This window comes from Streptomyces sp. NPDC017676 (assembly GCF_044329325.1).
Classification (GTDB): Bacteria; Actinomycetota; Actinomycetes; order Streptomycetales; family Streptomycetaceae; genus Streptomyces.
In genome coordinates, this window is record NZ_JBIRJA010000004.1 from 56150 (window position 1) to 110810 (window position 54661).

52 protein-coding genes, 2 tRNA genes and 2 pseudogenes (2 of these 56 cut by a window edge) are annotated in these 54661 nt (G+C 71.6%); 30 read left to right on the forward strand and 26 right to left on the reverse strand.

Annotated elements, in window-relative coordinates; genetic code table 11:
- Both ACH4LD_RS10330 and ACH4LD_RS10335 read left to right on the forward strand, forming a co-directional pair.
- A protein-coding gene (locus ACH4LD_RS10330; protein ID WP_398053816.1) for a long-chain fatty acid--CoA ligase crosses the window boundary here: on the forward strand, nucleotides 1-990 show its 3' portion. Its footprint begins 522 nt before the window's first position; only the last 990 of its 1512 coding nucleotides appear in the window; its start codon lies off the left edge, out of view; its stop codon occupies nucleotides 988-990.
- Between the two features lie 85 nt (nucleotides 991-1075).
- Nucleotides 1076-1849: a sulfite exporter TauE/SafE family protein gene (locus tag ACH4LD_RS10335; RefSeq protein ID WP_132789116.1), complete on the forward strand. Its 774-nt coding sequence runs from the start codon at nucleotides 1076-1078 to the stop codon at nucleotides 1847-1849.
- A gap of 69 nt (nucleotides 1850-1918) precedes the next feature.
- Here ACH4LD_RS10335 and ACH4LD_RS10340 read toward each other — a convergent pair whose 3' ends face one another.
- On the reverse strand, nucleotides 1919-2698 hold the full coding sequence (locus ACH4LD_RS10340; RefSeq protein ID WP_398054124.1) for an HAD-IIA family hydrolase: 780 nt from the start codon (nucleotides 2696-2698) through the stop codon (nucleotides 1919-1921).
- Between the two features lie 69 nt (nucleotides 2699-2767).
- On the opposite strand from ACH4LD_RS10340, the gene ACH4LD_RS10345 reads away from it, so the two are divergent.
- Complete coding sequence (locus tag ACH4LD_RS10345) at nucleotides 2768-3514, forward strand: cobalt-precorrin-6A reductase (protein WP_398053817.1); 747 nt, start codon at nucleotides 2768-2770, stop codon at nucleotides 3512-3514.
- On the opposite strand, the gene ACH4LD_RS10350 is transcribed toward ACH4LD_RS10345, so the two are convergent.
- The 3 genes from ACH4LD_RS10350 to ACH4LD_RS10360 form a co-directional block, all read right to left on the reverse strand.
- Entirely contained in the window at nucleotides 3501-3995 is a 495-nt protein-coding gene (locus ACH4LD_RS10350) for a hypothetical protein (protein ID WP_398053818.1), read from the reverse strand. The genes ACH4LD_RS10345 and ACH4LD_RS10350 overlap by 14 nt on opposite strands.
- Before the next feature lie 107 nt (nucleotides 3996-4102).
- Nucleotides 4103-4885: a precorrin-6A synthase (deacetylating) gene (gene cobF, locus ACH4LD_RS10355; RefSeq protein ID WP_398053819.1), complete on the reverse strand. Its 783-nt coding sequence runs from the start codon at nucleotides 4883-4885 to the stop codon at nucleotides 4103-4105.
- 135 nt (nucleotides 4886-5020) lie between these two features.
- Nucleotides 5021-5527, reverse strand: a complete 507-nt coding sequence (locus ACH4LD_RS10360) for a DUF309 domain-containing protein (protein WP_398053820.1) — start codon at nucleotides 5525-5527, stop codon at nucleotides 5021-5023.
- Nucleotides 5528-5631: 104 nt separating this feature from the next.
- On the opposite strand from ACH4LD_RS10360, the gene ACH4LD_RS10365 reads away from it, so the two are divergent.
- Nucleotides 5632-5705, forward strand: a tRNA-Pro gene (locus tag ACH4LD_RS10365).
- A gap of 10 nt (nucleotides 5706-5715) precedes the next feature.
- Here the strand turns inward: ACH4LD_RS10365 and ACH4LD_RS10370 are convergent.
- On the reverse strand, nucleotides 5716-6654 hold the full coding sequence (locus tag ACH4LD_RS10370; RefSeq protein WP_398053821.1) for a helix-turn-helix transcriptional regulator: 939 nt from the start codon (nucleotides 6652-6654) through the stop codon (nucleotides 5716-5718).
- A 267-nt stretch (nucleotides 6655-6921) separates the two neighbouring features.
- Here ACH4LD_RS10370 and ACH4LD_RS10375 point away from each other — a divergent pair, with 267 nt between their 5' ends.
- From ACH4LD_RS10375 to ACH4LD_RS10390, 4 genes are all read left to right on the forward strand, one after another.
- Entirely contained in the window at nucleotides 6922-7938 is a 1017-nt protein-coding gene (locus ACH4LD_RS10375) for a zinc-dependent alcohol dehydrogenase family protein (RefSeq protein ID WP_132789055.1), read from the forward strand.
- Nucleotides 7939-8149: 211 nt separating this feature from the next.
- Nucleotides 8150-8395, forward strand: coding sequence for a cupin domain-containing protein (locus ACH4LD_RS10380; RefSeq protein WP_398054126.1), 246 nt, complete (start codon nucleotides 8150-8152; stop codon nucleotides 8393-8395).
- A gap of 307 nt (nucleotides 8396-8702) precedes the next feature.
- Nucleotides 8703-9974: a multidrug effflux MFS transporter gene (locus ACH4LD_RS10385; RefSeq protein WP_398053822.1), complete on the forward strand. Its 1272-nt coding sequence runs from the start codon at nucleotides 8703-8705 to the stop codon at nucleotides 9972-9974.
- A 64-nt stretch (nucleotides 9975-10038) separates the two neighbouring features.
- Nucleotides 10039-11028: an aldo/keto reductase gene (locus tag ACH4LD_RS10390; protein WP_398053823.1), complete on the forward strand. Its 990-nt coding sequence runs from the start codon at nucleotides 10039-10041 to the stop codon at nucleotides 11026-11028.
- A 73-nt stretch (nucleotides 11029-11101) separates the two neighbouring features.
- Here ACH4LD_RS10390 and ACH4LD_RS10395 read toward each other — a convergent pair whose 3' ends face one another.
- The 3 genes and pseudogenes from ACH4LD_RS10395 to ACH4LD_RS10405 form a co-directional block, all read right to left on the reverse strand.
- Nucleotides 11102-11266, reverse strand: coding sequence for a hypothetical protein (locus ACH4LD_RS10395; RefSeq protein ID WP_398053824.1), 165 nt, complete (start codon nucleotides 11264-11266; stop codon nucleotides 11102-11104).
- Nucleotides 11267-11508: 242 nt separating this feature from the next.
- Nucleotides 11509-12189, reverse strand: a pseudogene (locus tag ACH4LD_RS10400) (polysaccharide deacetylase family protein); the annotation flags it as partial.
- Between the two features lie 68 nt (nucleotides 12190-12257).
- Nucleotides 12258-12953 carry a glycoside hydrolase family 11 protein gene (locus ACH4LD_RS10405; protein ID WP_398053825.1) on the reverse strand — a complete coding sequence of 232 codons (696 nt, stop codon included), beginning with the start codon at nucleotides 12951-12953 and terminating at the stop codon, nucleotides 12258-12260.
- Between the two features lie 310 nt (nucleotides 12954-13263).
- Between ACH4LD_RS10405 and ACH4LD_RS10410 the strand changes: the two genes are divergently transcribed.
- Entirely contained in the window at nucleotides 13264-14349 is a 1086-nt protein-coding gene (locus tag ACH4LD_RS10410) for an endo-1,4-beta-xylanase (RefSeq protein ID WP_398053826.1), read from the forward strand.
- Between the two features lie 300 nt (nucleotides 14350-14649).
- Here the strand turns inward: ACH4LD_RS10410 and ACH4LD_RS10415 are convergent, their stop codons facing one another.
- Nucleotides 14650-15006, reverse strand: coding sequence for a hypothetical protein (locus ACH4LD_RS10415; RefSeq protein ID WP_398053827.1), 357 nt, complete (start codon nucleotides 15004-15006; stop codon nucleotides 14650-14652).
- Nucleotides 15007-15202: 196 nt separating this feature from the next.
- Complete coding sequence (locus tag ACH4LD_RS10420) at nucleotides 15203-15757, reverse strand: hypothetical protein (protein ID WP_398053828.1); 555 nt, start codon at nucleotides 15755-15757, stop codon at nucleotides 15203-15205.
- A 198-nt stretch (nucleotides 15758-15955) separates the two neighbouring features.
- Here ACH4LD_RS10420 and ACH4LD_RS10425 point away from each other — a divergent pair, with 198 nt between their 5' ends.
- Entirely contained in the window at nucleotides 15956-16345 is a 390-nt protein-coding gene (locus ACH4LD_RS10425; protein WP_398053829.1) for a hypothetical protein, read from the forward strand.
- 469 nt (nucleotides 16346-16814) lie between these two features.
- Here the strand turns inward: ACH4LD_RS10425 and ACH4LD_RS10430 are convergent, their stop codons facing one another.
- A complete protein-coding gene (locus ACH4LD_RS10430; RefSeq protein ID WP_132789048.1) occupies nucleotides 16815-17837 on the reverse strand; it encodes a LacI family DNA-binding transcriptional regulator in 1023 nt (340 codons plus the stop codon).
- Nucleotides 17838-17970: 133 nt separating this feature from the next.
- On the opposite strand from ACH4LD_RS10430, the gene ACH4LD_RS10435 reads away from it, so the two are divergent.
- The 4 genes from ACH4LD_RS10435 to ACH4LD_RS10450 are packed head-to-tail and all read left to right on the forward strand — an operon-like array spanning nucleotide 17971 to nucleotide 23435.
- Nucleotides 17971-19275: an ABC transporter substrate-binding protein gene (locus ACH4LD_RS10435; RefSeq protein ID WP_398053830.1), complete on the forward strand. Its 1305-nt coding sequence runs from the start codon at nucleotides 17971-17973 to the stop codon at nucleotides 19273-19275.
- Nucleotides 19276-19282: 7 nt separating this feature from the next.
- On the forward strand, nucleotides 19283-20239 hold the full coding sequence (locus tag ACH4LD_RS10440) for a carbohydrate ABC transporter permease (protein WP_132789046.1): 957 nt from the start codon (nucleotides 19283-19285) through the stop codon (nucleotides 20237-20239).
- Entirely contained in the window at nucleotides 20236-21054 is an 819-nt protein-coding gene (locus ACH4LD_RS10445) for a carbohydrate ABC transporter permease (RefSeq protein WP_132789045.1), read from the forward strand. Before ACH4LD_RS10440 ends, ACH4LD_RS10445 begins: the two co-directional genes overlap by 4 nt.
- A complete protein-coding gene (locus ACH4LD_RS10450) occupies nucleotides 21051-23435 on the forward strand; it encodes a glycoside hydrolase family 3 N-terminal domain-containing protein (protein ID WP_398053831.1) in 2385 nt (794 codons plus the stop codon). Before ACH4LD_RS10445 ends, ACH4LD_RS10450 begins: the two co-directional genes overlap by 4 nt.
- 57 nt (nucleotides 23436-23492) lie before the next feature.
- Here ACH4LD_RS10450 and ACH4LD_RS10455 read toward each other — a convergent pair whose 3' ends face one another.
- Nucleotides 23493-24860, reverse strand: a complete 1368-nt coding sequence (locus ACH4LD_RS10455) for a cellulase family glycosylhydrolase (protein ID WP_398053832.1) — start codon at nucleotides 24858-24860, stop codon at nucleotides 23493-23495.
- A 97-nt stretch (nucleotides 24861-24957) separates the two neighbouring features.
- Between ACH4LD_RS10455 and ACH4LD_RS10460 the strand changes: the two are divergent.
- A pseudogene (locus tag ACH4LD_RS10460) lies at nucleotides 24958-25978 on the forward strand (aldo/keto reductase).
- A gap of 10 nt (nucleotides 25979-25988) precedes the next feature.
- Here ACH4LD_RS10460 and ACH4LD_RS10465 read toward each other — a convergent pair.
- From ACH4LD_RS10465 to ACH4LD_RS10485, 5 genes are all read right to left on the reverse strand, one after another.
- Complete coding sequence (locus ACH4LD_RS10465; RefSeq protein WP_398053833.1) at nucleotides 25989-28007, reverse strand: beta-galactosidase; 2019 nt, start codon at nucleotides 28005-28007, stop codon at nucleotides 25989-25991.
- Nucleotides 28008-28033: 26 nt separating this feature from the next.
- Nucleotides 28034-28921: a carbohydrate ABC transporter permease gene (locus ACH4LD_RS10470; RefSeq protein WP_398053834.1), complete on the reverse strand. Its 888-nt coding sequence runs from the start codon at nucleotides 28919-28921 to the stop codon at nucleotides 28034-28036.
- The gene (locus ACH4LD_RS10475; protein WP_132789039.1) at nucleotides 28918-29898 is read right to left on the reverse strand and encodes a carbohydrate ABC transporter permease; all 981 of its coding nucleotides are present in this window, start codon (nucleotides 29896-29898) and stop codon (nucleotides 28918-28920) included. Before ACH4LD_RS10475 ends, ACH4LD_RS10470 begins: the two co-directional genes overlap by 4 nt.
- A gap of 8 nt (nucleotides 29899-29906) precedes the next feature.
- A complete protein-coding gene (locus ACH4LD_RS10480; RefSeq protein WP_132789038.1) occupies nucleotides 29907-31220 on the reverse strand; it encodes an ABC transporter substrate-binding protein in 1314 nt (437 codons plus the stop codon).
- Between the two features lie 268 nt (nucleotides 31221-31488).
- The gene (locus tag ACH4LD_RS10485; RefSeq protein WP_398053835.1) at nucleotides 31489-32280 is read right to left on the reverse strand and encodes a GntR family transcriptional regulator; all 792 of its coding nucleotides are present in this window, start codon (nucleotides 32278-32280) and stop codon (nucleotides 31489-31491) included.
- A gap of 176 nt (nucleotides 32281-32456) precedes the next feature.
- Here ACH4LD_RS10485 and ACH4LD_RS10490 point away from each other — a divergent pair, with 176 nt between their 5' ends.
- The 5 genes from ACH4LD_RS10490 to ACH4LD_RS10510 all read left to right on the forward strand — a co-directional run bounded on the left by ACH4LD_RS10490 (nucleotide 32457) and on the right by ACH4LD_RS10510 (nucleotide 36987).
- The gene (locus ACH4LD_RS10490; protein ID WP_398053836.1) at nucleotides 32457-33476 is read left to right on the forward strand and encodes a sugar ABC transporter substrate-binding protein; all 1020 of its coding nucleotides are present in this window, start codon (nucleotides 32457-32459) and stop codon (nucleotides 33474-33476) included.
- Complete coding sequence (locus tag ACH4LD_RS10495) at nucleotides 33476-34552, forward strand: ABC transporter permease (protein WP_132789035.1); 1077 nt, start codon at nucleotides 33476-33478, stop codon at nucleotides 34550-34552. The genes ACH4LD_RS10490 and ACH4LD_RS10495 overlap by 1 nt, the downstream gene beginning before the upstream one ends.
- A 3-nt stretch (nucleotides 34553-34555) precedes the next feature.
- Nucleotides 34556-35467, forward strand: coding sequence for an ATP-binding cassette domain-containing protein (locus ACH4LD_RS10500; protein ID WP_132789034.1), 912 nt, complete (start codon nucleotides 34556-34558; stop codon nucleotides 35465-35467).
- Between the two features lie 2 nt (nucleotides 35468-35469).
- Nucleotides 35470-36378 (forward strand): sugar phosphate isomerase/epimerase family protein, encoded by a 909-nt coding sequence (locus ACH4LD_RS10505; RefSeq protein ID WP_392048972.1) that lies wholly within the window; start codon nucleotides 35470-35472, stop codon nucleotides 36376-36378.
- A gap of 414 nt (nucleotides 36379-36792) precedes the next feature.
- Nucleotides 36793-36987: a hypothetical protein gene (locus tag ACH4LD_RS10510; protein ID WP_132789032.1), complete on the forward strand. Its 195-nt coding sequence runs from the start codon at nucleotides 36793-36795 to the stop codon at nucleotides 36985-36987.
- A 49-nt stretch (nucleotides 36988-37036) separates the two neighbouring features.
- Here ACH4LD_RS10510 and ACH4LD_RS10515 read toward each other — a convergent pair whose 3' ends face one another.
- From ACH4LD_RS10515 to ACH4LD_RS10525, 3 genes are read right to left on the reverse strand one after another with little or no spacing between them, the layout of a single operon-like run.
- On the reverse strand, nucleotides 37037-38041 hold the full coding sequence (locus tag ACH4LD_RS10515; RefSeq protein ID WP_398053837.1) for a Gfo/Idh/MocA family oxidoreductase: 1005 nt from the start codon (nucleotides 38039-38041) through the stop codon (nucleotides 37037-37039).
- A gap of 32 nt (nucleotides 38042-38073) precedes the next feature.
- Nucleotides 38074-38850 carry an SDR family oxidoreductase gene (locus tag ACH4LD_RS10520; RefSeq protein ID WP_132789030.1) on the reverse strand — a complete coding sequence of 259 codons (777 nt, stop codon included), beginning with the start codon at nucleotides 38848-38850 and terminating at the stop codon, nucleotides 38074-38076.
- Between the two features lie 8 nt (nucleotides 38851-38858).
- Nucleotides 38859-40025 carry a phytanoyl-CoA dioxygenase family protein gene (locus tag ACH4LD_RS10525; protein WP_398053838.1) on the reverse strand — a complete coding sequence of 389 codons (1167 nt, stop codon included), beginning with the start codon at nucleotides 40023-40025 and terminating at the stop codon, nucleotides 38859-38861.
- A gap of 132 nt (nucleotides 40026-40157) precedes the next feature.
- On the opposite strand from ACH4LD_RS10525, the gene ACH4LD_RS10530 reads away from it, so the two are divergent.
- The gene (locus ACH4LD_RS10530) at nucleotides 40158-41189 is read left to right on the forward strand and encodes a LacI family DNA-binding transcriptional regulator (protein ID WP_398053839.1); all 1032 of its coding nucleotides are present in this window, start codon (nucleotides 40158-40160) and stop codon (nucleotides 41187-41189) included.
- On the opposite strand, the gene ACH4LD_RS10535 is transcribed toward ACH4LD_RS10530, so the two are convergent.
- On the reverse strand, nucleotides 41170-42330 hold the full coding sequence (locus ACH4LD_RS10535; RefSeq protein ID WP_398053840.1) for a Gfo/Idh/MocA family protein: 1161 nt from the start codon (nucleotides 42328-42330) through the stop codon (nucleotides 41170-41172). The genes ACH4LD_RS10530 and ACH4LD_RS10535 overlap by 20 nt on opposite strands.
- A gap of 115 nt (nucleotides 42331-42445) precedes the next feature.
- On the opposite strand from ACH4LD_RS10535, the gene ACH4LD_RS10540 reads away from it, so the two are divergent.
- Complete coding sequence (locus ACH4LD_RS10540) at nucleotides 42446-43453, forward strand: LacI family DNA-binding transcriptional regulator (protein WP_398053841.1); 1008 nt, start codon at nucleotides 42446-42448, stop codon at nucleotides 43451-43453.
- A 327-nt stretch (nucleotides 43454-43780) separates the two neighbouring features.
- Here the strand turns inward: ACH4LD_RS10540 and ACH4LD_RS10545 are convergent, their stop codons facing one another.
- Entirely contained in the window at nucleotides 43781-44125 is a 345-nt protein-coding gene (locus tag ACH4LD_RS10545; RefSeq protein WP_398053842.1) for a cupin domain-containing protein, read from the reverse strand.
- 130 nt (nucleotides 44126-44255) lie between these two features.
- Between ACH4LD_RS10545 and ACH4LD_RS10550 the strand changes: the two genes are divergently transcribed.
- The gene (locus ACH4LD_RS10550; RefSeq protein WP_132789024.1) at nucleotides 44256-44771 is read left to right on the forward strand and encodes a hypothetical protein; all 516 of its coding nucleotides are present in this window, start codon (nucleotides 44256-44258) and stop codon (nucleotides 44769-44771) included.
- Nucleotides 44772-44803: 32 nt separating this feature from the next.
- Here the strand turns inward: ACH4LD_RS10550 and ACH4LD_RS10555 are convergent, their stop codons facing one another.
- Entirely contained in the window at nucleotides 44804-45382 is a 579-nt protein-coding gene (locus ACH4LD_RS10555; RefSeq protein ID WP_398053843.1) for a TetR/AcrR family transcriptional regulator, read from the reverse strand.
- Between the two features lie 243 nt (nucleotides 45383-45625).
- Between ACH4LD_RS10555 and ACH4LD_RS10560 the strand changes: the two genes are divergently transcribed.
- The 3 genes from ACH4LD_RS10560 (at nucleotide 45626) to ACH4LD_RS10570 (ending at nucleotide 48301) form a co-directional block, all read left to right on the forward strand.
- Nucleotides 45626-47056 carry an MFS transporter gene (locus ACH4LD_RS10560; protein ID WP_398053844.1) on the forward strand — a complete coding sequence of 477 codons (1431 nt, stop codon included), beginning with the start codon at nucleotides 45626-45628 and terminating at the stop codon, nucleotides 47054-47056.
- Between the two features lie 45 nt (nucleotides 47057-47101).
- Nucleotides 47102-47175: transfer RNA gene (locus ACH4LD_RS10565), tRNA-Pro, on the forward strand.
- A 208-nt stretch (nucleotides 47176-47383) separates the two neighbouring features.
- Nucleotides 47384-48301, forward strand: a complete 918-nt coding sequence (locus tag ACH4LD_RS10570) for an alpha/beta fold hydrolase (protein ID WP_398053845.1) — start codon at nucleotides 47384-47386, stop codon at nucleotides 48299-48301.
- A gap of 68 nt (nucleotides 48302-48369) precedes the next feature.
- Here ACH4LD_RS10570 and ACH4LD_RS10575 read toward each other — a convergent pair whose 3' ends face one another.
- Entirely contained in the window at nucleotides 48370-49473 is a 1104-nt protein-coding gene (locus tag ACH4LD_RS10575) for an NAD-dependent epimerase/dehydratase family protein (protein ID WP_398053846.1), read from the reverse strand.
- A 13-nt stretch (nucleotides 49474-49486) separates the two neighbouring features.
- Nucleotides 49487-49939 carry a MerR family transcriptional regulator gene (locus ACH4LD_RS10580; protein ID WP_398053847.1) on the reverse strand — a complete coding sequence of 151 codons (453 nt, stop codon included), beginning with the start codon at nucleotides 49937-49939 and terminating at the stop codon, nucleotides 49487-49489.
- A gap of 196 nt (nucleotides 49940-50135) precedes the next feature.
- Between ACH4LD_RS10580 and ACH4LD_RS10585 the strand changes: the two genes are divergently transcribed.
- From ACH4LD_RS10585 to ACH4LD_RS10600, 4 genes are all read left to right on the forward strand, one after another.
- Entirely contained in the window at nucleotides 50136-50924 is a 789-nt protein-coding gene (locus ACH4LD_RS10585; protein ID WP_398053848.1) for a LytR/AlgR family response regulator transcription factor, read from the forward strand.
- A gap of 136 nt (nucleotides 50925-51060) precedes the next feature.
- On the forward strand, nucleotides 51061-51402 hold the full coding sequence (locus ACH4LD_RS10590) for a hypothetical protein (RefSeq protein WP_398106168.1): 342 nt from the start codon (nucleotides 51061-51063) through the stop codon (nucleotides 51400-51402).
- Nucleotides 51403-51451: 49 nt separating this feature from the next.
- A complete protein-coding gene (locus ACH4LD_RS10595) occupies nucleotides 51452-53206 on the forward strand; it encodes a cation acetate symporter (RefSeq protein ID WP_398053850.1) in 1755 nt (584 codons plus the stop codon).
- Nucleotides 53207-53240: 34 nt separating this feature from the next.
- Entirely contained in the window at nucleotides 53241-54458 is a 1218-nt protein-coding gene (locus ACH4LD_RS10600) for a sensor histidine kinase (protein ID WP_398053851.1), read from the forward strand.
- A 22-nt stretch (nucleotides 54459-54480) separates the two neighbouring features.
- Here ACH4LD_RS10600 and ACH4LD_RS10605 read toward each other — a convergent pair whose 3' ends face one another.
- A protein-coding gene (locus tag ACH4LD_RS10605) for an amino acid permease (RefSeq protein WP_398053852.1) crosses the window boundary here: on the reverse strand, nucleotides 54481-54661 show its end. The gene runs 1253 nt beyond the window's last position; the window shows 181 of its 1434 coding nt (coding positions 1254-1434); its start codon lies off the right edge, out of view; the stop codon is at nucleotides 54481-54483.

Below are 54661 nucleotides of genomic sequence, written 5' to 3' on the forward strand. Positions count from 1 at the left end.
TTCAACCTGGTGATGAACGCGACCGTCAACGCCTTTGACGCCAACGACATCCGCGCCGACGACATCGCCCTCGGCGCGCTGCCGCTGTTCCACGCCTTCGGCCAGACCGTCTCGCTCAACTCCACCTGGCGGGCCGGCGCCACGCTCGTGCTGCTGCCCCGCTTCGACGCGGCCCGCGCCATCGACCTGATGGTGCGCGAGGGCGTGAACACCTTCCACGGCGTGCCCACCATGTTCATCGCCCTCGCGGCGGCCGCCGCGGACGCGGAGCGGCTCCCGGTGCTGCGCGTGTGCGTCTCCGGCGGGGCCTCGCTCCCGGTGGCCGTACTGGAGCGGTTCGAGGCCGCGTTCGGAGCGAAGATCTACGAGGGGTACGGGCTGTCGGAGACCTCGCCGACCGCCACCGTCAACCAGCCGGTGTTCGGCACGAAGGCCGGCACCATCGGCCACCCGCTGTGGGGCATCGACGTGGAGATCGCCAGGGCCGAGGTGGAGGGCCGGATCGAGCTGCTGCCGCCCGGTGAGGTGGGCGAGGTCGTCATCCGCGGCCACAACGTCTTCTCCGGCTACCTCGGCCGCCCCGAGGCCACCGCCGAGGCCCTGGTGGACGGCTGGTTCCGCACCGGCGACCTCGGCACCAAGGACGACGAGGGCTTCCTGCGGATCGTCGACCGGAAGAAGGACGTCATCATCCGCGGCGGCTACAACGTCTACCCGCGGGAGGTCGAGGAGGTCCTGATGCGCCACCCCGAGATCGCCCAGGTCGCCGTCATCGGCCTGCCCGACGACCTGCACGGCGAGGAGGTGTGCGCCGTCGTCGTCCCGGCGCCCGGCGCCACGCCGGACGCCGCCGCGCTCACCGAGTGGTCCAAGGAGCACCTGGGCAGGCACAAGTACCCGCGGCGGGTGGAGGTGGCGGACGCGCTGCCGCTCGGGCCGAGCATGAAGGTGCTCAAGCGGGAGCTGCGGGCGCGGTACACGGGCCGTTAGGCGCCGCGCCGGCCCTCGCACCGGGACCGACCGGCGAGACGCTGCTTACGCCGGACCCATGCGTGTGCATAGCATCGGTTCCTCCATGAACACGATGACGCTCTGGCACATATCCGGCTGGGGGTTCGCGGCGCTCGCCTTCGCGGCCCTGCTGGTCGGCTTCTCCAAGACGGCCGTCAGCGGGGCCAACACGGTCAGTCTCGCGATCTTCGCGGCGGTCCTGCCAGCCCGCGCCTCCACCGGCGTACTGCTGCCCGTCCTGATCGCCGGTGACGTGCTCGCCGTCCTCACCTACCGGCGGCACGCGCACTGGCCCACCCTGTGGCGGCTGTTCCCGGCCGTGGCGGCGGGCGTGGTGGCCGGCACGCTGTTCCTGGTGTGGGCCGACGACGGGATCGTACGGACGTCGATCGGCGCGATCCTGCTGCTGATGGCCGGGGTGACGCTGTGGCGGCGGCGGACGGCCGGCACCCCGGAGGACCCGGACGAGGTCGGCACCCGGGCGGGCCGCGTCAAGGCCCGCTCGTACGGTGTGCTGGGCGGGTTCACGACGATGGTCGCCAACGCCGGCGGGCCCGTGATGTCGATGTACCTGCTGTCCGCGGGTTTCCGCAAGCTCGGCTTCCTGGGCACCTCCGCGTTCTTCTTCCTCATCGTGAACGTCTCGAAGGTGCCGTTCAGCGCGGGTCTGGGCCTGATCGACGGGCACTCACTGCTCCTCGACGCCGCGCTCGTGGTGTTCGTGGTGCCCGGTGCGCTGTTGGGCAAGTGGGCCGTGAACCGGATCAACCAGCGACTCTTCGAACAACTCGTCATCGCGGCGACGGTCCTGGGCGGCCTGCAACTGCTGCTCCGCTGACCCCGCCGGCCGACCGCTGCTCCGTGGGCCGCCGCTACTCCGCCCGACCGCTGCTCCGCCGGCCGACCGCTACTCCGGCCGCCCCAGCAGCGCCGGGACGCCCGCGAAGGAGTCCAGGACATGGTCCGGGGCGCCGCTCGCGTTCTCGTGTGTCTCCGGCTGGTACTTGCCCGTCTTCACCAGCACCCCGGTCAGCCCGGCCCGCTGCGCCGCGAGCACGTCCGACTCGATGTCGTCGCCGACCATCAGCGCCCGCTCCGCGTCCACTCCCAGCCGGGCGAGCGCCGCCTCGAAGAACGCCGGGGACGGCTTGCCCGTGACCTCTGCCGCCACGCGTGCCGCCCGCTCCAGCCCCAGCAGGAACGCGCCCGAGTCCAGTTGCAGCCCGGCGTCGGTGCGCCAGTACAGGTTGCGGTGCATGGCGACCAGCCGCGCGCCCCGCTGCAACTCGCCGAACGCCCGGTTGAGCGCCGCGTAGTCGAACCCCGGCCCGGCGCCGCCGACCACGACCACGTCGGCACCCTCCTCGACCAGCGTGACGTCGCCCAGGTCCGCGGCGATGTCCCCGCTGTTGAGCAGCAGGCACCGGGCGCCCGGATGGTGCTCGGCGAGATGGGCCGCGGTGACGGCGGGCGCGGTCAGCACGTCGTCCGCGTCCACCTCGAAGCCGGCCTCCGACAGCGTGCCGGCGATCGACGCCCGGGTCCGGGAGGTCGTGTTCGTCACCAGGGCCACGCCGAACCCGGCCGCACGGATGCCGCGCAGCGCCTCCACCGCACCGGGCAGCGGCTTCCAGGACACGGTGAGGACCCCGTCGATGTCGATCAGGACGGCACGCACGGACGCCAGGGACTCCATGCCCCGACGGTAGCGACCCGGGCGGCGGACCGGCCCGTACGACCTCGTACGCTCACCCCTATGCCCGCGCACGTCCTGATCCTCGGCGGCACCACCGAGGCCCGTCGCCTCGCCGCCGACCTCGCCGCCCGGCCCGGGGTACGCGTCACCACCTCGCTCGCCGGCCGGGTCGCCCGGCCCGGGGCGCTGCCCGGCGAGGTGCGGACCGGTGGCTTCGGCGGGCCGGAGGGCCTCGCCGACTGGCTGCGCGCGCACGGGGTGGACGCCCTGGTGGACGCCACCCACCCCTTCGCCGAGTCGATCACGGACCACGCGGCCCGTGCGGCGCGGGCCGCGGGCGTCCCCGCCGTCGTCCTGCGCCGCCCCGGCTGGCGGCCGGGCCCCGGCGACCGCTGGTACGACGTCCCGTCCCTGGCCGCGGCCGCGGAGGCCCTGCCCGGCCTCGGCCGCCGGGTGTTCCTCACCACCGGCCGCCTCGGCCTCGCGGCCTTCGCCCACCTGACGGACCTGCGCTTCCTCGTCCGCTCCGTCGACCCGCCCGAGCCCCCGCTGCCCCCGGACACCAGCATCGTCCTGGCCCGGGGCCCCTTCACGGTCACCGGAGAGACCGAGCTCCTGCGCGCCCACCGGATCGACGTCCTGGTCACCAAGGACAGCGGCGGTGCGGCGACGGCCGCCAAGCTCACGGCGGCACGCGAGCTGGGCCTGCCCGTGGTCGTCGTACGCCGCCCCGCCCTGCCGGCGGGCGTGACCGCCGTACCCGGCGTGGCGGACGCCCTGGCACGGCTGGGCTTCAGCCCGGCCTGACGGCGGCGGCCCTCAGCCGATCGATCGCGCGCAGCACCTCGTCCCGGTTCTTGGCGCTCTTCATCCAGGAGGGGAGACGGGCGACCAGGGTCATCTTCCGGCCGGTGTCGTGCCACGGGGCGCGTTCCCGCAGACCGGCCGCGACATAGCGCCGGACGAGGTCCAGATGCCGCAGGTCGTACGCCCACACCCGGCCGTGCCGGGTCTCGCGCTGCAGCCACAGCCGGGCACGGAAGTACGGATCCCGCGCGGGTCCCGCCGAGCCCGAGTCGAGGACCGCCGACCGGCCGGCCCAGGTGCGGGACAGACCACAGGAACGGCAGACCAGGCACCGGGGTGCGAAGATCGACCGGTCCTCGGCCTCCGGCCGCCGCCGCACATGGGCCACGCGGTCGCAGCGGGGGCAGTGCACCAGCACCGAGTCGAGGAAGTCGTACCTGGTGCTGCGCGGATCGCGGAAGCGGAGGGGCGTTGCGGACATGCCCCGAGTATCACGACGTCCCGCCCCGGCCCGCACCTGCATTTCGGCCCGCTGCCCCGCTCCGTCGTTCGGCCGAGGGGCCGGCCCCGCCCCCTGAGCCCGGTACGTCAGTCCCGCTCGTCCCGCGACGGATGCCGGCGCAGCAGGTACGTGTCCATGATCCAGCCCTTGCGCTCCCGCGCCTCGGCCCGCAGCCGCTCGATGCGCGGAGCGGCCTCGGCGATCGGTCCGGAGACGAGGAGCTCGTCCGGCGTGCCTATGTAGGCGCCCCAGAAGATGTCCATGTCCTCCTCGGTGTACCGCCGGAATGCCTGGTGCGCGTCCAGCATCACCACCACGTCGTCGACCCCCTCCGGGAACCCCTCGGACAGCCGCCGCCCGGTGGTGATCTGCACCGGTCGGGCGACCCGGTTCAGCCCCGTGCGATGCCGGGCGACCAGCGCGGAGACACTGCTGATGCCGGGCACCACGTCGTACGCGAACTCCACCGTGCCCCGCTCCAGCACCTCCTCAAGGATGCCCAGCGTGCTGTCGTACAACGCCGGGTCCCCCCAGACCAGGAAGGCGCCCGTGCCCTCCTCGTCCAGTTCCTCGGCGATCAGCCGCTCGTAGATCCCGGCGCGGGCGCTGCGCCAGTCCCCGACGGCCGGCGAGTAGGCCGACCCGCCCGCCGTGCGGTCCCGCTCCGGATCCCGGGCCTCCACCACCCGGTACGACCCCCCGGGCAGATGCGCGTCCAGCATGTCCCGGCGGAGCCGGGTGAGATCGCTCTTCACCTCACCCTTGTCGAGCAGGAAGAACACGTCCGTGCTCCGCAGCGCCTTGACCGCCTGGAGGGTCAGCTGGTCCGGGTCGCCCGCGCCGATACCGATGACATGAATCTTTCGCACGTCCCGAGTCTGCCGCATCCCACTGACCATCCGTCCACCGCCTCCGCACAGCCTGCGACGACGGTCCGGTCAGGGCGCACACGGGGGCGTCGGGCGACCGCGGGACCCCGTCGCGGGCGGCCGGGGGAGCGGCCGTCACGGACCCAGGCGCGGTGCCTCGGTCTCCGCGTCGATCGGTGCCGAGCCGTTCTCGACCCGTCCCGCCAGCTCACGCGCCCAGCGGGTGAGGCCGGGGAGGTCCAGTCCGTACGGGCGGTCCTCGCCCCGTTCGGCCGCCCACTGCTCGACCGCGCCGGCGCCCCGCCGCAGCAGCCGCGCCCCGCCGACGACGTTCCCGCGGGCCGCGTGGGTGAGGCCCACCGCCAGCTGGGCCAGCCCCCGCCACAGTGCGCGCTCCTCCTGCGGGCCCGACTTCCAGGCGTCCTCGAACACCTCGTGGGCGTGGAACGGCCGCCCCGAGGCCAGCAGCGCCCGTGCCTCGGCGACCGTGTCCTCAGGCGTCCGCAGGACGCCCTCCGGCTGCCGCGGGACGCCCTCGGCGCCGTACGGCAGCGGGCGTCCCAGCCCGTCCCGGGGCCGCGCGTTCCGCGCCCGCCCGGCCACGTCCCGGTCCCTGGCATCCGATGCGCCCGCGTTCGTCATACCGCCGATTGTCCCTCGCACCGCCGGGCCGTCTTCGGCGCACCCCCGGGCGTGGGGTAAAGTGCTGTCCGCACGATCACGCGGGGCACCGCGCGCGAGTGCGACGGGACGTGGCGCAGCTTGGTAGCGCACTTGACTGGGGGTCAAGGGGTCGCAGGTTCAAATCCTGTCGTCCCGACGTGTGGGAATCACAGGTCAGGGCCGGTTTCGGAGGCATCCGCAACCGGCCCTGACCTGTGCGTGGGGACCAGCCGGGGAGCCTGGCCGGCGCTTTCGGTGGCCGCCAGGGAGGCGAGCAGGCGAAGCCCCTCCTCCGAGGGGGAGCCGGGCTCGGCCGTGTAGATGGTCATGCTCAGTCCGGGTTCGGCGGCGAGGTCCAGGGACTCGTAGGCGAGGGTGAGGTCGCCGACGGCCGGGTGCCGGAACCGCTTGGTGCCGGTGCCGTGGCGGCGGACGTCGTGGGCGCCCCAGCGGGTGCGGAACTCCTCGCTGCGGGTGGACAGCTCCCCGACGAGGTCGTGCAGGTCCTTGTCGTGGGGGTCGCGGCCGGCCTCGCGGCGCAGGATGGCCACGGCCATGTCCGCGAACCGGTCCCAGTCGGGGTAGAACCGGCGGGAGGCCGGGTCGAGGAAGTTGAAACGGGCCAGGTTCGCCTGGTTGTCGGGGTTGGCGAACAGCTCGGTGTAGAAGGCACGGGCGAGCGGGTTGGCGGCCAGGACGTCCATCCGGCCGTTGCCGACGACCGCGGGTCCCGCCGTGATCGCGTCGAGGGTCCACTGCAGGCTGCGGTGCGGCGTCCACTGCCGGGAGGTGGTGCGGCGCCGGGGGCGGGTGAGGGCGTCGGAGCCGTCGGCGGCCTGGGCCAGGTGCAGCAGGTGGGCGCGTTCGGCGTCGTCCAGCCGCAGGGCGCGGGCGACGGCCTCCAGGACGGCCGGGGAGGCGCCGGCCAGGTTGCCCCGTTCGAGTTTCGCGTAGTACTCCACGCTCACGTCGGCCAGCGCGGCGACCTCGCTCCTGCGCAGTCCGGGCACGCGCCGCCGGGAACCGGCGGGCAGGCCGGCCTGTTCCGGTGTGATCTTCGCTCGCCGCGAGGTCAGGAACTCGCGGACCTCCTCACGGTTGTCCATGCCTCCGACCGTACGGCCTGTACACCGTGGGAGGGATGTACTGGCAGTACACCTCTCGCTGGTGACTCGCTGGCCGCCGCGATAAGCGGTTACCTGGAGCAGAGGCACTCCCCGGGCGGCGCCGCCGCCCCGAGGGACATCCAGCCGGGCAGCGCGCGGAGGACGGCGACGCCTGTACGCGTCCCCGGTTCGTGCCCGCACACGGTTACGGCGGCCCGCGGGCCGCCCCAGGCCCCGCCCCACCAACGAACGTAAGGAATTCCCCCCATGCGCGGAGCAGTGATCCACGCCCCTGGTGACGTGCGCTTCGAAACCCTGGACGACCCGAAGATCCTGGAGCCGACGGATGCCGTCATCCGTACGGCCGTCACCTGTGTGTGCGGCTCCGATCTGTGGCCCTGGCGCGGCCTGGACGAGACCGGCGAGGCGCACCCGATGGGGCACGAGTACATCGGCTTCGTCGAGGCGGTCGGCAGCGAGGTCACCGCGGTCAGGCCCGGCCAGTTCGTCGTCGGCTCGTTCGCGACCTCGGACAACACCTGTGCCAACTGCCGCAACGGATGGCAGTCCAACTGCCTGAACCGCGAGTTCATGAGCACCTGCCAGGCCGATTACGTGCGCATCCCCAACGCCCAGGGCACCCTGGTCGCCACCGACGGGGTACCGGGCGAGGAGTTCTGGCCCGGCCTGCTGGCCGTCTCCGACGTGATGGGCACCGGCTGGTACGCCGCGGAGGCCGCCGAGGTCAGGCCCGGCTCCACCGCCGTGGTCGTCGGTGACGGCGCGGTCGGGCTGTGCGCGGTGATCGCGGCGAAAGAGATGGGCGCCGAGCGGATCATCGCCATGAGCCGCCACGAGTCCCGTCAGAAGCTGGCCCGGGAGTTCGGCGCCACCGACATCGTCACCGAGCGAGGCGAGGACGGCGTCGCCCGGATCAAGGAGATGACCGACGGCATCGGTGCGGACTCGGTCCTGGAGTGCGTCGGCACGGCCGAGGCCATGCGGCAGGCCCTGCACTCGGCCCGGCCCGGCGGCAACGTCGGCTTCGTCGGCCTCCCCCACGAGGTGGCGATCGACGGCGAGGAGCTGTTCTTCTCCCACGTCGGCTTGCGCGGCGGGCCCGCCCCCGTACGCCGCTACCTGCCCGACCTGATCGACCGGGTCCTGTCGGGCCGGATCGACCCGGGCAAGGTCTTCGACCTCACCCTGCCCCTGGAGCAGGTCGCCGAGGGCTACCGGGCCATGGACGAGCGCCGCGCCATCAAGGCACTCCTCAAGCCCTGATCCCCCCACGCCACGGCCCGTCCGGGACACGCCGTCGTCCCCGCGCTCCCCGGAGCGCGGGGCCCGGCCGTGCCGCACCGGCCCAGGACGCGGACCTGCAGATCACCGGAAGCGGCATCGGCACCGTCAAGGGTCCCGCCGACTGGTTCACCGGCGACTTCCACGTCGACGCCGTCGCCGCCACGACCGACCGTCCCGGGTCACCGCCGACCTGGGCCAGCTCAAGCCCGGCGCCCGCACCCACTGGCACCGCCACCCGCTCGGCCGGACCGTCTTCGTCACCGACGGCGTCGGTCCGTGCCGGCGGCGTGGCGGACCGATCGAGGTCCTCCGGCCCGGCAACCGCGTGCTGTTCGAGGCCGACGAGGAGCACTGGCACGGCGCCGCGCCGAACCGGCTGATGGTCACCTCGCCATCCACGAGGGCGACGCCAATCACGACGTCGTGCACCGGCTGACCGCCGCCCCCGACGAGGAGTACGCCGCCGCCCCGGCCACCGACCCGAGCGGGCCGACCCGAGCTGGCCACCCCCTGGACGAGCGCGCCCGGCGCGTACTCCCGCGACCTTCGCCTGCCCCTCGGACAGGCACGCCCGGACGGGCCCCCGAACCTGCTGGCCATGCGGTGCCGTGTGCGCCCGCGGGCACCGGGGACCACGGGTCGGCACCCCGGTGTCGGCGTCAGCGGTGACGTTCCCGCGATGCCGAGAGGCCGTCGACGAACCCCTGCCCCCTCTCTCCCCACCCCTGTTCGATTGGAGTCGTGTGAGCACCCCCGTGATCCCGAGCGTGCCGCGCGAGCGGACGGCCGGCCGGGCCCTGGCCGTCGTCCTCGCGCTGCTGACCGTCTTCGGGCCGATCTCGATGGACCTCTACCTGCCGGTGCTGCCCGCGCTGACCCGTGAACTGCACGCGTCGACCTCGGCCGCGCAGCTCACGGTCACCGCCTGTCTGCTCGGCCTGGCGTTCGGCCAGGTGGTCGCCGGACCACTGTCGGACCGGTTCGGCCGGCGCCGCCCCATGCTGGCCGGCGCCGTCGCCTACATCGCCACCTCGGTGCTGTGCGCGCTGAGCCCGAGCGTCGAGTCCCTGGTCGCCGCCCGCTTCGTGCAGGGCCTGGCCGGCGCGGTGGGCATCGTGATCGCCCAGGCCGCCGGCCGCGACCTCTACTCCGGCGGCAGGCTGGTGCGCTACTACGGCCGCCTGACCGTGATCGGCGGACTGGCCGCCATCATCGGCCCGGTCGCCGGCGGCCAGCTCGCCGCCTTCACCGACTGGCGCGGCATCTTCCTCTTCCTCGCCCTGCTCGGCGCGGTGATCCTGGTGGCGTGTCTCACCGTCTTCCGTGAAACCCTGCCGCCGCGGGAGCGCACCGGTGGCGGGCTGGCCCAGAGCGGGCGCGACTTCCGCCTGCTGCTGTCCGACCGGCTCTTCCTCGGTGCCGTCCTGATCACCGGTTTCGTCAACGCCGCCCTGTTCGCCTACCTCAGCGGCGCCACCTATGTCCTGCAAGGCATCTACGGGCTCTCCCCGCAGGGCTACTCCTTCGCGTTCGGGCTGAACTCCGCCGGCTTCATGGTGTTCGGCTTCGTCGCCGGACGGCTGTCGGAGCGGTGGTCGGAGAAGGGCACCCTCGTCGTGGGCCTGGCCATGACCCTGCTCGGCGCAGCCGGGCTGCTGGTCACCGCGGCGCTGCACCTGCCGCTGGCCGCGATGGTGCTGTCCCTGCTCACCATGGTCAGCGGCGTGGCCGCCACCACCCCGCCCTCCACCTCGCTCGCCCTCGCCCACTACCCCGGGATCGCCGGCACCGCCTCCTCGCTGCTCGGCATGGCCCGCTTCGCGTTCGGCGGGCTCGCCGCCCCGCTCGTCGGACTCGGCGGCGCGGGCACCGCCCTCCCGCTCGGCCTGGTCACGCTCGCCTGCGCCGCGCTCGCCGTGATCGTCCACGCCCTCGCCGTCCGCCCCCGTACCCGGACGGCGGGGCCCACCGTCGCCGCCGGGCGGCCCGTCGACCGCGTGACGACGACCTCCTGAGCCGCCCCTCACACGCGGTACCGGTACCGGTCCGTGCCGCGCAGCCAAGGAAAGGACACAGAGCATGCAGTACGCGCACCTGGGACGCAGCGGGCTGAAGGTCAGCCGTCTCGCGCTGGGCACGATGAACTTCGGGGACGTCACGGACGAGGCCGAGAGCTTCAGGATCATGGACGCCGCACTGGAGGCCGGCATCAACCTGATCGACACAGCCGACGTCTACGGCGGGCCCCAGTCGCCGGACATGGAACAGGGCTACGGACTGTCCGAGGAGATCATCGGCCGCTGGCTCGCCCAGGGCGGCGGCCGCCGGGAGCGGATCGTGCTGGCGACCAAGGTGTACCAGCCGATGGGCACCGGCCCCAACGACAAGTACCTGTCCGCCCACAAGATCCGCAAGGCCGCCGAGGACAGCCTGCGGCGGCTGAAGACCGACCACATCGACCTCTACCAGATGCACCACGTCGACCGGTCCACCCCGTGGGAGGAGATCTGGCAGGCGATGGAGCAGCTGGTGCGCGAGGGCAAGGTGACCTACGTCGGCAGCAGCAACTTCGCCGGCTGGCAGATCGCGACCGCGCAGAACGCCGCCGCGTCCCGCCACTTCCTCGGCCTGGTCTCCGAGCAGAGCCTGTACAACCTGACCGCCCGCACCATCGAACTCGAAGTGGTTCCGGCCCTGCGTCACTACGGCATCGGCCTCATCCCGTGGAGCCCCCTGGGCGGGGGCCTGCTCGGCGGGGTGCTGAAGAAGATCGAAGGCGGCCGCCGCATGGCGCCGCGGACGCAGGCGGCCGTCGAGCGGCACCGGCCCCGGCTGGAGGCGTACGAGGCACTGTGCGACGAGATCGGCGAACAGCCCGCCGACGTGGCCCTGGCCTGGCTCCTGCACAACCCCGTCCTCACCGCCACGATCGTCGGCCCCCGCACCGCGCGGCAGCTCGCCTCCAGCCGGCGCGCCCTGGACGTCACCCTGTCCGAGGACACGCTCCGCAGGCTGGACGACATCTGGCCCGGCCCCGGAGGCGAGGCCCCCGAGGCATACGCCTGGTAGCCGGTCGGATCACCTCCTTGTGGGCTGAGGCGCAGCGGGGGTGGTCCCGCCCAGGGGCCGGCAGACCTGTTCGCTACTTTTCCTCGTGTCTCGGGTGCACGAGTTGGTGTGCGAGGTGACTCGGGGGCCCGGCGATGTCGTCGGTCTCGGGAAGCGGGAAGAGGAGCTCTTCAAGTGCCGGTGTGATGAAGAGGAACGCGATCATCAGGACGGGCACGAGCAGGGCAATCAGGATCACAGCACCTCCCGCAGGTCGGTCTGTGGCACCTGGTTGGGCCGCTCTCAGGATGCGCCCGAACGGCGTAACGCGCATGTCGTCCCGCCGCGGGGCTACGACGTGCGGTTTCTCGCCGACGTGCGATTTCTCGCCGGCGCGCGGGCTCGGGGGCTCGCGGACGTGGACGTCCCTGTGCGAGCACATGGGGCGGGGCGGCTCCGCCGGTGTCCGGAGCCGCCCCTCACCGTTCCTGCCCCAGGTCAGGGAGCCACGGCGCGGCCGGTCTGCGGGGAGATGCGGCCGGCGCACAGCCCCTTGCTCGCCAGTGTCTGGGCGATGCGCGGGATGGCCGCCAGGGTGTTGGCCGGCCACTCGTGCATGAGGATGATCTGGCCGTTGGTCAGCCGGGACACCGCCTGCACGATCGCGTCGGTGCTCGCGCCGTTCCAGTCCTGTGAGTCGACGTCCCAGATGATCTGCCGCAGTCCGTACTTGGCCTCCACCGCCTGGACGGTGGCGTTGGTCTCGCCGTACGGCGGGCGGAACAGTTGCGGCGTCCCGCCGCCGGCCGCGGCGATGGCCTGCTGGGTGCGGGAGATCTCGGAGTCGATCTGCGCCTGGCTCTGCTGGGTGAGATGGGGGTGGGTGTAGCTGTGGTTGCCGATCCACATCCCGGCGTTGGCCTCGGCCCGGACCTGGGCCGGGTAGGCGGCCGCGAACTGGCCCTCGTTGAACATCGTGGCCCGCAGGCCGTTCTGCCTCAGGGCGTTGAGCAGGGCGGGGGTGTGGTCGTTGGACGGGCCGTCGTCGAAGGTGAGCCCGACGTACCCGGAACAGGTGGCGGCGTGCGCCGGGGCGGCGTCGGTGACGGCGGTGACCGTGCCGGCCACGGCGGTCGCCGCGAGGGCCAGTCCGGTCAGCAGGGGGCGGGGTGCGGCACGCATGCGGGTGGGTCCTCCTCGGGTGGGCGGCGTGACCGCCGTGGGGGGTCGGTGGGACGGAGGGGGCAGGGTCAGCCGCTCACCGTGAGGTTGGAGGAGCCGCTGCTCTGGTAGCCCTCGGTGGCGAGGATCATGTAGTAGTTGAAGCTGCCGAGCCGCATGCCGTAGCGGGCCCAGGCGTCGAAGTGGTTGCCGGTGGTGATGGTGCCGCCGGTCCTCTTGGACTGCCGGACGCTCCAGTACTGGTTGAAGGTCTTGGTGCCTTCCACGGAGGGGGCGTTGTACCGCGTCGTCTGGTAGACGTCGTACGTGCCGCCGTCGCTGGTGACCGTGCCCTTGTACGTTCCGGTGGGCCGGTAGGTGCCCCAGTTGTCGACGATGTAGTACTCGACGAGCGGGTTCGAGGTCCATCCGTACAGTGCCAGGTAGGCGTTGCCGGACGGGTTGAAGCTGCCCGAGTACTGCACGTTCCTGCGCCCGCCGTTGCTCCAGCCCTTGCCGGCGACGAAGTTCCCGCAGTTCGTCCACGAGGTGCTGTAGTTGCCACCGGAGTTCAGGGTCATCGAGACCGAACCGCCGCCGTCGGTCCAGAACGAGTAGTAGAACCCGTTGTTGGTGCCGGTCTGGTTGGTGGTGATGACCGTGGCGGCCTGGGCGGTGTCGGGCAGCAGCAGCCCGGACGCGGACGTGGCCAGCGCGAGCGCGCCGGCACGGTTGATGAAGCCCCTGCGGCTCATCGGGCGGGTGAGGGCGTGCTCCATGTCCATGGTTCCTCCTGGATGAGGTGGGTTGTCATGTTCGCGCCATACGCCATGGCCGGGCCGTCCCCGCGGGAGGGAGGGCTCGATTGCTGGAGAGTATGGGGCGGCTTCGAAAGGGCGGTCAATGCGTCGGTTTCCGAAACATCATCGAAACTTGACGGGCAACTACGGGGCGAGCAGCCGATAGTTTCGAACCCACTTGGGGGATTGGCTGAAATGACTGTCGGCACGGTGGTTGACGCGGAATTGACGTCTGTTTAGCGTGACGCAACGCTCGTCAGGCAATGCGAAACTTTCGATTCCCACAGGAGTGCCCGTGAACCTGCCCCGCTCCCTCGCGGCCGCCGCCTCGGCCTGCTGCCTGACCCTGCTCCCCCTCGCCGCGGCGAGCCCGGCAAGCGCCTCCGGCGGCAGTGCCGTACCGGACCGTCCGCTGCGGCAGCTCGCCGCCGACGACCACCTGCGGATCGGCACCGCCGTCGACACGTCCGCGCTCACCGACGACCCCGCCTACCGCCGGCTCGCGGGCTCCGAGTTCTCCACCGTCACCCCGGAGAACGTGATGAAGTGGGAGGCGATCGAGCCCCGCCAGGGGGAGTACGACTACGCGGCCGCCGACCGCCTGGTCGACTTCGCCCGCAAGCACGGACAGAAGGTGCGCGGCCATGTCCTGGTCTGGCACAACCAGTTGCCGTCCTGGCTCACCTCCGGCGACTTCAGCGCCGACCAGCTGCGCGAGATCCTGCACCGTCACATCACCGACACCGTGCGGCACTTCAAGGGCAGGGTCTGGCAGTGGGACGTGGTGAACGAGGCGTTCAACGAGGACGGCACCCTGCGCGACAGCATCTGGCTGCGCGAGCTCGGTCCCGGGTACATCGCCGACGCCTTCCGCTGGGCCCACGAGGCCGACCCGCACGCCCTGCTCTTCTACAACGACTACAACACCGAATGGACTGGCCCGAAGAGCGACGCCGTCTACGATCTGGTCCGCCGCCTGCGCGCAGAGGGCGTTCCCGTCGACGGGGTCGGCTTCCAGGGACACCTCGGCATCCAGTACGGCCTGCCCACCGGCATGGCGGCCAACTTCGCCCGCTTCGACAGGCTCGGACTGGCCACCGCCGTGACGGAGGCTGACGTGCGCATGCCACTGCCGGCGGACGCGGGCAAGCTCGCCACGCAGGCCGAGGGCTACCGCCTCCTGCTCGACGCCTGCCTGCGCACGCGCCACTGCATCTCGTTCACCGTCTGGGGCTTCACCGACAAGTACTCCTGGGTCCCCGGGACGTTCCCCGGCGAGGGTGCCGCGAACCTGTACGACGAGGACTACCGCCCGAAGCCGGCGTACCGCACGCTCCAGTCGGAACTGGCCGGCCGGGCGCGGACCGGGGGTGTCGAGTAGTACGCGCCCTTCTGCCGTACTGCTCCGGCCCGATACGCGGACGACGCGCTGCCGGCCGTGCCCGGCGCCGTGTGCCGGGCTGACCGGACCCCGGATAGACGTAGCCGCGCGTGCCGTAGCGGGTGGCGACGGCCCGGGACTGTTCTTCAGGCGGTGGAAGCCGGGCGGCCGCCCGCCCGCCTTGTGGGCCTTTGCGCGGGCGGGCGGCCTCGCTGTCGGTCTGCTCCGGGATGGTGTGGCGATTCCCCGCCCTCCCAGGTGCTCGTGGAGGGGACCGTTGCTGTAGGCCGCCCCTGATCCCTACTCAGTGACGAAGGGTGCGTGTCCGACCGGGACCTCGCTCATCTGAAGGTCCGAGAAGAGCAAGGTCAGGTTGTGCGCGTTGGTTTCAATGCGTACCTCGTGGATGTCGATCCCGAGGGCTTTCGACCAGCGGCGGGTCGCCTCGGACTCAGGAAGGAGCACTGACGTCTCCCACTGGGCCTCAACGCAGTGCCGGAAGAGATACCGCAGGTGGAGCGGCGCGATGCCGATACGGGGATCAGCCGTCGTGTGGACGATGACCTCGTAGTCGCGCATGTAGTCGGTGTATCCATGATGCACAACAGCGTGATCGAAGGCCTCGTCCAGCATCTGCTCAAGTACGGCGGTGTCCATGCGGCCCTTCTATCTCAGAGATCACCCGGACAAGTCCTGCTACTCCAACCGTAGTTGTGCAGGTGCGGGACCGGGCGTGATGGCGGCGTCGCCAGTCGGACCAGCGGAGCGGGTGTGCGGCTGTGTGGATGCGCTGGGTGACTGGCGTGGTGGCGTGAAGACAGAAGATCCCTCCTGGGCCGGCCCACCAGCGCGATTACGGTCTGTGGGCGAAGTGAGGCCCGGTCCAGCCGGTTGCGGCCACTACCTCGCGCGCGATGTCTACGACGAGCCGTCCGTCCGTCGCCACTCGCACGGTCTCTGCGGGGGCCAGCTGGTCCAGGAGCCGCGCCTTGCGGACGCTTCCTTCCAACTCGTGCTCCAGCTCTGAGCCGAGTTCTCGTCCCACCAGTCGCTCGCGGGCGGTGGCGTCCGAGGCGGTGAGCAGGACTCGTGTGATCCCCACTCCATCCCCCATGGCACGCTCGAACACGCCCGTCGCCTCGGGCAGCACGCTCATGGTGTTCGTGTAGATCAGGCGTCGGTAGCCGAGCTGGGCGAAGTTCGCCCACACCGCGGTCAGATTCCTCTCGGTGATCTCCGCGCGGTGAGGGTCTCCCTCTGGTGCCGGATGCACCTGCCCCATGAAGTCACCATCGATGATCGCGTGAGCGACCGCCTCGGAGCGCAGCAGCGCCGAAACCTCCCACCCCACCGTCGTCTTGCCGACACCGGCTCGTCCTCCGATGAGCAGTACTTCTGAGTGCTCCATGGGGGCAGCGTGCCAGCGGGCGACCACCTCACGCGATCCCATATTGCCGCCCAGAGCTCAGATTGCCGCCCAGAGCTCAGATCTACGTCACGTTTACGGCCGGCTGCAGCAACTGGACTCCAAGCTCGGACAGTTCGGAACCACCGCCGAAGCAGTTCCCCGCAGGCACCCCTTGGACCACACCACAAGGAGAAACCAGTGTCATACCCACAACTGCCCACCCCCGAGGAGAAGCTCGCCGACGCGAAGAAGCTGTTGAGCCTCCCGCGTATCGTCGTGATCTGCGGCTCCACCCGCTTCATGACCCAGATGAACGAGGCCGATCTGCGGGAGACCGCAGCCGGAAAGATTGTCGTCAAACCGGGTTGTGACCTGAAGTCGCCGCACGAACTCTGGTCCGATCCTGTCCAGGCCGAGGCGCTGAAGGTTCGACTCGACGATCTGCACCGGGCGAAGATCCGGCTCGCTGATGAGGTGCTCGTAGTCGGGGACTACATCGGAGACAGCACCCGAGCCGAAATCGCCTACGCCCGCTCGCTGGGCAAGCCCGTGCGGTTCACCCACCCCGTAGTCGACCCTGACGCCTGACCGCCCGCTGCCACCTCGACAACCAGGGCCGGCAGCCCGCCGCCTGACCGTCTCGCGGTGGCTTCGGCCGTCGCCTACCCCAAAGCCTCCGCGGGTGTCCTGGCCGACCGCGCGGAACCGGGCACGGGCGTCGATCCACCCGGGACCCGGGCGGAGGCGCCGGTCGCCCGGTACGGTGTGGAGCGCGGCGCAAGTGCCGTATCGTCCGGCGGTGTTCGCGGGCCTTCCCCGTCGTGCGGGCGTGCACCGTAGCAACTGGCCGGCACCTAGCCGCCAAGGTGAGCGTGCAGGGGCCGAAGGGCACGGCGATGAGACCACGGGGCTGTCCGGGGCTGCGCCCGCACCCGGGGCGAGTCGGCCATCGCTCCCTGGTGCGGCGCGGCATGCTTCCCCCCTCCCCCCGAGATCTGCCATTCGCACCTCCCGCCATGGTGCCCGGAACCGGCGCCCCCGCCGCACCCCGCCCGCCTCAGCCACCCGCAGGCGGTGCCGTGCTCTGGCGGATCACCAAATGGGTGGCCAGTTCGATGCGCAGGGCCGCCTTCTTGGTGTTCTTCGGCCGCAGCAGCATCCGCGCGGCCTCCTCGGCCATGCGCTGGAGAGGCTGTTGCACGGTGGTCAGCGGGGGGCTCGACCAGCGGGCCGGTGGTACGTCGTCGTAGCCGACCACCGACAGGTCCCCGGGGACGCTCAGGCCGAGGACCCGGGCCGCCTCCAGGACGCCGAGCGCCTGGAGGTCGCTCCCGGCAAAAATCGCCGTAGGGCGGTCGGGGCGCCGCAGCAGGTCCATGGCGTGTTCGAAGCCGCCCTGGACGTGGAAGTCGCCGAACCGTATCAGCCCGGGGTCCGCTTCGTGACCGGCCATCGCCATCGCGGAGCGGTATCCGTCCAGCCGGGCGAGTGAGCACATCAGGTCCTCGGGGCCGGTGATGATGGCGACGCGTTCGTGTCCCTGGTCGGTGAGATGGCGGGTGGCGGCGACTCCACCGGCCCAGTTGGCCGAGCCCACCGACGGGACGTCGGGGTCGGGGTCACCCGCCGGGTCCACGATGACGAACGGAATGGCCCTGGACCGCAGTTGGCGCTTCACGTCCTCCGGCACGGTGGAGAAGACCAGCAGCACGCCGAGGGGCCGACGCCGCAGCACGCCCCCGATCCACTCGGGACCGGGGGCCTGCCGGGTGCCGCTCTCGGTGAGCGCGACGGTCGCGTCGTTCTGCTTGGCGACGTTCTCCACCCCGCGGATGAGTTCCATCGCCCAGACGCTCTCCAGCTCGTGGAAGACGATCTCGATGAGCGGGGCCTGTGGCTGTCCGGGGGTCCGCCGGCGGTAGCCGTGGGCCTCCAGCAGCCGTTCGACCTTGGCGCGGGTCGCGTGGGACACATCCGAACGACCGTTGAGGACCTTCGAAACTGTCGGCAGCGAGACGCCGGCCTCTCGCGCCACGGCTGCCAAGGTGACTCTCCGACCGACCTGGGCTTCTTCGGGCATGGCCGCAGCATAAGCCACGGCGCCGGATAACGGTTTGGCCGCGTAGGTGCACGACCGTTGACCATTTCTTCCCTCCGCTCCTACTGTCCAGCGCATGACTTTCGGGTCTAGAGCCGAAACTTTCGGAAGGCGGATGATCATGCGTACACGGATGCCCCGGGTGCTCGCCTGCGGTGCGACGCTCGCGCTGGCGGCGAGTCTCGCCGCTTGCGGGAACGGCAGCGGCGGGGGTTCCTCGAACGACGGCAAGATCCATGTGCTGGTGTACGGGGACGCCAGCAACAAGGTCGAGAAGCAGATCGTCGAGACCTTCAACAAGACGTCGAAGGTCAAGGCCGTCCTCGACACCATCCCCGGTGCCGACTACCAGCAGAAGCTGCAGACGATCATCAACACGCCCCAGGCGCCGGACGTCTTCTTCAACTGGGGCGGCGGCAGCATCCAGCCGTTCGTCAAGGCCGGGCTGCTGATGCCGCTGGACGACTTCGTCAAGAAGGACCCGAACCTCGACGACAAGTTCCTGCCCAGCGTCTACAACAGCGCGGTCGTCGACGGAAAGCCGTACGGCATCCCCATGCGCGGCACGCAGCCGGTGCTGCTGTTCAGCAACAAGAACGTCCTCGACAAGGCGGGCGTGAAGCAGCCCCAGACGTGGGACCAGCTGCTCGACGCCGTCAAGAAGCTCAAGTCCGCGGGCGTCACCCCCATCGCCCTCGGCGGCGGCGACCAGTGGCCGACGCTGATGTGGTTCGAGTACGTCTACGACCGTGTGGCGGGCCCGGAGCTGTTCCAGAAGGCCCTGAGCGGCGACAAGGACGCCTGGGCGAGCGCTGACAGCAAGAAGGCGCTCGGCATGCTCAAGGAGCTGGTCGACACCGGCGCCTTCGGCAAGAACTACGACTCGGTGAAGTACACCAACGGCGCCTCGCCCGCGCTGGTGGCCCAGGGCAAGGCCGGCTTCGAGCTCATGGGGTCCTGGTACTACGCGCAGCAGCAGCAGGACGCGAAGGACTTCGCCGTCAAGGGGCTCGGCTACAGCACGTTCCCGACGATCCCCGGTGGCAAGGGTGACCCGACCGACGTCGTCGGCAACACCAACAACTTCTACTCGGTGCTGAAGAAGACCAAGCACCCCGAGGCCGTCGCCGAGTTCCTGAAGCTCATGTACTCCGACGAGTTCGTCAAGGCCCAGATGGCCATCGGCAACCTGCCCACCACCACCAACACCCAGAAGTTCCTGGACACCTCCGCCAGCCCCGAGTACTCCCGCTTCCAGTACGACCTCGTCGCCAAGGCCAAGTCCTTCCAGCTCTCCTGGGACCAGGCCTTCCCGCCGTCGGCCATGACGCCGATCCACCAGGCCGTCCAGCAGTTCTTCAACGGACAGCTCGACACGGACGGCTTCATCAAGGCCATGCAGGCCCTCCCGACCGAATGAACCGCTCATGACCACACAGCTCACGAGCGCTCCGCCCTCCGCCGTGCCTTCCAGGAAGGCCCGGCGGCGGCCGGAGGACTCCTACTCCGCACGCGGCACGCGCCCCGGCTTCGGCTGGGCGCTGCCCGCCACCCTGTTCTTCGCCCTCTTCGCCCTCGCACCGCTGATCATGGTGGCGGTGCTGTCCTTCATGAGCTGGAACGGCCTGGGGTCACCGCAGTTCGTCGGGACGGACAACTGGGAGCGCATCCTCGACGACCCCGTCATGATCAAGAGCATCTGGCTCACCCTGCTGCTCACCGCCCTGGGGGTGGTCATCCAGACCCCGCTGAGCATCGTGCTCGGCGTCTGGGCCGCCGGACACCAGCGCAACCGCGCCGTCCTCTCGGCGATCTACTTCATCCCGCTGCTGCTGTCCTCCACCGCGGTGTCGGTGCTCTGGCGGGCGCTGCTCGACCCGAACTTCGGCATCCCCGCGCGCATGACCTGGCTGTTCGGGGACGGCAACCTGTTCGGTGAACAGGCCTCGGCCATCGGGGTCCTGGCCTTCGTCAGCACCTGGCAGTTCACGCCGTTCCACACGCTGATCTACCAGGGCGCCGCCCGCGCGATCCCACCGGTGCTGTACCAGGCGGCGGAGATCGACGGCGCGGGACGCTACCGCCAGTTCTTCCACATCACCCTGCCGCAGCTGCGCAACTCGATCGTCACCTCGATGATCCTGATGATCGTCGGCGGGCTCACCACGTTCGAGACCGTGCTCATCCTGACCCAGGGCGGACCGGGCACCGACACCACGATCAGCGCCTACTACATGTACCAGAAGGCGTTCAAGGGCTTCGACTTCGGCGCCGGTTCGGCCATCGCGCTGTGCCTGGTCGTCGCCGCCACGGTGGTCTCGCTGATCGTCGTCCGCGTCTCCGGCTACGACAAGATGCGCAGCGACATGGAGGGGGTGTCATGAGGCGCCGCCCCAACTACCTCGCCGGAGCGGGCTCGATCGTCTGGCTCGTGCTGGTGGGTCTGCCGCTGTACGTGATGCTCGCCGCGACCCTGCGCACCCGGCAGGACTACGCGAAGAAGGGCCCGCTGTCCTTCCCCGGCGACTTCACCCTCGACAACTACACCGGGGCGTTCGACTCGGGCTTCGGGCAGTACTTCCTCAACACCATCATCGTCACCGTCTGTGTCGTCGCCGTGGTGCTGCTGCTCGTACCGCCCCTGGCCTACGCGATCGTACGCAGCCGCAGCCGTGTCACCTCGCAGATCTTCCGGCTGTTCCTGCTGGGCCTCGCCATCCCCGCCCAGGCCGTCATCGTGCCGATGTTCTACCTGATCAGCGAGGCGGGTCTGTACGACAACCTCCTCGGGGTCATCCTGCCCACGGCCGCGTTCTGCCTGCCGATGTCCGCGCTGATCCTCAGCGGCTCCATGCGTGACATCTCGCCGGAGCTGTTCGAGGCCATGACGGTGGACGGAGCGACCCCGCGCCGGATGTTCTTCCAGCTCGTGGTGCCGCTCTCGCGCGGCGGTCTGTCCACGATCGTGGTGTTCTCCGCGCTCCAGGCCTGGAACGGCTTCCTGTTCCCGCTCGTCCTGACCCAGTCCGACTCGACCAAGGTCATCACCCTGGGTCTGTACAACTTCCAGACGGAGCACGGGATCGACATCCCCGGCCTGCTGGGAGCCGTGACGCTGTCCATGGTGCCCGTCCTGCTCGTCTACCTGTTCGCCCGCCGCGCCCTCGTCCAGGGCCTGATGGGCATGGGAGGAAAGTGACCACCAACGTGGCCGTAGAGACCACCCCCGAGATCCCCCTCTGGAACGACCCGACCCAGGACATCGGCACCCGCGTGTCCGCGCTGATCGACGCGATGACCGTCGAGGAGAAGATCGCCCAGCTGTACGGCGTGTGGGTCGGCGCGTCCGACGAGGGCGGCGAAGTCGCCCCGCACCAGCACGACATGGAGGAGGCCGTCGACCTCGACGCGCTCCTGCCGGCCGGGCTCGGCCAGCTGACCCGTCCCTTCGGCACGGCGCCCGTCGACCCCGCGCTCGGCGCGCTCTCCCTGCTGCGCACCCAGACCCGGATCGCCGCCGCGAACCGCTTCGGCATCCCCGCCCTGGCCCACGAGGAGTGCCTGGCCGGGTTCGCCACCTGGGGCGCCACCGCCTACCCCGTCCCGCTGTCCTGGGGCGCCACCTTCGACCCCGCCCTCATCCGCCGGATGGCCGCCGCGATCGGCCGTGACATGCGGTCCGTCGGCGTCCACCAGGGCCTCGCGCCCGTCCTGGACGTGGTGCGGGACGCCCGCTGGGGCCGCGTCGAGGAGACCATCGGAGAGGACCCCTACCTCGTCGGCAGCATCGGCACCGCCTACGTCCAGGGGTTGCAGTCCGCCGGTGTCGTCGCCACCCTGAAGCACTTCGCCGGCTACTCCGCCTCCCGCGCCGGGCGCAATCTCGCCCCCGTCGGGATGGGCCCGCGCGAGCGGGCGGACGTCCTGCTGCCCCCCTTCGAGATGGCGGTGCGCGAAGGCGCCGCCGACTCCGTCATGCACGCCTACACCGACACCGACGGGATGCCCTCGGCGGCCGACGAGGACCTGCTCACCGGTCTGCTCCGGGACACCTGGGGCTTCGAGGGCACGGTCGTCGCCGACTACTTCGGCATCGCCTTCCTCAGCACCCTGCACGGTGTCGCCGGCGACTGGGCGGACGCGGCGGGCACGGCCCTGCGCGCGGGCGTCGACGTGGAGCTGCCCACCGTAAAGACGTTCGGCGCGCCCCTCGCCGAAGCCGTCGCCGCCGGCCGGGTGCCGGAGGCGCTGATCGACCGCGCGCTGCGCCGGGTGCTCCTGCAGAAGGCCCGGCTCGGCCTGCTCGACGCGGACTGGACCCCGGTCCCGGCCGCCCTCGGCGGAGCGGACCTGGACGACCCCGACGCCCTGCGCGGCACGGTCGACCTGGACACCCCGGAGAACCGCGAACTGGCCCGCACCGTGGCCGAGGAAGCGGTCGTCCTGCTGCGCAACGACGGCACCCTGCCCCTCGGCCGGCCGCGCCGCATCGCCCTGATCGGCCCCAACGCGACCGAGGCCACGGCCGTACTGGGCTGCTACTCCTTCCCCCAGCACGTCGGCGTGCACCACCCCGAGACCCCGCCCGGCATCGACCTGCCCTCCCTGGAGGACGCCCTGCGGGGCGAGTTCCCCGACGCGGAGTTCACCGTCGTACGCGGCACCGGCGTGGACGACGGCGACATCAGCGGCATCGCCGAGGCCGTCGAGACCGCGCGCCGGGCCGACGTCGTCGTCGCGGCGCTCGGCGACCGCGCGGGCCTCTTCGGCCGCGGCACCAGCGGCGAGGGCTGCGACGCCGAGTCCCTGGCCCTGCCCGGTGCCCAGCAGCGGCTGCTCGACGCGCTGCTCGACACCGGCACACCCGTGGTGACGGTCCTGCTGGCCGGCCGGCCCTACGCCCTCGGCCGCGCCGTGGACGAGGCCGCCGCCCTCGTGCAGTCCTTCTTCCCCGGGGTGGAGGGCACCACGGCCATCGCCGGCGTGCTCAGCGGCCGGACCAACCCGTCCGGACGGCTGCCCGTCAGCGTGCCGCGCGGTACCGGCGGCCAGCCCGCCGGCTATCTCGGCGCCCGGCTCGCCCAGGCCAGCGACGTGTCCAACATCGATCCCACGGCGGCCTTCGCGTTCGGACACGGCCTGTCGTACACGTCCTTCGAGTGGGGCGAGCTGACGGTCGACCGGCCGGAGACGGACACGAGCGGCGCGTTCTCCCTCGCCCTGACCGTGCGCAACGCGGGGGAGCGGGAGGGCACCGAAGTCGTCCAGCTCTACCTGCACGACCCGGTCGCCTCGGTCGTCCAGCCGGTGCAGCGCCTCGTCGGCTACGCCCGGGTCCCGCTCGCCCCGGGCGAGGCCCGCCGGCTGCGGGTCACCGTGCCGGCCGACCTGGCCTCCTTCACCGGCCGCGACGGGCGCCGGGTGGTCGAACCGGGCGAGCTGGAGCTGCGGCTGGCGGCGTCCAGCAGCGACGCCCGGCTGACGGCGACGGTCACCCTGACCGGGCCCGCACGCCAGGTGGACCACACCCGCCGGTTCCACGCGCGCTTCGAGCAGGAGCCGGCGCACCCTGCCGTGTGACCCACCCCCGCCCCGTGGCCCGCTTCCCGAACCGACGGGGAACGGGCCACGGCGCGGTCAGCCCCGCTCCACAGTGACGGTCACCGGGCCGCCCGGGTCGGCCGTCACCCAGGCCCGGCCGGCCGTCCGGCGTACGACGGTCGCGCCGCCGTCGGCCGTGATCCGCCAGGCACCCGGCGGCAGGGACAGCTCCGTCACCCGGGATCCGTGCGGCGCCGCGCGGTAGACCAGATGGAACCGCCCCGTCCCGGCGTCGTACGCGGCGGAGCGGACCGTGCCCGCCACGGCCTCCGCGTACGGCTCGGCGGTCAGCTCCTTGTGGGGGCGGAAGGCGCCGGTGCCGTCCACCGCGCAGTACCCGCCGCCGTAGCACCACACATAGCCCGCCCAGCCGGACGTGTAGCGGCCCAGGGAGGCCATCGCGTCCCGGTAGAAGCGGCCCATGCGCGGCAGCGAGCTGTCCGGCGGACCCCACTCACCGACCACCACCGGGACCCGGTACCGCTTCGGGTACGCGGTGACCGCCCGCTCGTACGCCTCGATCCAGCCGGCCCCGGGGTCGTAGTCGGCGCCCGCCTCCATGGTCGCGCTGTAGAAGTGCGGCGCGTACACGACCCGGGGATCGTGGACACGGCCGAGGCCGGTCGGTACGCCCTCGCCCACGATCGGGGTCGGCTCCACGAACAGCCAGGCGTCCCGGTCGGCCGAACGGACGGCGCCGGCGAGACGGTCGTACATCGGCGTCAGCTGCTCGCGTTCGATGCGGCGCGCGGCCGTCGGCAGGTCCTCCCCGGGCTGCGGCTCACCCATCGGCTCGTTGATCAGGTCGTAGCCGAGCACGGCCGGGTGGCCGGCGAAACGGGCGGCGAGCGCGCGCCACATCCCGGCCTGGGCGCGCCGCAGGTCCTCGTCCTCGTAGAGATGGGTGAAGGCCCGCTGCACGGCGGGTTCGAAGTACTCGGCGAACCAGTCGTCCGGGTGCGCGGTGAACGGCAGTCCGTCGGCGCGGGTGGCCCACTCGGGTATGCCGCGATGGCCGAAGGCGGGTCCGAAGACGTCCTGGTGGGCGTCGATGACGACCTTCACGTCATGGCGGTGGGCCCAGTCCAGGATGCGCTCGATCTTCTCCAGGTAACCGCGGCTGTAGTGCCCCGGTGCGGGCTCCAGGTCGTCCCAGAAGACCAGCAGCCGGGCGAAGTCGAAGCCCCGGGACCGCAGGTCGCGCAGATGGCGTTCGGTGACGGCGGTCAGGGCCTCCTCGCCCCGGTGCGCCTTGTCCTCGATGTTCCAGCCGCGCAGGGTGAGCACCCGCCCTTGCCGGTCGGTGAGCCGGGGGACGTCCCGCCCGGTCTCCTCGGCGTGGGCGGTGGCGGGGGTCAGGAGGGCGGCGAGGACCGCGCCCGCCGTCAGCATCGCTCGCAGCACGGGAAACCTCCGGGAAGCCGGCGTCGAGTTCCTTGACTTCGTGCGCACTTCAAGCTGAACACTCCCGTGCTACCAGTCATGCACGGGGAGGACCAGCATGAAGTACCGCGCCATCGGCACCGATCCGGCCACCCGCCGGGAGGTGAGCGTGCTCGCGCTCGGCGCGATGCTGTTCGGGTCGCGCACCGACGAGAAGACCTCCTTCGCCGTCCTCGACCGCTATGCCGAGGCCGGCGGGACCTTCATCGACACCTCCGACAACTACGCCTTCTGGGAGGACGGCGGCCGGGGCGGGCAGAGCGAGGAACTGCTCGGGCGGTGGCGGCGCAGCCGGGGCATCGGCGACGAGATCGTCATCGCCACCAAGCTCGGCGCCCGGCCCCTCGCCCCCGGCACCGGTTACACCGACAACGCCGAGGGACTGTCCGCCAAGGTCATCCGCGAGTCGGCGGAACGCAGCAGGATGGGGGTACCGCCCGCGCGAGCGTAGCCGAGCGTGGGGGAGGCTGGGCGTGGAGCGGCTGGACCTGCTCTACGCGCACATAGAGGACCCCGACGTGCCGCTCGCGGAGACCGTCGAGGGCTTCGCCGCGCTCGTCGCCGAGGGCACCGTCGGCCTGCTCGGCGTCAGCAACCACGCCGTGTGGCGGGTGGAACGGGCTCGCGCCCTCGCGGCGGCGGGACTGCCGGGGTACGAGGTGCTCCAGTACCAGCACGGTCATCTACGCCCGCGCACGGACGTGCCGAGCGAGCTGTTCCCGGACGGCAGCCTCGGCGGCGCGGACGCCCAGCTCCTGAACTACCTCCGGGCGGAGCCGCAGTTGACCCTGGTCGCCTACTCACCACTGCTGACCGGTGCCTACACCCGCGCCGACAAGCCGCTGCCGCCGGACTACGACCACCCCGGCACCCCGGCCCGGCTCGCGGTGCTGCGCGAGGTGGCCCGGGAGACCGGGGCGACCGTCAACCAGGTCGTGCTCGCCTGGCAGCTGGGCGGAGAGCTGCCCGTGGTCCCGCTCGTCGGCGCCTCCTCGGTGGCCCAGCTCGACGAGAGTCTCGCCGCCGTCGACCTGGAACTCACCGGGGAACAGCGCGCCCGGCTGGACGCGGCTCACTGAGCCGCGCAGCCTACTGGCCGTGTGGTTCGCGGACGACGGCCACGTCTCCGGGTGCGACGGTGACCGTGCCGGTCGTCTCCTTGCCGGTCAGCAGCTCGAACGCGCCCTGGGCGACCGGGACTTCGGCGCCCTGGCCGGTGTGGTCGATGACGAACAGGTAGTCCGCCTCCGGGCCGCGCCGGCGGACCACCTCCACCCCGGGCGGAGCGGTCCGCACCGGCGCCACGCCCGCCTCCTCGCGGACGCGGTCCAGCAGCGCGGCCAGCGTGACCGGGTCCGGCAGCGTGGCCAGGTACCAGGCGGAGCCGGTGCCGTGTGCCAGCCGGGTCACCGCCGGCACCCCCGCCAGCGGTCCGTCGGCGTACGAGGCGACCGCCTCGGCACCCGTGAGCCGCAGCCGCTCCGACCACAGAGAGCCTGTCGCCCCGTCCGGCACGGCACCGGTCAGCGCGACCGGCTCCCCGGGCAGCAGCGGGAACGGCTCGTCGGAGCGGACGCCCAGCACCTCCCGGAACGCTCCGGGGTAACCGTCCAGCCGGGCATGGCAGTTCTCGTCCACCGCGCCGCTGTGAAAGCCGACCGCCAGGGTGCCGCCGGCCTCGGCGTACGCCGTGAGGTTCGCCGCGCCCGCCTCGTCGACCAGGTACAGGTTCGGGGCCAGCACCAGCCGGTAGCCGGTCAGGTCCGCGTCCGGCCGGACGAAGTCCACGGCCACGCCCGACCGCCACAGCGGCTCGTACCAGGCCCGGACCAGGTCCAGGTAGCACAGCTCGCCGCTCGGCTGGGAGGGGAGCTCCAGGGCCCAGCGGGCGTTCCAGTCCCAGACGATCGCGACCTCGGCGGTGCCGGTGCTGCCGCGCACCTCGGCCAGCGCCTTCAGGTCGGCGCCGAGCCGGACCACGTCCCGCCAGATCCGGCTGTCCGTCCCGGCGTGCGGCACCATCGCCGAGTGCCACTGCTCGGCACCCGCCTTCGACTGCCGCCACTGGAAGTAGGCGATGCCGTCCGCGCCGTGCGCCACGTGGGCGAGCGCGTCCCGGCGCAACTGGCCAGGGTTCTTGGCCCGGTTGACGGGCTGCCAGTTCACCGCGCCGGTCGAGTGCTCCATCAGCAGCCACGGTCCGTCGGCGAGCGAGCGCGTCAGATCGCCGCTGAGGGCGATGTCGATCTGCGGCTCGGGGTCGGTGGACCGCAGGTAGTGGTCGTTGGAGACGATGTCCAGCTCGGGGGCCCAGCGCCAGTAGTCCAGGGCGTCGAAGCTGAAGTTCACCATGAAGTTGGTGGTGGCCGGGATCGCGGGCGCCGCCGCCCGGAGCACGTCCCGTTCCGCCGTGTACAGCGACAGCAGTTCGTCGGAGCAGAACCGCCGCCAGTCCAGCTGGTGCGTCGGGTTGGACACGGCGCCGGTGGCGCGCGGCGGCAGGACCTCCTCCCAGTCGTAGTACCACTGGGACCAGAACGCGGTGCCCCAGGCGTGGTTGAGGGCCGCCAGGTCGTCGCCGTAGCGGTCGCGCAGCCAGCGCCGGAAGGCCGCCGCGCTGGTGTCGCAGTAGCAGGCAGCGTTGTGGCAGCCGTACTCGTTGTGCACGTGCCACATCCGGACGGCCGGGTGGTCCGCGTACCGCTCGGCGAGCGCGCCCGTGATGCGCAGCGCGGCCTGCCGGTAGGCGGGGCTGGACGGGCAGAACGTCTGGCGGCTGCCGTAGGAGAGGGTACGGCCGTCCCGGTCGGTCGGCAGGGCCTCGGGGTGGGCCCGGAAGAACCAGGCCGGTGGCGCCGCCGTGGGCGTGGCGAGGTCGGCGGCGATGCCGTTCTCGTGCAGCAGGTCCACGATCTTGTCCAGGCGCGAGAAGTCGTACACGCCCTCGGACGGCTCCAGCAGCGCCCAGGAGAAGATGCCGACGCTGACCAGGTTCACCCCGGCCTCGCGCATCAGACGCATGTCCTCGGCCCACACCTCCTCGGGCCACTGCTCGGGGTTGTAGTCGCCGCCGTAGGCGATACCGGGGACGGACAGGGTGCGCTTCACGGTGGTCTCTTTCGGGTGCGGGCGCCTCAGCCCTTGTTGGAGCCCAGGGTCAGGCCGCTGACGAACTGGCGCTGGAGCACGAAGTACACGACCAGCGTGGGGATCGCGGTCAGCAGCGCGCCGGCGGCGACCAGGTTGGGGTCGGTGAAGTACTGCCCGGAGAGGTTGTTCAGCGCCGAGGTGATCGGCATGTTCTCGCCGGTGGAGATCAGTACGAGGGCCCAGAAGAAGTCGTTGTAGATCCAGATGGACAGCAGGGTCGCCAGGGCCGCCATCGCCGGCTTGCACAGCGGCAGCGTGATCTGCCAGTACAGCCGCCACACCGATGCGCCGTCGACCAGCGCGGCCTCGGTCAGCTCGTGCGGCAGCGAGCGCATGTAGTTGCTCAGCACGAAGGCGCAGAAGCCGGACTGGAACGCCACGTGGATCAGGACCAGGCCCAGCGCGGAGTCGTACAGCTTGCCGCTCGCGGTGATGCCCGGCAGGTCGGTGAGCAGGTACAGCCGGTACAGCGGGGTGATGATGACCTGTTGCGGCAGCAGGTTGCCCGCGGTGAAGACGAGCAGCAGCGCCAGGTTGAGCCGGAAGTCGAAGCGGCTGACGTAGAAGGCGACCATCGACGACAGGAACAGCGTCAGCAGCACGGCCGGCACCGCGATGATCAGCGTGTTGCCGAAGTAGTGCAGCATGTCCGACTGCTGGAACGCGTGTCTGAAGTTGTCGAAGTTCAGCGTGTCCGGCCAGGAGACGTATCCCTTGGCGCTGGTCTCGCTGTACGGGCGCAGGGCCGAGAAGACCGCCCAGAGCAGGGGCGCCAGCCAGGCGAGGGCGGTGCCCGCGAGGAAGACGTGCAGCAGGATCCGGGCCGGCCGGACGGGGGTACGCCGCTTTCCCAGGGCGCTGGCGGTGCTCATGCGCGCCGCTCCTTCCGGAAGGTGGCGATCAGGTACGGGATGATGACGGCGAGGGAGATCACCAGCAGGACGACGGCGATGGCGGAGCCGTATCCGATGCGGCTGGACTCGCCGATGATGTTGTTGGTGACCAGGATCGACAGCAACTCGGTGCCCTGGGCGCCCTTGTTGAAGACGAAGACCAGGTCGAAGGCGCGCAGTGCCTCGATGATGGTGACGACGAGGACGACCGTGTTGGTCGGGCGCAGGGTCGGGAAGATGACGTTCTTGAACGTCTGCCACTCGTTGGCGCCGTCCAGCGCGGACGCCTCCCTGAGCGACGGGTCGACGCTCTTCAGGCCGGCCAGGTAGAGGATCATCATGTAGCCGGCGTGCCGCCAGGACGCGGCGATCAGGACGGCCCACAGGTTGAGGTCGGGATCGCCGATCCAGTCGATGTAGTGGCCGGGCTTGTTGGCGCCGATGATGCTGTTGATCAGGCCGGTGTCCGGGTTGTAGACGAGCTGCCAGACGAAGCCGATGCACGCCATCGAGATGACGACGGGCAGGAAGTACGCGGTCTGGTAGACGCGGCTGAACCGGATCCGCTTGTCGAGCTGGACCGCGAGGAACAGGCCGAACGGCGTCGGGATCAGGATCAGTGCGACGAACCAGATGACGTTGTGCTGGACGGCCGGCCAGAACTGCGGGTTGTCGGTGAAGAGTTGCTTGAAGTTGTCCAGGCCGACCCACTTGATCGAGTCGAACCCGATGCCGTCCCAGGTGGTGAAGGCCAGGAAGATCGAGGCGAGGGCGGTGACCCAGACGAGGATCACGTGCAGGACCGTGGGCACGCCCGCCATGAGGGCGAGCGTGATCCGGTCACGGCGGGTCAGCAGGCGAGCGTGTCCCTGCGGGACCCGCTTCTTCGCGGGCGCGGCCCCCGGAGCCGGCACGGCCGCCGGCTCCGGGGTCTTCGTCGTCGTGTCGGTGGTCATCGGGGCGCTCACGAGGACGCGAAGATGGTCTTCTTCTGGCGCTCGATGGACGACAGCAGGCTGTCCACGCCCTTGGGGTTCTGGAGGAACTTCTGCAGGCCGGGCTGCATCACCGTGGAGGTGAAGTCGGGGCGGCTGTCGCGGTCCATGAACTGGGTGAGGCTCTTGGCGCTGCCGATCATCTCGAACGCCTTCTTCTGCAGCGCCGAGTAGGAGGAGGTGTCGGCCTTGCTGGAGGCGGCGACCACGCTCGGGTCGGTCTTCAGGTACAGCTCCTCCGCGGCGGGGCTGCCCAGGTACTCCAGCAGCTTGACGACACCCGCGTGGTTCTTCGGGGACTTGCTCACCATGAAGCCGTCGGTCGGCGCCTCGACGGTGTCCTGGCCGTACGCGGAGTTGATCTCCGGGAAGGCGAAGAAGTCGAGGTCGTCCAGGTCGGCCTTGTTGGTGAACTGCTGGGCCACGAACGAGCCGAGGAGGTACATGCCGGCCTTCTTCGCGACCAGGCTCTGCGCGGCGTCCTGCCAGGTGCGGCCCATGAAGCCGTCCTGGTGGTAGGGGAGGATCTCGGCCCAGTGGTCGAAGACGTCCTTCACCTTGGCGTCGGTCCAGGACGCCTTGCCGGCCATCAGCTGGACGTGGAAGTCGTAGCCGTTCAGGCGGAAGTTGATCTGGTCGAAGGTGCCCATCGCCGGCCAGGCGTCCTTGTCGCCGAAGGCGATCGGGACCAGGCCGTCCTTCTTCATCTGCTTGCACAGGGCGACGAGGTCGTCCCAGGTGGTGGGGACCTCGTAGCCGTGCTGCTGGAAGACGCTCTTGCGGTAGAAGACCGCCCACGGGTAGGTGGTCAGCGGCACGAAGTAGTACTTGCCGTCCTCGCCCTTGCTGAGCTTCTTCATGGCCTCGGGGAAGTTGTCCCCGATCTTGGCCCACACGTCGTCGATCGGCGTGGCCAGCTTCTTCGCCGCGAAGAACTGCATGCGGTAGCCGGCGAACCAGTTGAACACGTCGTCCGGGGTGCCCTGCAGATACGAGTTGATCTGCTCCTGGAAGGTGTTGTGGTCCTTGGTGTTCACGTCGACGGTGATGCCGGACTGCTTCTTGAAGGCCGCGTAGACGCTCTCGAAGGCCTTCTTGGGCACCGCGTCCGAGGCGTTGGAACCCAGGGTGACGGTCTTCGGGTCGGAACCGGAACCGCTGCCTCCGCAGGCGGACAGCAGGGGTATGCCGGCGCCGGCGAGCAGGGCGGCACCACCCGCTCCGCGCAGCAGGGAACGGCGGCTGGGACCCGGGACGGAGAGACCGGAGGGCGAGAGGCGCATGGCGGCTCCTGATGCATACAGGGTTCGGCCAAGGGGATGAGCTGATCACTGAAAGGTTCGAAACCGCTCAGAAATCAACTCGACCGAACATCGTGGGCGTAATAACAGCCCCATGTCCGCTCATGCGTCAATAGCTCCGGTGCCACTGAGGTGTCTCTTGCCCGAAACGTAATCGTCACCGTCACCTGCACCGTTGACGATGGCGGGACGCAACGGCCCCCACGGCCCGGGCAGGCCGAGGGGGCTGTGTGAAACAGATCGTTCCGTTTCAGCTTCTGACCAGCAGTTGGAAGTCGAAGGCGTACCGGGACGCCCGGTAGACGTGGCTGCCGTGCTCCACCGGCCGGCCCGCGTCGTCGTAGGCGGTGCGCCGCATGGTGAGCAGGGCCGCGCCCTCCGGCTCCTCCAGCAGGGCGCCCTCCTCGGCGCTCGCGGCGCGGGCACCGATGGACTGGCGGGCGCTGTGCAGGACGATCCCGGCGGAGCGCAGCATCCGGTACAGGCCCGTGGACTCCAGCCGTTCGGTGCCGAGTTCCAGCAGGGCGGCGGGCAGGTGGTTGCGCAGGAACGCCACCGGCCGGCCGTGGGTGCGGCGCAGCCGCTCCAGTACGACGACCTCGGCGCCCTCCGGGAGGCCCAGGGCGGCGGCCACGTCGGCGGGCGCCGCGATCCGCTCGTTGCGCAGCACCCGGGTGGTCGGGCCCTGTCCGGCCGACTCCAGGTCGTCGTAGAGGCTGCTGAGTTCCAGCGGGCGTCTGACCTGGCTGTGCACCACCTGCGTCCCGACCCCCCGGCGCCGCACCAGCAGCCCCTTGTCGACCAGGGACTGGATCGCCTGGCGGACGGTGGGCCGGGACAGCCCGAGCCGCACCGACAGGTCGACCTCGTTGCCGAGCAGATTCCCCGGTACCAGCACGCCGCGCTCGATGGCCGCCTCCAGTTGCCGGGCGAGCTGGTAGTACAACGGGACCGGGCTGGACCGGTCCAGGGCGAAGGCCACGGGATCCAGCGCGCGATCACCCGGTGCCGTTCGCTGCGGGGTGCGGTGTACTGGGCTCATGTCCCTCAGGTGTAGGCCCCGGCGCCGAAGGTGTCAATGGTTTGTACTTACATTCGGACCTGCTTGTGAAATGATGTCTTAACAAAGTATTGACAGCGGGCTCGACAGAGGCTTGTATCCCGTCCCAACGCAACAGCGTCCTTGCCCCGTCGCACGCACAGTGAGGTGCTGGAAAGATGGACCGCTCTTCTCGTCCCCGCTCCCGCAGACTGGCCCCCCTCGTGGCGGTGGCCGCCGCGGCAGCCCTCACCCTCGCCGGCTGCTCCAGCAGTTCCGGCGGCAAGAAGGCCGAGGAGGAAGCGGCGAACCCCTCCGCGGGCAAGGCCGACACCCCCCGTATGACCGTCGCCCTGGTCACCCACCAGGCGCCCGGCGACACCTTCTGGGACACCGTCCGCAAGGGCGCGGAGGCCGCGGCGGCCAAGGACAACATCAAGCTGATCTACTCCGCCGACCCCAACGCGGGCAACCAGGCGAACTACGTGCAGAACGCGATCGACCAGAAGGTCGACGGCATCGCGGTCACCCTGGCCAAGCCCGACGCGATGAAGGGCGCCATCGCCAAGGCCGAGCAGGCCGGCATCCCGGTGGTCGGCCTCAACTCCGGACTGAGCGACTGGAAGAAGCTCGGCCTGCTGGAGTTCTTCGGGCAGGACGAGAGCGTGGCGGGCGAGGCGTTCGGCAACAAGCTCAACACGACCGGCGCGAAGAAGATCGTCTGCGTGATCCAGGAACAGGGCAACGTGGGCCTCACCCAGCGCTGCGACGGCGTGAAGAAGACGTTCAAGGGCACCACGGACACCCTGTACGTGAACGGCACCGACATGCCGTCGGTGAAGTCGACCATCACCGCCAAGCTGAAGCAGGACAAGTCCGTGGACACCGTCGTCACCCTCGGCGCCCCCTTCGCGCTGACCGCGGTCCAGTCGGTGGGCGACGCGGGCAGCAAGGCGAAGGTGGCCACCTTCGACCTCAACAAGGACCTGGTCAAGGCGGTGCAGAAGGGCACCATCGAGTTCGCCGTCGACCAGCAGCCCTACCTCCAGGGCTACCTGGCGGTCGACTCGCTGTGGCTCTACAAGAACAACGGCAACTACAGCGGCGGCGGTGAGCAGGCCGTGCTCACCGGCCCGGCCTTCGTGGACAAGTCCAACGTCGACAAGGTCGCCGGGTTCGCCGCGAAGGGCACCCGGTGATGAGCATGGCCCAGCAGGCTGAGCCGGCGGTCGGCAGGCCGCCGGCGTCCGGCCCGAAGCAGACCGACGGCCGCACCGCCCGGCGCCCGCTGGCCCTCCGCCTGCTGGCCCGGCCCGAGGTGGGTGTCTTCCTCGGCGCCGTCGCCGTCCTGGTCTTCTTCCTGATCACGGCGCCGCCGGTGCGCGACGGCAGTTCGATGGCGAACATCCTCTACCAGTCGTCGACCATCGGCATCATGGCCCTCCCGGTGGCCCTGCTGATGATCGGCGGGGAGTTCGACCTCTCCTCCGGCGTCGCGGTGATCTCCTCGGCGCTCACCGCGAGCATGCTCAGCTACCAGCTCACCGTGAACGTGTGGACCGGTGTGATCGTCGCCCTGATCGTGTCCCTCGCGATCGGCGCCTTCAACGGCTGGATGGTGGTGAAGACCGGGCTGCCCAGCTTCCTGGTCACCCTGGGCACGTTCCTGATCCTCCAGGGCACCAACCTCGCGGTCACCAAGCTGGTCACCGGCAATGTCGCCACCGACGACATCAGCGACATGGACGGCTTCGACCAGGCCCGCAGGATCTTCGCCTCCTCCTTCGACGTGGGCGGGGTCCAGGTGAAGATCACCGTGGTCTGGTGGCTGGTCTTCGCGGCCCTGGCCACCTGGGTGCTGCTGCGCACCAAGTACGGCAACTGGATCTTCGCCGTCGGCGGCAACAAGGACAGCGCCCGCGCGGTCGGTGTCCCGGTGAGGTTCACCAAGATCACCCTGTTCATGCTGGTCGGCTTCGGCGCCTGGTTCGTCGGCATGCACAACCTGTTCTCGTTCAACACCGTGCAGTCCGGCGAGGGCGTCGGCCAGGAGCTGATCTACATCGCCGCGGCCGTCATCGGCGGCTGCCTGCTCACCGGCGGCTACGGCTCCGCGATCGGCCCGGTCTTCGGCGCCTTCATGTTCGGCATGGTGCAGCAGGGCATCGTCTACGCCGGCTGGAACCCCGACTGGTTCAAGGCCTTCCTCGGCGTGATGCTCCTCGGCGCCGTCCTGATCAATCTGTGGGTCCAGCGCACGGCGACCCGGAGGTAAGCGATGACCGACAACACCACGGGCACCCACGGCGCCGTCCTCCAGGACAGCGCGCCCACCCCCGACGGGCTCCTGGTCGAACTCCGCGGCGCCGGCAAGTCCTACGGCAACATCCGCGCCCTGCACGGCGTCGACCTGAAGGTCCACACCGGCCGGGTGACCTGCGTGCTCGGCGACAACGGCGCCGGCAAGTCCACCCTCATCAAGATCATCTCGGGGCTGCACCAGCACACCGAGGGCGAGTTCCTCGTCGACGGCACTCCGGTGCGCTTCACCACCCCGCGCGAAGCTCTCGACAAGGGCATCGCCGCCGTCTACCAGGACCTCGCCACCGTCCCCCTGATGCCGGTGTGGCGGAACTTCTTCCTCGGCTCCGAGATGACCAAGGGTCCCTGGCCGCTGCGCCGGCTCGACATCGCCCGGATGAAGGAGACCGCCGACCAGGAACTGCGCAACATGGGCATCGTCCTGGACGACCTGGAACAGCCCATCGGCACCCTCTCCGGCGGCCAGCGCCAGTGCGTCGCCATCGCCCGCGCCGTCTACTTCGGCGCCCGCGTGCTCATCCTGGACGAGCCCACCGCCGCCCTCGGCGTCAAGCAGTCCGGGGTGGTGCTGAAGTACATCGCCGCCGCCCGCGACCGCGGCCTCGGCGTCATCTTCATCACCCACAACCCCCACCACGCCTACATGGTCGGCGACCACTTCAGCGTCCTGCGCCTCGGCACCCTGGAACTGAGCGCCGAACGCAGCGAGATCGGCCTCGAAGAACTGACCAACCACATGGCCGGCGGCGCCGAACTCGCCGCGCTCAAGCACGAGCTGGCCCAGGTGCGCGGCGTCGACGTGGAGGAGCTGCCCGAGGAGGGCGACCTCAGCGCACCCGTGGCGGCCTCCCCGGAAGGAAACACCTGATCATGGCGCACCCCACCCCGCTCGACCGCATCCGGGTCGGCTCCGCCCCCGACTCCTGGGGTGTCTGGTTCCCCGACGACCCCCAGCAGGTGCCCTGGGAACGCTTCCTCGACGAGGTCGCCGAAGCCGGCTACGACTGGATCGAACTCGGCCCCTACGGCTACCTCCCCACCGATCCCGCCCGGCTCACCGACGAGGTGGCCAAGCGGAACCTGAAGGTCTCGGCGGGCACGGTCTTCACCGGCATGCACCGCGGCCCCGCCGTCTGGGAGGAGACCTGGGCGCACGTCAGCCAGGTCGCCGCGCTCACCCAGGCGATGGGCGCCCGGCACCTGGTCGTCATCCCCTCCTTCTGGCGGGACGACAAGACCGCCGAGATCCTGGAGCCACCCGAGCTGACCGCCGGGCAGTGGGCCCACCTGACCAAGGGCATGGAACGACTCGGCCACGAGGTCAAGGAGACCTACGGCCTGGACATCGTCGTCCACCCGCACGCCGACACCCACATCGACACCGAGGAACACGTCGAGCGCTTCCTGGACTCGACCGACAGCGAGCTGGTCAACCTCTGCCTGGACACCGGGCACTACGCCTACTGCGGCGGGGACAGCGTCAAGCTGATCGAGACCTACGGCGAGCGCATCGGGTACCTGCACCTCAAGCAGGTCGACCCGGACATCCTCGCCGAGGTGGTCGCGGGCGGGGTGCCGTTCGGACCGGCCGTGCAGCGCGGGGTGATGTGCGAACCGCCCTCCGGGGTCCCCGAGCTGGGGCCGGTCCTGGAGGCGGCGCAGAAGCTCGGTGTGGAGCTGTTCGCGATCGTCGAGCAGGACATGTACCCGTGCGAGCCGGACAAGCCGCTGCCGATCGCGGTACGCACCCGGCGCTTCCTGCGGTCCTGCGGGGCGTAGAGTCTTTCGTTCGGATCAGGCCGGATCAGGGAGCGGTGCCAGGGCTCGCGAGCCCGGCGTGATCCGAACGAGAGGCCCTAGGTCCTGTCGTCAAACTCCCGTCGTCCGCCCGGAGGGCGGGCCGTGCGGCGTCAGGTGCGTGCTTTCGCCGTGCCGGCCACAGGCCCTCGTACTGGGCGTACTCGGGTCTGGGGCCGGTGCGGCGAGAGTGCGTGCATGGCGTCGCGCGGCAGACGGGAGTTTGACGACAGGGCCTAGGGGGCCGGGTGCACACGACCGGGCCGCGGTGCCGACGACCGCGGCCCGGTTCCTGCGCTGTCCCGGGGGATTCGGGCACCGGGCGGCCGGGAACCAACGGGGGCACACGGGCGTCTGACCGACAACGGGGAACGCCCGCGCGGACGGGAGGACGAGATGACACACCGTACGGACCCACGCACCACATCCCAGGACCCGGCCGACGCCGCCGCCCGGCGCCGCGACCGCTTCGGCGCGCTGCCGGAGCGGATACGCCCGCAGGACACGGTGGAGACGAAGCCGGCGACGGTGCCGGACCCGGCGCGGGACACCTACAACCCGGACGAGTGGCTGATCCGGTACTGCGGCTGACGGACACGCCGACGGCGCCGGGCAGCTGCCCGGCGCCGTCGGCGTGCGGTCAGACCGTCCGTACCTCGGCGAGGGTCACCGGCCGGTGCTCGTGCAGCGACAGCGTGCAGGCCTCCGCGATCCAGCCGGCCTCCAGGGCGTCCTCGACGGTGCACGGCGAGGTCCGGGTGCCGGCCACGACCTCGGTGAACGCTGTCAGTTCGGCGCGGTAGGCGTCGGTGAAGCGGTCCATGAAGAAGTCGTGCGGGGTGCCGGCCGGGAAGGTGACACCGGGTTCGACCGAGCGCAGCGGCAGCTTGTCGTCCAGGCCGACGGCGATGGAGTCGGCGAAACCGTGCAGCTCCATGCGCACGTCGTAACCCCGCTTGTTGTGCCGGGAGTTGGACACCACCGCGATCGTGCCGTCGTCCAGGGTGAGGATCGCCCCGGTGGTGTCGGCGTCGCCCGCCGCCTTGATGTAGTCGGCGCCCCGGTTGCCGCCCACCGCGTACACCTCGGTGACCTCACGGCCCGTCACCCAGCGGATGATGTCGAAGTCGTGCACCGAGCAGTCACGGAAGATGCCCCCGGACGCGGCGATGTAGGCGGCCGGCGGCGGCGCCGGGTCCAGGGTCGTGGAGCGGACCGTGTGCAGCGTGCCCAGCTCACCGGCCTGTACGGCGGCCCGCGCGGCGACGAAGCCCGCGTCGAAGCGCCGGTTGTAGCCGATCTGGACGGGCACGTCGCTGCCCTGTACGGCCCTCAGCACCTCGACGCCCTCCGCCATGGTGCGGGCGACCGGCTTCTCGCAGAAGACCGGGACGCCCGCCTCGACGCCGGCCCGGATCAGGGCGGGGTGGGCGTCGGTGGCCGCCGCCACGACGAGGCCGTCCACGCCGGCCGCGAGCAGGGCCTCCGGCGAGTCCGCGACCTGTGCCCCGAACCGCTCGGCGGCGGCCTTGGCCGCCTCCGCGAACGGGTCGGCGACGACGAGCGACTCGACGGCGTCCAGTCCGGCGAGGGTCTCGGCGTGGAAGGCGCCGATGCGGCCGAGGCCGAGGATTCCGATACGCATGCGGTACTGCTCCTAGGGTTGGTGCTTCGGTTCTAGTCGAGGCCGCCGAGGACGTTCTGGTCCCAGTCGATCACCGACCCGGTGACCACCCCCGACCGCTCGGACAGCAGGAAGACCACGAAGTCCGCGATTTCGTCCGGCTGGCCGAGCTTGCCCATCGGCAGCCGGGCCGCGGCCTGCTCCCGCCAGTCGTCACCGGCGCCGTGGAAGGCCCGCTGGGTGGCGTCCTCGCCCTCGGTCGCGGTCCAGCCGATGTTCAGGCCGTTGATCCGGATCCGGTCCCAGCGGTGGGCGTGCGCCGCGTTCCGGGTCAGGCCCACCAGGCCCGCCTTGGCGGCGACGTACGGCGCGAGGAACGGCTGCCCGCCGTGCGCCGACGAGGTGATGACGTTGACGATCGTGCCGGGCGCCTTGCGGGCCGTCATGTCGGCGACCGCCGCCTGCATCGCGAAGAACGGCCCCTTCAGATTGACCGCGATGTGCGCGTCGAACAACTCCGGCGTGGTGTCCAGCAACGTGCCCCGCGAGGTCAGCCCGGCCGAGTTCACCAGGCAGTCGACGCGGCCGTAGGCGTCCACGACCTCGGCGACCGACGCCTTCGCCTGCTCGGCGTCCGCCAGATCGGCCTGGACGTACACCGCCTTGCCGCCGGTCGCCGACAACTCGGCCACCAGCGCCTCGCCCGGCTCCGGGCGCCGCCCGCTCACCGCCACGACGGCGCCCTCGCGCACGGCGGCCCGCGCGATGGCGGCCCCGACGCCCTGGCTGCCGCCGTTGACCAGAACGACCTTGTCGTCGAGAAGTCCCATGCCCTGCCTCAGCTCTTCCGGCGTTCCGCCGCCGCCCGCAGTTCCTCGCGCAGCCGCACGGGCTGCCATGTCTCCCTCAGCGCCCGCCGCACCAGGTCCGCCTGCGCCGGCGGGGCCAGCCCGGCGACCGGCGGATCGCTGTCCAGGTCGGTGGGGAAGGGGTAGCCCTCGGCGCTCGCGGCGATCACGTTCTCCAGCCACTCCTCGGAGGCACCCGCCTCCTTGCGCCGCAGCAGCACCGGGAACACCGCGTTCGCCACCGCCTCGCGGTCCACGGTCTCCATCGCGCGGCCGAACGCGGACGAGATCTGCAGGAGGTTGGCGGTGCGCCGGACGTCCGCCGTCCGGTTGGTGCCGGCGGCGTGGAAGAGCGCCGGGTTGAAGAAGGCGGCGTCGCCCTTCGCGAGCGGGAGCTGCACGTGGTGCGCCGCGAAGTACTCCTGGAACTCCGGGAGCCGCCAGGCCAGGTAGCCCGGCTCGTACAGCTGGGAGTACGGCAGGTACAGCGTCGGTCCGGACTCCACCGGCATGGCGCAGTGGGCGACCGCACCCTGGAGGGTGAGCACGGGCGAGAGGCGGTGCACGTGGGCGGGGTAGGCGGCGGCCACCGCGTTGCTCAGGAAGCCCAGGTGGTAGTCCCGGTGCGCGGTCTGTCCGGCGCCGCCCGGGTTGACCACGTTGACCTGGGAGGTGACCTGGTAGCCGGGGCCCAGCCAAGACGTGGCGAGCAGCGCCAGGACGTCGTTGGCGTAGTAGTCGGCGAACGCCTCCGCGTCGTACAGGGCCGTCTTCTCCAGCGCGTTCCACACCCGGTCGTTGGCGCCGGGCGCGGCGAAGTGGTCGCCCGCGGTCGCCCCGGCGGCCCGCTGCCCGTCGATCAGCGCCTCGAACACCGCCGTGACCCGGTCGACGACGTCCGGTTCCGGGAAGGCGGCCCGGACGACGACGATCCCGGGGCCCTCGGCGAGCGCCCGCACCAGCTCGGCCCGCAGCGCGGTCCGGTCGCCGGCCGTCCGCAGCCCTTCACCCTCGTACACGAGGACGTTCTCCACGACGGACGCGGCGTACGGGTAGGCGGCCGGATCCGTGGTGCGCTCGACCAGGGCGCGGAACGCGCCGAGATCGCAGTCCTGATCGGACAGCCAGGCACGGCCTGGCACGGCGGCGACGGACATCGGTGTCCCTCTTTCGGTCACGGGAGCGGCGCCTTCGGTCACGGCAAGCGGCGCGGCCCTGTCATTCTTGTCAGTACAAACCCCTCGAACAACCAGCACGCGACCATCAAAAACCCCTCAAGGAGCCGGTCCATGGGCCACCCGTTCCCGATCCGGGAGATCGCACGTCAGGCCGGTCTCAGCGAGGCCACCGTGGACCGGGTGCTGAACGGCAGGGGAGGGGTGCGCGAGAGCACCGCGCGGGAGGTGCGCCGGGCCATCGCCGACCTCGACCGGCAGCGCACCCAGGTCCGGCTGGTCGGCCGTACCTTCATGGTCGACATCGTGGCCCAGGCGCCCGAGCGGTTCACCACCGCCGTACGCGCCGCCCTGGAGGCCGAACTGCCCGCCCTGCACCCGGCCGTCGTGCGCTCCCGCTTCCACTTCCGCGAGACCGGCCCGGTCCGGGAACTGGTCGGCACGCTCGACCGGATCGCGCGGCGCGGCTCGCAGGGAGTGATCCTCAAGGCGCCGGACGTCCCCGAGGTCACCGCGGCCGTCGGCCGGCTGACCGCCGCCGGCGTCCCGGTCGTCACCCTCGTCACCGACCTGCCCGCGAGCGGACGCGTCGCCTACGTCGGCATCGACAACCGGGCGGCCGGCGCGACCGCCGCCTACCTGACGGGCCAGTGGCTCGGCGACCGGCCCGGCAACGTCCTCACCAGCCTCAGCAGCGGCTTCTTCCGCAACGAGGAGGAGCGCGAGATGGGCTTCCGCAGTGTCATGCGGGCCCGGCACCCGGAGCGGACGCTGGTGGAGATCGCCGAGGGCCACGGCCTGGACGCCACGCAGTACGACCTGGTCCGCGCCGCCCTGGAACGCGACCCGGGGATCCGGGCGGTGTACTCCATCGGCGGCGGCAACAACGCCACCCTGCGGGCCTTCGCCGACCTCGGCCGCGAGTGCGCCGTGTTCGTCGCGCACGACCTGGACCACGACAACACCCGGCTGCTGCGCGAGCACCGCCTGTCCGCGGTGCTCCACCACGATCTGCGGCACGACCTGCGCGAGGCCTGCCACGAGGTGATGCGCTTCCACGGCGCGCTGCCGCCGGCCGGGCCGGTCCTGCCGTCGGCGATCCAGGTGGTCACGCCGTACAACATGCCTACGACCCCGGCAGGGTGACCCACGCCCCGCTCGCGGCGGACTCCGCCATCGCGTCCAGCACGGTGGCGCTGTGCACCGCGTCCGCGAGCGTGGTGCCGTACGGGGTGCCCTCGGCGATGGAGCGGACGAAGCGGTAGGCCTCGATCACCTTCAGGTCGTCGTAGCCCATCGCGTTGGCCGCGCCCGGCTGGAACGCGGCGAACTCCCCGGCGCCCGGCCCGACGTACACCGTGCTCACCGGCTGGTCCTGGTACGTGGTACCCCGGCTCACCTTCAGTTCGTTCATCCGGCGGAAGTCCCAGAACACCGCGCCCCGGGTGCCGTGCACCTCGAAGCCGTAGTTGTTCTGCTCGCCGACCGAGACCCGGCAGGCCTCCAGGACGCCGCGGGCGCCGGACGCGAAGCGGAGCAGGCAGCTGACGTAGTCCTCGTTCTCGACCGGGCCCGGCTCGCCGCCGGCGGCCAGGGCGTGGCCGGCCGTCGCACCGCTCGGACGGGCGCGTTCCGGGACGAAGACCGCCGTGTCGGCGGTGAGCGAGGCGATGTCGCCGAGCAGGAAGCGGGCCAGGTCGGCGCCGTGCGAGGCCAGGTCGCCGAGCACCCCGCTGCCCCCGCGCTCGCGCTCGTAACGCCAGGTCAGGGCGCCGTCTGGATGGGCCGCGTAGTCGCTGAAGAGGCGGATGCGGACGTGCGTGACCGTGCCGATCCCGCCGGAGGCGATCAGCTCGCGGGCGGCCTCGACGGCGGGCGCGTTGCGGTAGTTGAAGCCGACCGCGCCCTGCACGCCGGCCTTGGCGACGGCGTCGGCGACGGCGCGGGCGTCCCCGGCGGTCAGGCCCACCGGCTTCTCGATCCACAGGTGCTTGCCGGCCTCGGCCATCGCCACGCCGATCTCCCGGTGCAGGAAGTTCGGCGCGGTGACGCTCACCGCCTGGACGCGCGGGTCGGCGGCCACCTCGCGCCAGTCCCGGGTCGCCGAGGCGAACCCGAACCGCTCGGCGGCCTCCTCCGCCCGCCCCGGCACCTCTTCGGCGACCGTGACCAGCCGGGGCCGCAGCGGCAGCCGGGGGTAGTGGTGCGGGAGACGGGCGTACGCCTGGGTGTGCACCCGGCCCATCCAGCCGAACCCGATGACGGCGACACCGAGCGCGTCCACCATGACAGCCCCTCTCCGTTTGGACCGGTCCATCGACGGTCCAGGCCACCTTTGTTCGGACATGGGCAGCGTGTCAACCCTTTGACAGCGCGGCACGCCGCGTGGAACGGTCCATCCCATGAGAGCGCCGACGATCCGCGACGTGGCCGAACGGGCCGGCGTGTCGAAGTCGCTCGTCTCCCTGGTGCTGCGCGGCTCCGGCCCGGTGCGCCCCGAGAAGCGGGAGGCGGTCCTGCGGGCCGTGCGCGAGCTGGGCTACCGGCCGAACGCGGCGGCCCGCAGCCTCAGCGAGCAGCGCACCCGCACCATCGGTGTCCTCCTGGACGACCTGCGCAACCCCTGGTTCGTCGAACTGCTCGACGGGCTCAACTCCCTGCTGCACGCGGCCGGTCTGCACATGATCCTCGCCGACGCCCGCCTGGGCCGGCGGATGGGCCACGACCTCGCCGAGCCCTTCCTGGACCTGGGCGTCGACGGACTGGTGGTGGTCGGCACGGTCCCGGACGCGGGCGGCCTCGGCGCGCTCGCGCGGCGGATGCCGGTGGTCGTGGCCGGCGCGCGCGAGGCGCAGCCGCCGGGGGTGGACGTCGTCGCGGGCGACGACGAGCGGGGCGCCCGGCTCGCCACCGAGCACCTGCTCGGGCTCGGCCACCGCCGGATCGCGCACCTCGCCGGCCACGGCGCCGTCGGCGCGCTGCGCCGGCGGGGCTTCGAGACGGCGATGCGCGCGCACGGCGCCGAACCGCTCGTCGAGCCCGGCGATCTGACCGAGGAGGGCGGCTACCGCGGAACCGTCCGCCTGCTCAGCCGCCCCGAGCGGCCCACGGCACTCTTCGCCGTCAACGACATGACCGCGGTGGGCGCGCTGTCGGCGGCCGGTGAGCTGGGGCTGCGGGTGCCCGGCGACCTGTCCGTGACCGGGTACGACAACACCAGCGTCTCCCGGCTGCGGCACCTGTGGCTGACCACCGTCGACACCGCCCCGCACGAGGTGGGCCGGCGCGCCGCCCGCTGCCTGCTGGACCGCTTCGAGCGGCCGGGTGACGAGGGGCGGGTGCGGCTGGCCGCGCCGACGCTGGAGATCCGGGGGACGACGGGACCGCCCGGGGACGGCCTGCCGGGGTGAACGGCCCCCGAGGTCGACGTGGCCTACCAGGGTGGTGCCGCCGCTGAGGCCGGTGCGGCCTCCCGGGGGGATAACGACCGTCGAGGTCGGCGTGGCTTCCCGGGGGGATAACGACCGTCGAGGTCGGCGTGGCTTCCCGGGGTGAGACGGCCGCCGAGGTCGGCGTGGCCTCCCGGGGTGATACGGCCGCCGAGGTCGGCGTGGCCTCCCGGGGTGATACGGCGCCGAGGCCGGTGCGGCCTCCCGGGGTGCCGGCGCTGAGATCGACACGGCCGCCAGGTCGACGTGGCCGCCGAGGCTGGTACGGCCTCCCAGGCTGACACCGCCTCACAGGGTGACGGCGTACGCCTTGCGCAGTGTCTCGTGGACGGTCCACGTCGTACGGTCGCCCGCGCGGAGCACCGCCATGTCGCCGGGCCCCACCGTCAGCGTCGGCCCGTCCTCGACCTCGATGGTCGCCGAGCCGCTGATCACCACGAACAGCTCGTCCGCCTCCGTGTCCGTGACCACGCCCGGTGTGATCTGCCAGATGCCCCGGAGCTGCCGGCCGTCCGCCGACTCCCACACCACCTTCCCGGTCACCTCGGGGTTCCCGGCGATGATCTGCTCCGGAGCCAGGGGTTCGGGTTCGAGGTCGGCGTCGGGGATGTTGAGCGCGAAGCTGTGCGTCATGCCACCGACCCTGGTCGGTGCGGCAGCCGCGCCGCCATGGACAGGGTGTGGGGCATCGGGCCTGGTCGGAGGACACTTCGTCGGGGAGCGCCGGCTGGCGGGGGCACGGGGCGCGGGTGATCGTGGGGACATGGCTGACTCCACGGCGGCCGGCCCGGCGCCGCCCCGGCAGCACGACACACGGGAGATCGTCCTGTTCGGCGGGGTGTACGGCGCCGTCCTCGCCAGCTCGATGGTCGCGGCGCTCACCCAGTACGGGCACACGTCCGCCGGTGTCCGCGGCTACGACGCGGCATGGGTGCTGGTGACCGCGGGCGCCTCCGCCCTCGCCCACGGCTACGCGCACTACATCGCCGAGCGCACCCCGCACGGCCGGTGGGACGTCCTGCTCGCCATGCGCAACGAGTGGCCGCTGGTCACGGCCGTGCTGCCCACCGTCTTCCTGCTCGCGGGCGCCTACTGGAAGTGGTGGCCCGCGAAAGGCGTCGAGTACGCGGCGTTCGTCCTCAACATCGTGATCCTCTTCGGCATCGGCCTCGTCACCGCCCGCTGGTCGGCGCGCCGCTGGCCGACCGCCGTCCTCATGGGGCTGGGGGATGCGTGCCTGGGGGTCGTGGTGGTGGTGGCGAACGCGGTCATCAAGTAGGGGCGGAGGGCGGCGGCCCACGGACCGCATGGTCAGCGGCTGGTGCGGACTCCGTCCAGGGCGATGGCCAGGACCCGGTCGCGCTGGGCGTCGTCCTCGAACGCCGTCGCCGTGATCCCGGCGACCATCCGCAGCAGATCGCCGAAGTCCATGTCCGCCCGGGCGGCACCGGCGCGCTGCGCGCGTTCCAGCAGGGGGCCGCCGGCCTCGTACATGGAGTCGCGGCAGGACTGGAAGATGTCGGACTCGCCGTCGAGGGCCTCGCGCACGGCGCGCTTGGTGACCATGTACCCGGCGAACCGGTTCAGCCAGTCCGTCAGCGCCTCCCACGGTTCCCGGTCCGCGAGCTCGACGGCCGCCCGGCACAGGGCGTTGACCTCGTCGGCGTAGACGCTCTCGAACAGGTCGCGGCGGGTCGGGAAGTTCCGGTACAGGGTGCCGATGCCGACGCCCGCGCGGCGGGCGATGTCCTCCAGGGAGGCGTCGGCGCCGTGCTCCGCGAACGCCTCGCGGGCGGCGCCGAGCAGGGCGTCGTAGTTGCGGGCGGCGTCCTTACGGTGCGGCCGGCGGGCCGCCACGATCTCGCTGACGGGGAACGGCGTGGCCGTCACTGCTGCCTCCCGGAAGGGAATCGACTGGAACCGGAGGTGCACCTCCGCTACAGTGGAGGCGTACCTCCACTTTAACAGTGCGGGGTCGGCTCCGCCGTGGCCGGACGCGGCCCGCGGAGCCGGCTCCGGGCATTCCCGTGGCGCGGCCCGTACGACCGCGCCCCTCGGTACCCGGCTCACCCGGTACCGACCCTCCACGTCCTTGTTCTCCCTCCGCGTCCCTGATTTCGGAGAGGCTTCTTCATGCCCCGCGCGTCCACTCGCCTCACCTTCACGGTCCTCGCGACCGGTGCCGGCGTGTTCTCCATGCTCCAGTCGCTCATCGCGCCGGCCCTGCCGACCGTCCAACACGCCCTGCACACCTCGCAGTCCACCGCGACCTGGGTGATGACGGCCTATCTGCTGTCCGCCTCGGTCTTCACCCCGATCCTCGGCCGGGTCGGCGACCTCGTCGGCAAGAAACGGACCCTCGTCGCCGTCCTGCTGGCCGTCCTCGCGGGCTGTCTGGTCGCCGCGCTGGCCCCGAACATCGGCGTGCTCATCCTCGCCCGGGTCGTCCAGGGTGTCGGCGGCGCCCTGTTCCCGCTGTCCTTCGGCATCATCCGGGACGAGTTCGCCCCCGGTGAGGTCAGCGGCAGCATCAGCAACCTCTCCGCCGTGATCGCCGCGGGCGGCGGGGTCGGCATCGTGGCCGCCGGTCCGATCGTGTCCGCGCTCGACTACCGGTGGCTGTTCTGGATCCCGGTGGCGGTCGTCGCCGCGACGGTCCTGATCGCGCTGCGCTACGTCCCCGAGTCGCCCAAGCGGGCGGAGGGGAAGGTCAGTTGGAGCGGGGCCGTGCTGCTCTCCGGCTGGCTGGTGGCCCTGCTGCTGCCGTTGAGCCAGGCCGGCCAGTGGGGCTGGGGCTCGGCGAAGGTGCTCGGTCTGTTCGCCGGCGCCGTCGTGCTGTTCGGCGTGTGGCTGGCGACCGAGGCCCGCTCGCGCAGCCCGCTCATCGATCTGCGGGTGCTGCGGATGCCCGCGGTGTGGACGACCAACACGGCCGCGCTGCTGTTCGGTGCCGGCATGTACTCCATCTGGTCCTTCCTGCCGGGCTTCGTCCAGACGCCGTCCGCGGCCGGTTACGGCTTCGGCGCCAGCGTCACCGCGTCCGGCCTGCTCATGCTGCCGATGCTGGTCGCGATGTTCCTCTCCGGCGTCCTGTCGGGCCGTCTGGAGCCCCGCGTCGGCGCCAAGGCGCTGCTCACCGCCGGTGCCGCGCTCGGCGCGCTGGCCTGCGGCTTCCTCACCCTGTGGCATGACGAGCAGTGGCAGGTGGCCGTCGTCTCGGGCCTGTTCGGCCTCGGCATCGGACTCGCCTTCGCCTCGATGGCCAACCTCATCGTGGGCAGCGTGCCGGTGGAGCAGACCGGCGCCGCGACGGGCATGAACGCCAACATCCGCACCATCGGCGGCTCGATCGGCGCCGCGCTCACCAGCGTCCTGGTCACCGGCCGGCTCCAGCCCTCGGGCCTGCCGTACGCCTCCGGCTACACCCACGGCTGGGCCCTGCTCGCCGTCCTCTGCCTGGCCGCGACCGGCGCCGCCCTCCTCGTCCCGGTCCGCCGCGCCGGCCGCCCGGCCGCCCCGGACGCCGTACCGGGGCCGACACGGGCACCCGCTCAGGTGCGGTAGGGTTGACCTGCGTGATCACGCGGAACGCTCCGCGTGAGACCGCGGCGGGACGTGGCGCAGCTTGGTAGCGCACTTGACTGGGGGTCAAGGGGTCGCAGGTTCAAATCCTGTCGTCCCGACGGGAGCATCGCTCCGAATCCGCAGATCAGGGCCCTTCCTCACCATGGTGAGGAAGGGCCCTCGGTCGTTTCACGGAGTTCGAACCCTCGAAACCCTTCATCCACGCCGGCGATCGGTCGGGGCGGGCGTCCGCACGCGCCGAGAGTCAAACGGTCGTCTTATACGGTCGTATTGTACGGTCGTATGGATCTCGGCTACGGTGAACCCATGAACACCGACAACGCCCGGCGTTCCGCCCTCACCATCGACGGCCGCACCCTGTCCTACGTGGACTTCGGCGGCCCCGGCCGCCCGCTGCTCCCCCTGCACGGGCCCATGTCCGAGGGCATGTCGTACGCCGGTCTCGCCGCCCGCCCCGCCCCGGACTGGCGGGTCATAGCACCGGACCAGCGCGGCCACGGCGACTCCGACCGGGCGGCCGACTACAGCCGGGAGGGCTATCTCGCCGACCTGGAAGCCCTCATGGACCACCTGGGACCGGACCGCGCGGCCCTCCTCGGCCACTCGCTCGGCGCGATCAACGCCTACCAGTTCGCCGCCCGCCACCGCGAGCGCGTGACCGCGCTGGGCAACGGGGAGGGCTGTGCCGAGCTCGGCCTGGACGGCAGCAATCCGTTGGCGTTCGTGCTGAACCTTCCGGAGGGCACCTGTCCCAGCCGGGAGGCGTTCGTGGCGCGGCTGGGCCCGTTCGCCCCCTTCCTCGAATCCGCTGTTCGCCGACGGCCGGACGGGAGCTGGGGCCTGCACTTCCACCCCGAGGACATCTACGAATCCGAGGAGCGGGTCCACGGCGGCCACTGGGCCGACTGGACCGGCTCGACCTGCCCGGCGCTGCTGATACGCGGCACCGAAGCGGGTGTGCTGTCGGCGGAACAGGCAGCGTGGATGGCCGCTCGGCGGCCCGGCACCCGTCTCGTCGAACTGGGAACGGACCACTTCCTGTACGCCAACGACCCGGTCGGCTTCGCGGACGCGGTCCGGGACTTCCTCGCCTCGGCACAGCCATGGCCGGCAGCCTTTCCCGCCGTCGCTCCGACGATGCGGCACCAGATGCCTCACGGTGAGCCACCGACAACGCGCCGGCTCGGCCCGACCTCGACGAACCCGGCCCCAAGAAGCACATAGAGCAGGCGAACGCGTGGATCGGGACGCTCGTCGGTGGGTGACTCCGGGGCTCTCGGCCTACAACCTGCTCACGCAGCAGTAACCGGTGCGATCGTGCCGGACGAGGGCAGCGTCAGGCCCAGTCGGATCTGGCTGTCCGCGGTGGCCACGATCGTCTCCACGATGTCCCGGGGCTGCCAGCCCAGCACCGAACGGGCCTTCTCGTTGCTGATGACGGGGATCCGGCCGCGCAGGGCCGCGGCGTCGCGCAGCGCCGGTTCCGTCTTCGCGGCCTCGATCACCTGCTCGATGGTCAGCTCCTCGGAGGGCAGCAGACCGGCCGCCGCGGGGAAGTGCTCACGCAGGACCCGTGCCATGCCGAAGAGACTGATCGACGGTCCACCGACGGCGATGAACCGCTCGCCCGCCGCCTTCGGATGCAGCATGGCGCGCAGGTGCAGGTCCACGACGTCGCGTACGTCGACGACGCCGAAGTACATGACCGGCACCACGGGCATCCGTCCGGTCAGCATGTTCCTGACCAGACCGACCGAGCCGGAGGGCCGGTCGCCCAGTTGGGGACCGAAGATGCCGGTGGGGTTGACGACCGTCAGCTCGATGTCTCCATGGGTGTGGACGTGGTCCCAGGCCGCGCGCTCGGCGAGCACCTTCGACTTGTGGTACGCGGGGAGGCCCTCGGTGTCCGGGTCGGTCCAGTCCGCCTCCGAGTAATGGTTGTCGGGCTTCACCGTGTATCCGACCGCGGCGTAGGACGACGTCATCACCACGCGTGGGACGCCGGCCATCCGGGCGGCGGAGAGGACCCGCAGGGCGCCGTCGCGGGCCGGGCGGATGATGTCGTCCTCCGTCTCGGGCGGAGTGGTGGGGAACGGCGACGCGTGGTGCAGCACGTGGCTGACACCGTCCATGGCCTCCGCCCAGCCGCAGTCGGCGCCGAGGTCGGCGACGGCGAACTCCAGCCGGTCCGCCGGATCGACCCCGGCCCGGCGGAGCGCGGACAGGACCTGTGCCTCCTGTCCGGGCTCCCGGATCGTCACCCGGGTCCGGTACCCCTCGGCCGTCAGCCGGGCGATCGAGTGGCTGCCGACGAGACCGGTACCACCGGTGACGAGCACTCTCTCGCGCTCGGAGACGGAGCCGGAGGCAGAGATTGCGGTGTTCTGTGTGTTCATCCTGTTCGGTCCTTCAGTCAGTGAACTGGTCCATCACGCGCCTGACGTCCTCGATCGCCTGCTTCTCGGTGTCGGCGTCCCCGCGGACCCGGGCGTCCCAGAGGTCCGCCTTGCCGCGCAGATACGCCAGGCGGAGCCGAAGCCGCTCGATGTCGGCGGCCAGCTTCTCCGCCTGTGCGGCGAACAGGTCCCGCTGTTCGGCCGCCGCGGAGTCGCCCCGGGCACGCAGATCCAGATAGCGGCGCATTCCGCTGACCGTCATCCCCGCCGAGCGCAGGCAGGCCAGCGCCAGGACACGGTCCGCGGTCGCCGGGTCATAGCGGCGGTGACCGCTGGACTCGTCGCGGGCGACCCTGCCCAGCAGGCCGATCTTCTCGTAGTAGCGGAGTGTGGGCTCGGTGAAACCCGAGCGCCGGGCCATCTCCTGGATGGTCAGGCCCGCGGTCCGGTCTGTGCTCCCTGCCATGCGGCCAAGCCTCCGACACTTGAAGCGCTTGAGGTCAAACCACACGGTGGGTGATGCGACGCGCGTCACCCGGGAAGGCCGCTCCCGGCGTCCGGGGGAGCGTCCCGTTGAACCCGTCGCTCCGCCTCCGCGTGCTCCTGCACGGGGACCCCGCACGCCCGCGGCCCCCGCCCGTCCGCTTCCCGGGGGAGTCGCCATGATTCGGGTGCTGGCCGTCGACGACGAGGAACCGGCGCTCGCCGAACTGCTGTTCCTGCTGCGGGCCGATCCCCGGGTGCGGTCGGCGGAGGGGGTCCTCGAAGCGGCCGAGGCGCTGCGGCGGCTGGCCCGGCCCGGGGCGGACGGTGCGGCGGACGTCGACGCGGTGTTCCTGGACATCCGCATGGCGGGTCTCGGCGGCCTGGACCTCGCCCGGCTTCTCGCCGGGCGAGCCGAGCCGCCCCGCGTCGTCTTCGTCTCCGCGCACGCGGAGCACGAGGAGTACGCCCTCCGGGCGCCCGGGCTCCGCGCCGTCGACTGGCTGCTCAAGCCGGTGCGGCGCGAGCGCCTGACCGAGACGGTCCGGCGGGTCGCCGAGCTGGTCGCGGCCGACCGCACCCCCCACCCGGGCCGCTCCGGGGCCCGGCCGCTCGCCGACCGCGTCCCGGTGGAGCGCGAGGGCGTCACACGGTTGCTGTCCGTCGCCGACATCACGCGTGCCGAGGCCCATGGCGACCACTCCCGGCTGTACACCCGCGAGGACAGCCACCTGGTGCGCATCCCGTTGTCCACGCTGGAGGAGTGCTGGCGGGCGCAGGGCTTCATGCGCATCCACCGGCGCCATCTCGTGTCCCTCGCCCGCATCGACGCCTTACGAGTCGACGGGGGCAGGCTGACGGTCAGGATCGGCGCGGCGGTGCTGGTCGTGAGCCGCCGGTGCGCCCGTGAACTGCGGGATCTGCTGGTCGAGAAGGCCATGACGGACCAGCCCGGCAACGGTCGCTGACCGGAAGCTGTCGCTTTGGTTCCCTGGTGCGTACACTCCACTGCGAAGTGTGATCATCGCGGTCGGAGGACGCGGCATGGGTGCTCCTGGGACTCCTCGACGTGAAGTGGTCACGGGGACTCCGCGCGCGGCCCGCGTGGACCACGCAGGCCATGGAGGCCACGGTCACGCCCGCCCCGGTGCCGTCCGGGCGGGTGCGAAGGACCCGGCCGTCGAATCCCTCGCCCTCCGTGCCCTGATACGACGTCAACTCCGGCTCGGCCTCCTCGCGTTCGGTCTGCTCGTCGTCCTCCTCGGACCGCTGCCCCTGGTCTTCGCCGCCCTGCCGTACACGGGGACCTGGCCGGGTGGCGCCCTGATCGTCTGGGCGGTTCTCGGCGTCGCCGTCTACCCGGCCCTCGTCGTCATCGGCCGCTGGTACGTCGTACGCGCCGAACGCAACGAACGGGACACCGCGGACCTCGCCGAGAGGGTCTGACGGTGACCGACGCTCCGCAGCACCGGCCCGGCCGCGCGGGGGCCGCCGGGTGAACCAGACGTACGGCATCGTGGCCGTGTCGGCGGCGGTCGTCGCGACCCTGGTGATCGGCTCGACGGGGCTGCGCATCTCCCGCACCACCTCCGACTTCTACGTCGCCTCCCGCACCGTTCCGCCGTACCTCAACGCCATGGCCATCAGCGGCGAGTACCTGTCGGCGGCCTCCTTCCTCGGCATCGCCGGACTCGTCGCCGCCGAGGGCGTCGAGATGCTCTGGTTCCCCGTCGGCTACGCCGCCGGCTACCTCGTGCTGCTCGTGTTCGTCGCCGCCCCGCTGCGCCGCTCCGGGGCGTACACCCTGCCCGACTTCGCCGACGCCCGGCTGGAGTCCAGGGCCGCCCGGCGCGTCGCCAGCGTGCTCGTCGTCGGCGTCGGCTGGCTCTACCTGCTGCCCCAGCTCCAGGGCGCGGGCCTCACCCTCGGCCTGGTCACCGGCGCACCGCGCTGGCTCGGCGGGGTGCTCGTCGCCGTAGTCGTCACCCTGGCCGTGGCCGCCGGCGGCATGCGCAGCATCACCTTCGTCCAGGCCTTCCAGTACTGCCTGAAACTGACCGCACTGCTCGTCCCCGCCATCTTCCTGGTGCTCGCCTGGCACGGCGACCCGCGCCCCGCCGACGCCCTGGACGAGCCGCCGACCTTCCGCCGGCACACCCAGGTCACCGTCGAGACCACCGTCCGCATCAGGATCGAGACGCCGCTGCGGGCCGTCGCGACCGGCGCCGTGGACGGACGGGACTACGACGACGGCCGCCTGCTGCTGGATCCCGGGGTGCACGAGGTGAGGGCCGGGACGACCCTCCGGTTCCCGCAGGACACCCCGGTGCCCGAGCGAGAGACCGACGACGGACGGCGCACCGGAGCCTCCAGCTGGGCGGCGCCCCTGTCGGGCGGCAAGGACGATCACCCGCTGTACACGACGTACGGGCTGATCTTCGCCACCTTCCTCGGCACCATGGGACTGCCCCACGTCCTCGTCCGCTTCTACACCAACCCCGACGGCCGCGCCGCCCGGCGCACCACCGTGATCGTGCTCGCCCTGGTCGGCGGCTTCTACCTGCTGCCGCCCCTCTACGGCCTGCTCGGCCGGATCTACGCCCCCGACCTGCTGCTCACCGGCACCACGGACGCCGCCGTGCTCGTCCTGCCGGAACGGCTCGTCGGCGGCCCGGGCGGCGACCTGCTCGGCGCGCTGATCGCCGCCGGCGCCTGTGCCGCCTTCCTGTCCACCGCCTCCGGGCTCACCCTGTCCGTCGCGGGCGTGCTCAGCCAGGACGTCCTGCCCTCCCTCGGCGTCCGCCACTTCCGGCTGGCGACGCTCCTGGCGGTCGCCGTGCCCGTCACGGTGAGCGTGGCCGCCGGCAACCTCCCCGTCGCCAACGCCGTCGGCCTCGCCTTCGCGGTGGCCGCCTCCTCCTTCTGCCCGCTGCTGGTGCTCGGCATCTGGTGGCGCGGCCTCACCGCGCCCGGCGCCATCGCGGGACTGCTCACCGGCGGCGGCAGCGCCCTCGTCGCGGTCGCCCTGACCATCGCCGGGCCCCTGACCGACGGCTGGGCGCACACCCTCCTCGCCTGGCCGGCCGTGTGGTCCGTACCGCTCGGCTTCCTGACCATGATCCTGGTCTCCCTGGCCACCCGGGACCGGATCCCGGCCGGCACCGAGGCCGCGATGGCCCGCCTCCACCTGCCCGAACGCCCCGCCGGCCAGGGCGCGCCCACCACCCGCCGAGGAGTGACCACCCCATGACGACCCACCCGCCCGCGGCCGAGGGGGCCCGCGCGTGAACGGGTTCGCCCTCCTCGCCGCCGGGGCCCCGCTGTTGTTCGCCGGGGGCCTCGCCGCCGGACGCCTGCTCGCCCGCCGCGCCGCCGAGGGCGGGACGGACCCCGGTACCCCCGTGGAACGCGCCACCTTCCACACCCTGCACACCGCGTCGGAGGCCGCGCCCCCGCTGCGCGCCGGACTCACCGAGGACGCGGCCCGCAAGGCGGTACGACGGCTCCGGCCGCTGTTCGGCACGGCCGCGCTCGGCCTCACCGAGCGGGACCGGCCGCTGGCCTGGGACGGACCGGGCCGGCACCACGAGGACACCGTCCTGGACCGGGTCCGTCAGGTGCTGGACACCGGCCGCGCCCAGACCTTCGCCGTCGGCTGCCCGGACCCGGACTGTCCCGTGCGCTGGGGCGCCGCCGTGCCGCTCACCGTCGACCGGCGGGTGCTCGGCGCCCTCGTCGTGCTCGGCGTCCGGGAGTCGGCGTCCCTCCTGCGGGCCGCCGAGGAGGTGGCGCGCTGGGTCTCCGTACAGCTCGAACTCGCCGAGCTGGACCGGGCCCGCACGGGACTGATCGAGGCGGAGATCCGGGCGCTGCGCGCGCAGATCTCCCCGCACTTCATCTACAACTCCCTCGCGGCGATCGCCTCGTTCGTCCGCACCGACCCCGAGCGGGCACGCGAGCTCCTGCTGGAGTTCGCCGACTTCACCCGCTACTCCTTCCGCCGGCACGGTGAGTTCACCACCCTGGCCGAGGAACTGCGTTCCATCGAGCAGTTCCTGGAACTGGTCCGTGCCCGGTTCGGGCAGCGGCTGCGCGTGACCCTGCAGATCGCCCCCGAGGTACTGCCCGTGACGGTGCCCTTCCTGTGCCTCCAGCCGCTGGTGGAGAACGCCGTCAAGCACGGGCTGGAGGAGAGCGTCGAGCGCAGCCGGATCAGCATCACGGCGCTGGACGAGGGGGCGCTGGCCCGGATCGTCATCGAGGACAACGGGGTCGGCATGGAACCGGACCGGCTGCGCCGGATCCTGCGCGGCGAGGGCAGCCCGACGGCGGGCATCGGGCTGCGCAACGTGGACGAGCGGCTGCGGCAGGTCTACGGCGACGACCACGGGCTGGTGATCGAGACCGGCGTCGGAGCCGGCATGAAGATCACCATCCGCATCCCCAAGTACCGGCCGGGGGTGCACAGCACACCCCCGCGCACGGCGTCCGGCAGCGCCTGAGGGCGGCAGGCCGGCCGGGACGTCAGCGACCGGTTGCCGGGGGCTGTGCCTGCTTGCGCTGCCGCCGGGCCGCCATCACCGCGTAGACGATGATCCCGACGAACAGGAACAGCACGCCCTGGTAGACCGCCGCGTAGCCGGCGCCCGCCATCAGCCACACCGAGAAGGCCGCGGCCACCGCGGTGACCACGCCGTCCCGTACC

Excerpts from the sequence above, each read along its gene's own strand:
- ACH4LD_RS10540 (WP_398053841.1), top strand. The coding sequence starts at position 42,446 with ATGAGAGCGCCGACGATCCGCGACGTGGCCGAACGGGCCGGCGTGTCG.
- ACH4LD_RS10405 (WP_398053825.1), bottom strand. The coding sequence starts at position 12,953 with ATGGACATGGAGCACGCCCTCACCCGCCCGATGAGCCGCAGGGGCTTC.
- ACH4LD_RS10420 (WP_398053828.1), bottom strand. The coding sequence starts at position 15,757 with ATGGAGCACTCAGAAGTACTGCTCATCGGAGGACGAGCCGGTGTCGGC.
- ACH4LD_RS10525 (WP_398053838.1), bottom strand. The coding sequence starts at position 40,025 with ATGTCCGTCGCCGCCGTGCCAGGCCGTGCCTGGCTGTCCGATCAGGAC.
- ACH4LD_RS10335 (WP_132789116.1), top strand. The coding sequence starts at position 1,076 with ATGAACACGATGACGCTCTGGCACATATCCGGCTGGGGGTTCGCGGCG.
- ACH4LD_RS10580 (WP_398053847.1), bottom strand. The coding sequence starts at position 49,939 with ATGGCAGGGAGCACAGACCGGACCGCGGGCCTGACCATCCAGGAGATG.
- ACH4LD_RS10445 (WP_132789045.1), top strand. The coding sequence starts at position 20,236 with ATGAGGCGCCGCCCCAACTACCTCGCCGGAGCGGGCTCGATCGTCTGG.
- ACH4LD_RS10530 (WP_398053839.1), top strand. The coding sequence starts at position 40,158 with ATGGGCCACCCGTTCCCGATCCGGGAGATCGCACGTCAGGCCGGTCTC.
- ACH4LD_RS10470 (WP_398053834.1), bottom strand. The coding sequence starts at position 28,921 with ATGAGCACCGCCAGCGCCCTGGGAAAGCGGCGTACCCCCGTCCGGCCG.
- ACH4LD_RS10550 (WP_132789024.1), top strand. The coding sequence starts at position 44,256 with ATGGCTGACTCCACGGCGGCCGGCCCGGCGCCGCCCCGGCAGCACGAC.
- ACH4LD_RS10570 (WP_398053845.1), top strand. The coding sequence starts at position 47,384 with ATGAACACCGACAACGCCCGGCGTTCCGCCCTCACCATCGACGGCCGC.
- ACH4LD_RS10510 (WP_132789032.1), top strand. The coding sequence starts at position 36,793 with ATGACACACCGTACGGACCCACGCACCACATCCCAGGACCCGGCCGAC.
- ACH4LD_RS10480 (WP_132789038.1), bottom strand. The coding sequence starts at position 31,220 with ATGCGCCTCTCGCCCTCCGGTCTCTCCGTCCCGGGTCCCAGCCGCCGT.
- ACH4LD_RS10350 (WP_398053818.1), bottom strand. The coding sequence starts at position 3,995 with ATGTCCGCAACGCCCCTCCGCTTCCGCGATCCGCGCAGCACCAGGTAC.
- ACH4LD_RS10370 (WP_398053821.1), bottom strand. The coding sequence starts at position 6,654 with ATGGACAACCGTGAGGAGGTCCGCGAGTTCCTGACCTCGCGGCGAGCG.
- ACH4LD_RS10585 (WP_398053848.1), top strand. The coding sequence starts at position 50,136 with ATGATTCGGGTGCTGGCCGTCGACGACGAGGAACCGGCGCTCGCCGAA.
- ACH4LD_RS10515 (WP_398053837.1), bottom strand. The coding sequence starts at position 38,041 with ATGCGTATCGGAATCCTCGGCCTCGGCCGCATCGGCGCCTTCCACGCC.
- ACH4LD_RS10535 (WP_398053840.1), bottom strand. The coding sequence starts at position 42,330 with ATGGTGGACGCGCTCGGTGTCGCCGTCATCGGGTTCGGCTGGATGGGC.
- ACH4LD_RS10430 (WP_132789048.1), bottom strand. The coding sequence starts at position 17,837 with ATGCCCGAAGAAGCCCAGGTCGGTCGGAGAGTCACCTTGGCAGCCGTG.
- ACH4LD_RS10490 (WP_398053836.1), top strand. The coding sequence starts at position 32,457 with ATGGACCGCTCTTCTCGTCCCCGCTCCCGCAGACTGGCCCCCCTCGTG.
- ACH4LD_RS10575 (WP_398053846.1), bottom strand. The coding sequence starts at position 49,473 with ATGAACACACAGAACACCGCAATCTCTGCCTCCGGCTCCGTCTCCGAG.
- ACH4LD_RS10415 (WP_398053827.1), bottom strand. The coding sequence starts at position 15,006 with ATGGACACCGCCGTACTTGAGCAGATGCTGGACGAGGCCTTCGATCAC.
- ACH4LD_RS10520 (WP_132789030.1), bottom strand. The coding sequence starts at position 38,850 with ATGGGACTTCTCGACGACAAGGTCGTTCTGGTCAACGGCGGCAGCCAG.
- ACH4LD_RS10500 (WP_132789034.1), top strand. The coding sequence starts at position 34,556 with ATGACCGACAACACCACGGGCACCCACGGCGCCGTCCTCCAGGACAGC.
- ACH4LD_RS10375 (WP_132789055.1), top strand. The coding sequence starts at position 6,922 with ATGCGCGGAGCAGTGATCCACGCCCCTGGTGACGTGCGCTTCGAAACC.
- ACH4LD_RS10505 (WP_392048972.1), top strand. The coding sequence starts at position 35,470 with ATGGCGCACCCCACCCCGCTCGACCGCATCCGGGTCGGCTCCGCCCCC.
- ACH4LD_RS10435 (WP_398053830.1), top strand. The coding sequence starts at position 17,971 with ATGATCATGCGTACACGGATGCCCCGGGTGCTCGCCTGCGGTGCGACG.
- ACH4LD_RS10475 (WP_132789039.1), bottom strand. The coding sequence starts at position 29,898 with ATGACCACCGACACGACGACGAAGACCCCGGAGCCGGCGGCCGTGCCG.
- ACH4LD_RS10345 (WP_398053817.1), top strand. The coding sequence starts at position 2,768 with ATGCCCGCGCACGTCCTGATCCTCGGCGGCACCACCGAGGCCCGTCGC.
- ACH4LD_RS10545 (WP_398053842.1), bottom strand. The coding sequence starts at position 44,125 with ATGACGCACAGCTTCGCGCTCAACATCCCCGACGCCGACCTCGAACCC.
- ACH4LD_RS10440 (WP_132789046.1), top strand. The coding sequence starts at position 19,283 with ATGACCACACAGCTCACGAGCGCTCCGCCCTCCGCCGTGCCTTCCAGG.
- ACH4LD_RS10495 (WP_132789035.1), top strand. The coding sequence starts at position 33,476 with ATGAGCATGGCCCAGCAGGCTGAGCCGGCGGTCGGCAGGCCGCCGGCG.
- ACH4LD_RS10360 (WP_398053820.1), bottom strand. The coding sequence starts at position 5,527 with ATGACGAACGCGGGCGCATCGGATGCCAGGGACCGGGACGTGGCCGGG.
- ACH4LD_RS10390 (WP_398053823.1), top strand. The coding sequence starts at position 10,039 with ATGCAGTACGCGCACCTGGGACGCAGCGGGCTGAAGGTCAGCCGTCTC.
- ACH4LD_RS10485 (WP_398053835.1), bottom strand. The coding sequence starts at position 32,280 with ATGAGCCCAGTACACCGCACCCCGCAGCGAACGGCACCGGGTGATCGC.
- ACH4LD_RS10560 (WP_398053844.1), top strand. The coding sequence starts at position 45,626 with ATGCCCCGCGCGTCCACTCGCCTCACCTTCACGGTCCTCGCGACCGGT.